Below are 55467 nucleotides of genomic sequence, written 5' to 3' on the forward strand. Positions count from 1 at the left end.
CCCCGCCCGGCCCCGCCTGCCCCCTCCAGCGCTTCTTCGCAATTGCGCGCGCAAGTGACATCTGCGCTCCAAACATCACGCGCGCCTGCGCCATGTGACGCGCGGATCTCGCGAGCTCGCGAGGAGGTCCGTCGTCGGGATGTCGACCGTCGCAGGCGTCCCCACCCGCGGGCTGGGCTGGGCGACGCCGTCGTGATCAGGGGTGCGGGACTCTGCGCTTGCCGAGGCATGCCGAGGGGGAGTGCAGCTCGCCGCCTATCGCGGGCTCGATGGCCAACGCGTCGATCTGCGCGCTGAACGGGGCATCTGCGCGCGATATATCGCGCGCAGATGGCAATTGCGCGCGCAATTGCAGGGCAAGCAGGGGGTGGTCAGGCGGAGGGTGCGCCGCGGAGGGACATGGTTCCCATGGTGAGAGCGACGACGAGGAGGGCGGCGCCGAGCATGTGGGCGACGACGAGCGCCTCCGGGAGCTTCGTCATGTACTGGACGTAGCCGAGGAGGCCCTGGGCCAGCGTCACGACCAGCACGAGCAGCCAGCCCCGCTTCGGCCGCTCGTCGGCGGCGACGAGATGCGTCGCGAGCACCATGGCGATGACCAGCCCGGTGAAGAGCATCACCGCGTCGGCGTGGAGCCACGAGATCGTCCGCGGGTCGAAGCCGAACCGGGCGGGCGTGTCCGCGTCGCCGGAGTGCGGCCCCGAGCCGGTGACGACCGTGCCGAGGACGAGGACGAGGGCACCGACGGCGCAGGCGAGCGCCGCGGCCCGCCGGACCAGCGGCGGGGCGAGCGGCGCGAGCTCACCCGCGGGTTCGGTGGCACGGCGCCAGAGGTAGGTGGACACCGCGACGAGGACCGCCGATACGAGGAAGTGGGTGGCGACCGTCGCCGGGTGCAGCCCGAAGAGCACCGTCAGACCCCCGAGCACCGCCTGGACGACGACCCCCACGAGGACGGCCCACGCGGCCGGTGCGACGTGCCGCCGCCGATCGGTGGCCCGGTAGGCAGCCACCACGGCGAGCAGTGCCACGACACCGAGCACCCCCGTCAGGGTCCGGTTCCCGAACTCGATGTACTTGTGGAACCCCTCGGCCTGCTCGTAGGTCGGGGTGTACGACCCGGGCACGCACTGCGGCCACGTGGGGCAGCCCAGGCCGCTGCCGGTGACCCGGACCAGACCACCGGTCACGATGATCCCGAGCTGCGCGACGAGGTTCGCCAAGAACACCCAGGCAGCCCAGCGGCGGGCGTGCCCAGCCGCAGGCGCGGTCGATGCGGGAGGTGCAGCAGCGGGTCCGGTCACCCGTCGAGGGTAGGGCCGGGGCCCGACCGGCGACCGGCCGGGGGAGCCCCTCAATCCGGCCGGCACGGATCACGGCGACGAGCGCCGCGATGGAGGCCAGCGCCACGATGACCGTCGCGACGACCCGGACGGCCGCGCCACGGTCCACCCCTGGCGCGAGCGCCCAGAGCAGCGCCGCCAGCGCGAGGACGGCGAACGCGACGATGACGATCCGGGCCTGGTCCCCGGCCTCGACGTGGGTGCGCAGGGCCGGGCTGCCCTTCCCGATGGCGGTCACCCGCCGCGCGAGCTCCTCCCCGCTGCCCGCGGCCACGAAGGCGCTGACCGCCGAACCGAGGACGAGCGCCACTGCGGGCCAGCGCAGCGCAAGCCGCCACCCCGGCCGGGCGAGGTAGGCCCACACCGCAAGGACCGCCAACGGGGTGAGCACCACGACCGCGTGGACGACGAGGACGTGGGTGGGAGGCCACCGACGGAGTCGAACGGGTTGGTCGCAAGGAGCACGGATCAGTCCCTCCAGTCGAAGGTTCGGGTGACGACGGCGGTGGCCACGGCCGCCCACATGATCAGTGCACAGACCTGAAGAATGGCTGTGGCGCCCTCGACGGATGCCGAGCGCAGCGCTCCGGCGAGTGCACCGGGGGGCAGCAGGGAGACGACGGACGCCGTAAGCCCCGCCGGCGGCGCGACGACACCTCCGAAACCCAGGACGAGGACCCAGATGAGGTTCGCGAGGGCGAGCACGGCCTCGGCACGGAATGCGCCCGCGAGGACGAGGGCCAGCGCGACGCAGACCCAGGCGCCGAGGGCCAGCAGCGGAACGAGCTCGAGCCAGAGCAGGGCGTGAGGCCGCCAGCCCAGGCCCAGCGCGAGCCCGCCCAGGGCGACGACCTGCACGGCCAGGACGACGAGGACAGCCATCGCCTTGCCCGCGAGGAGCCCCCCGCTCCCGAGCGGGGTCGTCCCGAGCTGCCGCAGCACCCCGTACCGGCGGTCGAACCCGGTCTGGATCGCCTGTGCGGTGAAGGCACTAGAGACGACGGCGAGGGCGAGCACGCCGGGGGCGACGACGTCGATCCGGGGGTGCGGTCCCAGGTCGGGCCACGGGGCCCGGGTGAGGCCGACGAGGGCCAGCGCCGGCAGGACGAGCGCGACGAGGAGCTGCTCGCCGTTGCGGAGCATGATCCCCGCCTCGAATCGGGCCTCTGCCAGGGCGCGGCGGACGCCGCTCGCGGCGGACGGTCGGTCCGGGGCGCCCTCGGCGGATCCGGTCATCGTCTGGCCGTCCTCGTCGTCTCGAAGAAGGCGGCCTCGAGATCGCCGTCCGGTGCGAGCTGCCCGACCGTCCCGTCGGCGACGACTCGCCCGGCCGCCATGATGATGACGCGGTCGGCCAGACGGGCGGCCTCCTCGAACGAGTGCGTCGTGACCACGGCGGCGCAGCCCCGGTCGGCCGCGGCGCGGACGAGGTCCCACACGTCCCGGCGGGCGTAGGGATCGAGCCCGGCGGACGGCTCGTCGAGGAAGGCGACCTCCGGGTCGGCGACGAGGGCTGCCGCGAGGGCGACGCGCTGGCGCTGACCGCCGCTGAGCCGTCGGATGCTCGTGCCGGCGAAACCGCCGATCCCCAGCCGCTCGACGAGCTCGTCGACGCGCGTGCGGCCCGCGTGGAGGGAAGCGATGTGCCGCAGCAGGACGATGGGCCGGACCGACTGGGGGAGACCGCCGTCCTGGAGCATGACGCCCACCCGCGCACGATGGTCGGCGTCGGCGCGCCACGGGTCGGCCCCGAGCACGCGCACGCGGCCCCCGTCAGGGCGCTGGAGGCCTTCGAGGCACTCGATCGTCGTCGTCTTGCCAGCGCCGTTGGGTCCCAGGACGCAGGTGACCGCTCCCGCCTCGCAGGCGAAGGTGGCACCGTCGACGGCCGTCACCGGGCCGAAGCGGCGCACGAGCGAGTCGACCTCGACAGCGGGCACGCGGCGCAGTCTAGGGAGAGCGCGACCCCCTGCTGTCGGGGCGTCCAGCGGATTTTGGTAACGTTCCTGTTGTGTTTATGACGACTCCGGAGACGGCACGCACCGAGGGCGGCACCCGCGCGCGCGTCCTCGAGGTCGTGACCCGCTCCGGCCCGGTCACCGCCGTGGGGGTCGCCGAGGAGCTCGGCCTCACCCCGGCCGGGGTCCGTCGCCACCTCGAGGCGCTCGTCGCCGACGGCACGATCGAGGTCCGCGAGGAGCAGCACAGCGGGGGCCGCGGTCGGCCGGCGAAGGCGTTCGTCGTCAGCGACGAGGGCCACGGCGTCCTCCAGAGCGCGTACGACGACATCGCCGTCGACGCCGTCCGCTTCATCGCCGAGCTCGGCGGCTCCGACGCGGTCGCGCGGTTCGCGCGCGAGCGCACGGCGCGGCTCGAGGCGCGGTACGCCCGGGAGCTCGCCGACGTCGGGGACGACCCGCAGGAGCGCACCCAGGCCCTCGTCGGCGCGCTGCGCCGGGACGGCTTCGCCGCGTCGACCCGCCCCGTGGGCGACCACCCCGGGGCCGGGCTCCAGCTGTGCCAGGGCCACTGCCCCGTCCACGAGGTCGCGGGGGAGTTCCCCGTCCTCTGCGACGCCGAGACCGAGACCTTCTCCCGGCTCATCGGCGTCCACGTCCAGCGCCTGGCGACCCTCGCCCACGGCGACCACGTCTGCACGACCCACGTCCCGGCCACCGCGTCCGGGACGACCCGCACGTCCAGCACCACATCCCCCACGGAAGGGCGGACCCGATGACCACCGAAGCCACCCCCTCGATCGAGGAGCTCAACCCGGGGCTGAAGGACCTCGGCCGGTACGAGTACGGCTGGCACGACGCCGACAACGCCGGTGCGTCCGCCCAGCGCGGGCTGTCCCCGGCGGTCGTCGAGGACATCAGCGTCCGAAAGTCCGAGCCGGAGTGGATGCGCACCCTGCGGCTGAAGTCGCTCACGCTCTTCGACAAGAAGCCGATGCCGAGCTGGGGCAGCGACCTCACGGGTATCGACTTCCAGAACATCAAGTACTTCGTCCGCTCGACGGAGAAGCAGGCGACCTCCTGGGACGAGCTGCCCGAGGACATCAAGAACACGTACGACAAGCTCGGCATCCCCGAGGCCGAGAAGCAGCGGCTCATCGCCGGCGTCGCCGCCCAGTACGAGTCTGAGGTCGTCTACCACCAGATCCGCGAGGACCTGGAGGAGAAGGGCGTCATCTTCGTCGACACCGACACCGGTCTGCGCGAGCACGAGGACCTCTTCCGCGAGTACTTCGGCACCGTCATCCCCGCCGGGGACAACAAGTTCGCCGCGCTCAACACCGCGGTCTGGTCCGGCGGGTCGTTCATCTACGTGCCCCCGGGCGTCCACGTCGACATCCCGCTGCAGGCCTACTTCCGGATCAACACCGAGAACATGGGCCAGTTCGAGCGGACGCTCATCATCGCCGACGAGGGCAGCTACGTGCACTACGTCGAGGGCTGCACCGCGCCGATCTACAAGACCGACAGCCTCCACAGCGCCGTCGTCGAGATCGTCGTCAAGAAGGGTGCCCGCGTCCGGTACACGACGATCCAGAACTGGTCGAACAACGTGTACAACCTCGTGACGAAGCGCGCGACGTGCGAGGCCGGCGCGACGATGGAGTGGGTCGACGGGAACATCGGGTCGAAGGTGACGATGAAGTACCCGGCCGTCTTCCTCATGGGTGAGCACGCCCGGGGCGAGACGCTGTCGATCGCGTTCGCCGGCGAGGGCCAGCACCAGGACGCCGGCGCGAAGATGGTCCACGCGGCGCCGAACACGAGCAGCTCGATCGTCAGCAAGTCCGTCGCGCGCGGGGGCGGCCGGACGTCCTACCGGGGCCTCGTCCAGGTGCTCGAGGGTGCGGAGAACAGCAAGAGCTCGGTCGTGTGCGATGCGCTGCTCGTCGACACGATCAGCCGCTCGGACACCTACCCCTACGTCGACGTCCGCGAGGACGACGTCCAGATGGGCCACGAGGCGACCGTCTCGAAGGTGTCGGACGACCAGCTCTTCTACCTCATGTCCCGCGGGCTGTCCGAGGAGGAGGCGATGGCGATGGTCGTGCGCGGCTTCGTCGAGCCGATCGCCCGGGAGCTGCCGATGGAGTACGCCCTCGAGCTCAACCGCCTCATCGAGCTCCAGATGGAAGGGTCGGTGGGCTGATGGGCCTCATCACGGACGACACGGCGCAGCTCGCCCGCCCCGACGCCGCCGACCCGGTGACCCCGGGCCACGACGGCTCGGGCTGCGCGGCGGCCAAGCCGGACCAGTCCCGCTCCGAGCGCACGCGCTCCTTCGACCCGGCCGACTTCCCTCGGCCGACCGGTCGCGAGGAGGAGTGGCGCTTCACCCCGGTCGACCGTCTCGGGGCGTTCTTCCGCGACGAGACCACCGGCGCGTCGCTCGAGGTCGGCACCGACATCCCCGAGGGCGTGACGGCCTCGACCATCTCCGTGCAGGAGTGGCGCGCGCTCGGCGTGCCCGCGCCCGCGGACCGGGCCGCGGCAGTGGCTGCGGCCCGCAGCGGCGGGGTCACCGTCGTCGACATCCCGCGCGAGACGACGCTCGCGCAGCCGGTGCGGCTCACGCTCGGGGGCGAGGGCGACACCCTCGTGCACGGCCACCTCATGGTTCGCGCCGGCCGTTTCTCCCGGAGCACCGTCGTCCTGGAGCACACCGGGTCCGCCGACCATGCGGAGGTCGTGACGATCCTCGCCGAGGACGGCGCCGACCTCACGGTGGTCACGACGCAGGAGTGGGCCGACGGGACCCTTCACGTGGGTCAGCACGACGTCGTCGTCGGTCGTGACGCGCGCGTCCGGCACGTCGCGGTCAGCCTCGGCGGGAGCCTGGTCCGGCTCGACGTGAACGCCACGTACGCCGGCCCGGGCGGATCCTTCGAGGGGCTCGGGGTCTACCTCGCCGACGACGGCCAGCACCTCGAGCACCGGCTCTTCGTCGACCACGAGGCGCCGCGCTGCCAGAGCAACGTGGAGTACAAGGGCGCCCTCCTCGGCGAGACCGCCCACACGGTGTGGATCGGGGACGTCCTCATCCGCGCCGCGGCCGAGGGCACCGAGACGTACGAGATCAACCGCAACCTCGTCCTCACCGACGGTGCGCGCGCTGACTCCGTCCCCAACCTCGAGATCGAGACGGGCGAGATCGCCGGCGCCGGGCACGCCTCGGCGACCGGCCGGTTCGACGACGAGCAGCTGTTCTACCTCCAGGCTCGGGGGATCCCCGCGGACGAGGCCCGACGCCTGGTGCTCCGGGGCTTCTTCGCCGCGATCGTCGACCGCATCGGCATCGACGAGATCGAGGAGCGCCTCATGGGAGCGATCGACGCCGAGCTCGGCCACGTCGCCCCCGCCGGGACCAACGAGGAGGACGACGCGTGATCGGCACCTACGTGTGCGACCTCGACGAGCTCCCGGAGGTCGGTGCCGCCAAGGCGGACGTCGACGGCCGGATCGTGTCGATCGTGCGGACCGAGGACGGCGAGGTGCACGCCATCGACGACACGTGCACGCACGCGAACGTCTCCCTCTCCGAGGGTGAGGTCGAGGGCTGCCTCATCGAGTGCTGGCTGCACGCCTCCCGGTTCGACCTGCGCACCGGCCAGCCGCAGAACCTCCCGGCGACCCAGCCCGTCGCCGTCCACACCGTGACCGTCGAGGACGGGCGCGTGCACGTCGCCCTCGCCGGAACCGACCAGACCACCCAAGGAGCATGACCATGGCAACGCTCGAGATTCGCGACCTGCACGTGAGCGTCGACACCGAGGACGGGCCCAAGGAGATCCTCAAGGGCGTCGACCTGACGATCCGGTCGGGTGAGACCCACGCGATCATGGGTCCGAACGGGTCCGGCAAGTCGACCCTCGCCTACTCGATCGCGGGTCACCCGAAGTACACGGTGACGAGCGGCAGCGTCACGCTCGACGGCGAGGACGTCCTCGCGATGAGCGTCGATGAGCGCGCCCGCGCGGGCCTCTTCCTCGCGATGCAGTACCCCGTCGAGGTCCCCGGCGTCACGGTGAGCAACTTCCTCCGCACGGCGAAGACCGCCGTCGACGGTCAGGCTCCGAAGCTGCGGACCTGGGTCAAGGAGGTCCGCGGCGCGATGGACGGCCTGCGGATGGACCCGGCGTTCGCCGAGCGCAACGTCAACGAGGGGTTCTCCGGCGGGGAGAAGAAGCGGCACGAGATCCTCCAGCTCGAGCTCCTCAAGCCGAAGTTCGCCGTGCTCGACGAGACGGACTCCGGCCTCGACGTCGACGCGCTGCGGGTCGTCTCGGAGGGCGTCAACCGCGCGAAGGCCACGACCGACGCGGGCGTCCTTCTCATCACGCACTACACGCGCATCCTCACGTACATCCGTCCGGACTTCGTCCACGTCTTCGTCGACGGGCGGATCGCCGAGGAGGGTGGCCCCGAGCTGGCCGACCGGCTCGAGGCCGAGGGCTACGACCGCTTCGTCGCGACCGGGGCCTGATGACGGCCACCCCCTTCACGGACGCCGAGCTCGAGGCCATCCGCGCCCAGTTCCCCATCTTGGGGCGGACCGTCCGGGACGGCGCGCCGCTGGTCTACCTCGACTCCGGGGCGACCTCGCACAAGCCGACCCGGGTGCTCGACGCCGAGCGGGCGTTCTACGAGCGCCTGAACTCGGCGCCGCACCGCGGCGCGCACGCGCTCTCCGAGGAGGCGACGGAGGCGTACGAGCAGGCCCGGGCCACGATCGCCGCCTTCATCGGCGCGACACCGGACGAGATCGTGTTCACGAAGAACGCCACCGAGTCGCTCAACCTCGTCGCGAACGCCTTCGCCGTCTCGCCCCACCCGGCCATCGAGGGAAGCGAGCGGTTCGCCCTGAGCCCCGGCGACGAGGTGGTCGTTACCGAGGCCGAGCACCACGCGAACCTCGTGCCGTGGCAGGAGCTGTGCCGGCGCACGGGGGCGACGCTGCGGTGGTTCGGTCTCGACGACGAGGGTCGGATCGACCTGTCGGCCGTCGACGAGCTCGTCACGGACCGTACGAAGGTCGTCGCCTTCACCCACGTGAGCAACGTCCTCGGGACGCTCAGCCCCGTCGCGGCGCTGCGGGACGCCGCCCGGTCGGTCGGCGCGCTCGTCGTCCTCGACGCGTGCCAGTCCGTACCGCACCTGCCGGTCGACGTACGCGAGCTCGACGTCGACGTCCTGGCGTTCTCCGGGCACAAGATGCTCGGGCCGACGGGGATCGGCGTTCTCTGGGGGCGGCCGGACCTGCTCGCCGCGATGCCGCCGTTCATCACCGGCGGCTCGATGATCGAGACCGTCCGCGTGGAGGGCTCGACGTACGCACCGCCGCCGCAGCGCTTCGAGGCGGGCGTGCCCATGACCGCGCAGGCGGTCGGGCTCGCCGCCGCGTGCGACTGGCTCACCGCGATCGGGATGGACCGGGTCCACGCCCACGAGCAGGCCCTCACCGAGCGGCTCCTCGCCGGTCTCGCCGAGCGCCCGTGGGTGCGGGTCGTCGGACCGACGGACCTGCGGGAGCGGGGCGGGGCCGTCGCCTTCGTCGTCGACGGGGTGCACGCCCACGACGTCGGGCAGGTCCTCGACCACGCCGGGGTCGCCGTGCGTGTCGGGCACCACTGCGCGTGGCCGCTGCACCGCCGGTTCGGGGTCGCCGCGAGCACGAGGGCGAGCCTGGCGGTCTACACGACGCCGGGGGAGATCGACGCCTTCCTCGAGGCGCTCGACCGCGTCCCCGCCGTCTTCGGACTCGACACCGACGGGAGCGAAGCCTGATGGACCTCTACCAAGAGCTCATCCTCGATCACAGCAAGCACCCCCGGCACGCCGGGCTCCGGGAGCCCTTCGAGGCCGAGGTGCACCACGTGAACCCGACGTGCGGGGACGAGGTGACCCTCCGCGTCCACGTCGAGGGCGAGGGCGAGGACGCCCGGGTCGCCGACATCTCCTACGACGCCCTCGGGTGCTCGATCTCCATGGCCTCGACGTCGATGCTCGCCGAGGAGGTCACCGGCCTCACCCTCGCGGAGGCCGCGCCGGTGCACGCCGCGATGCGGGCGATGCTCACGTCCAAGGGGGAGGACCCCGGCGACGAGGAGGTCGTCGGCGACGGGGTAGCCCTGGCTGGTGTCGCGAAGTACCCCGCGCGGGTCAAGTGCGCGCTCCTGGGCTGGATGGCCTTCAGCGACGCGCTCCACCGCAGCGGCCACACGCTGCCGAACGAGGAGGACCAGGCATGAGCGAGACCCCCACCCCCACCCCGGCCAACGTCGCCGACGTCGAGGAGGCGCTGCGCGACGTCGTCGACCCCGAGCTGGGCATCAACGTCGTCGACCTCGGTCTCGTCTACGGGGTGACCGTCGACCCGGCCAACCACGCGATCGTCGACATGACCCTCACCTCGGCGGCGTGCCCGCTGACCGACGTGATCGAGGACCAGGCGGCCCAGGCGCTCGAGGGCCTCGTGGCCGGCCACCGGATCAACTGGGTGTGGATGCCGCCGTGGGGTCCGGACAAGATCACCGACGACGGTCGCGAGCAGCTGCGCGCGCTCGGCTTCAACCTCTGACGGTTGCCGCGGGCGCCCCTCGCTGGAAGGAACGTCGCATGAGGATCGAATCGGCGGCCGACGTCCTGCTCCGGCACGTGGCCGCGGGGACCTTCACCGGCGGCGTGCTCGCCGTGGGCCGGGGCCGGGACGAGCTCGACGTCGTCTCGCTCGGCCGCGCCGACCTCGAGGGTGCGCCGATGTCGACGGAGAGCATCTTCCGCATCCAGTCGATGACGAAGGCCGTCGTGGCCGCCGCGACCCTCCGCGCGGTGCAGGAGGGCGCGCTGTCGCTTGACGACCCGGTCGACCGCTGGCTCCCCGAACTGGCAGATCGGCCCGTGCTGCGCACCCCGACCTCGCCACTGGACGAGACGGTGCCCGCCGACGGTCCGATCCGGGTCCGCCACCTCCTCACGTGCACGAGCGGCATCGGTGTCGTCGACCCCCGCTCGCCGCTCGGCGAGGCGATGGAGCGGGACGGCACGGACGCCGGCCCGGCACCCAGCCCGCTCGGTGCCGACGAGTGGCTATCGCGCCTGGCCGCGCACCCGCTCGTCGGGCACCCCGGAGCGGTGTGGCGCTACCACCACTCGTTCGCGCTGCTCGGGATCCTCCTGGCCAGGCGGGCCGGCACGACGCTCGAGGACCATCTTCGGCGCGTCGTGCTCGACCCGCTCGGGATGCCGGACACCGGGTCCTGGGTGCCGGAGGACGAGCGACACCGGCTCGTCGGCGCGTACCGGCTCGAGGACGGCCGCCTCGTCGAGGTCGAGCCGGCGGCGGGCGGGCCGTACGCCGGGACGCCGCCGGTCGACGTGAGCCACGGGGAGCTCGTCTCCACCGCCTCGGACTACGCGGCCTTCCTCGCGATGCTCGTCGATGGACGGGCGGCGGACGGCTCGACGTACCTCTCGGACGGGCTGCGCGGGGAGATGGTGCGCGACCAGGTCGACCCCGTGCTGAAGACGCCGGGCAGCTTCGCGTGGTCGGACTCGTTCTGGGACGGGCTCGGATGGGGTTACGGCGGCGCGGTCGTGACCGAGGGCGAGCAGCGGGGCATGTTCTCGTGGTCCGGCGGCGCCGGGACCGACTTCGCGCTCCTGCCCGACGGCCGGTTCGTCGTCCAGCTCACCCAGACCGAGATGTGCCCGGCCGTCATGCCCGCCTTCGGCGAGGTGCTGGCCGCGGCGCTCGGCACCGGTGGCTGAGCGGCTCGTCGAGGTCGCCCCGGACCGGTTGACCGCCTGGCTCGACCGGTTCACGGCGAACAACCCCGGCCCCGACCCGGCCCAGCGCGTGGTCGCCGTCGACCGCTTCGACCACGACCCGCTCGCCCTGCTGCTGCTCCGCCGCGGCGGGTACGCGGTCGGGCTCGTGGCCGGTGGCTCGCTCGTCGCTCACAAGACCGGGACCCGGTACGTCCAGTCGCGGACGAAGGCCGGCGGGTGGTCCCAGCAGCGGTACGCCCGCCGGCGGGGGAACCAGGCCGATGAGCTGGTCGATGCTGCCGCGGGGCACCTGGCGAGGATCCTCACCGACCGCGCACCGGCGCAGGCACTCGTCATCGGAGGCGACCGCCAGCTCGTCGCCGACGCCCTCCGCGCACTGCCCGAGGTCGCCGGCCTCCCGCGCCGGGAGCTCTTCGACCTGCCCGACCCACGCCTCGACGTCCTCCGCACGGCGCTCGAGCGCGCCCGTGCCGTGCGCGTGACGATCGAGGAATGAGCGGCGAGCGCCCCGCCGGACCAGAGGTCCGACGGGGCGCTCGTGCAGCGGGTCGCCCTGGATCAGGGGTTCTCGACGTCCCGGACGGCGAAGGTGTCGCACTCGTTGATGCTCTGGGCGTTCATGCCGCGCATGAGCCACTTCTGGCGCGCCTGCGCCGACCCGTGGGTCCACGACTCGCGGTTGACGCGTCCGACCTGCGTCTCCTGGATCGTGTCGTCACCGACGGCCTTCGCTGCCGACAGCGCGTCCTGCACGTCCTGCTCGGTCACACCCTTGAGGAACGGCGTCCCGTTGCCGGAGTCGGTGCTCGACGCGTGCTGCGCCCACATGCCGGCGAGGCAGTCGGCCATGAGCTCGACGCGCACGGCTCCGGACTGCTCGCCCCTGGCGTCCTGCTGCGCACGCCCGAGCAGGTTGTAGAGGTGCTGGATGTGGTGGCCGTACTCGTGGGCGACGACGTACTCCTTGGCCAGCTGACCGTCGCTGGAGCCCATCCGCTCGAGCAGCCCGAAGAAGCTCGCGTCGACGTAGATCGTCTCGTCCGTGGGGCAGTAGAAGGGGCCGACCTGGTTGCTCGCCGTGCCGCAGGCGGACTGCGTCGCGCCCTCGTAGACGACGGTCTGCGCGGGCTCGAAGGCGCGGCGCTGGCCGGTATAGGCGGTCTCCCAGTACGTCTCGGCCGAGTAGGCGGTCGCGGCGACGAGGCAGCGGTCGTCCTCGTTCGCGTCCTTTCCGGTCTTGCAGTTCTCCTTCACCCAGCTCTGCGGGGCCTCCTGGTAGGACTGACCGCCCGCGCTGCCCCCGGTCGGGTCAGCTCCATTGGGGAACAGGAGATAGCCGACGATGGCGATGATGAGGCCGAGGATGCCGCCGCCGCCGGCGATCATCGGGCCGCGCCCGCCGCCTCCGCTGCTGACGTTCGAGGTGTCGATCTGGGCGTTCTCGTTGAAGCTCACGGTGGGCCTTCCGGGACGTGGGCGATCAGGCCCGCGGGCGTGCGGGCCATAGACTAACCCGGCCGCGTGCGCCCTCCCCCGATCGTTCGGGACCGCCTCGGCACCCCGAACCCCTCGTCGACCTGCAGGAGCACCGTGATCGTCGCCAGTGGGATCGAGCTGCGCGCGGGGTCCCGGATCCTCCTCGACGACGCGAGCTTCCGGGTCGCACCGGGTGACCGGGTCGGGCTCGTCGGGCGCAACGGCGCGGGGAAGACGACCCTGACGAAGGTGCTCGCCGGGCAGGGCCAGGCGGCCGCCGGCACGGTGACGACCTCGGGCGAGGTCGGTTACCTCCCGCAGGACCCCCGCACGGGCGACCTCACCGTCACCGCCCGGGAGCGGATCCTCTCCGCCCGGGGGCTCGACACCATCGTCCGCGACCGGCGCCTGGCCGAGCAGCGGATGGCCGCCGCGGACGACGCGATCCGGGAGAAGGCGATGCGCCGCTACGCCCGGCTCGAGGACGAGTTCGCCTCTGCCGGCGGGTACGCGGCCGAGTCCGAGGCCGCGTCCATCGCCTCGGCGCTCGGCATCGACGAGCAGCGGATGGACCAGGAGCTCGGGTCGCTCTCCGGCGGTCAGCGCCGCCGGGTCGAGCTCGCCCGGATCCTCTTCTCGGGCGCGGAGACCCTGCTGCTCGACGAGCCGACGAACCACCTCGACGCCGACTCGATCGCCTGGCTGCGCGACCACCTCAAGGGGTACTCCGGGGGTCTGGTCATCATCAGCCACGACGTCGACCTCCTCTCGGTCGTCGTCAACCGCGTCTTCCACCTCGACGCGAACCGGGGCGAGATCGACGTCTACAACATGGGGTGGAAGAACTACCTCACCCAGCGGGAGACCGACGAGCGGCGCCGCAAGCGGGAGAGCGCGAACGCCCAGAAGAAGGCCGGCGCCCTGCTCGAGCAGGCCGAGAAGATGCGCGCGAAGGCGACGAAGGCGACCGCCGCGCAGCAGATGATCCGGCGGGCCGAGAAGATGCTCGCCGGGCTCGAGGGCGAGCGGCAGACCGACAAGGTCGCCAAGCTGCGCTTCCCGACCCCCGCGCCCTGCGGCAAGACCCCGCTGCGGGCCTCGGGCCTCTCGCGCAGCTACGGCAGCCAGGAGATCTTCACCGACGTCGACCTCGCCATCGACCGGGGATCGCGCGTCGTCGTCCTCGGGCTCAACGGCGCGGGGAAGACGACGCTGCTGCGGATGCTCGCCGGGGTCGACGAGCCCGACACCGGCCAGGTCGAGCCCGGCCACGGGCTCAAGCTCGGGTACTACGCCCAGGAGCACGAGAACCTCGACGTCGACCGGTCGGTCCTGGAGAACATGAAGTCGGCCGCCCCGGACCTCGGGGAGACCGAGGTGCGCAAGGTGCTCGGCAGCTTCCTCTTCTCCGGGGACGACGTCGACAAGCCCGCCCGGGTCCTGTCCGGCGGGGAGAAGACCCGTCTGTCCCTCGCGACGCTCGTCGTCTCGAGCGCGAACGTCCTCTTGCTCGACGAGCCGACGAACAACCTCGACCCCGCCTCGCGCGCGGAGATCCTCGGGGCGCTCTCGACGTACACGGGCGCGGTCGTCATGGTCACGCACGACGAGGGCGCGGTCGACGCGCTCGAGCCGGAGCGGATCCTCCTCCTGCCCGACGGGGTCGAGGACCTCTGGGGACCGGACTACCGGGACCTCATCAGCCTCGCGTGAGCCCGGCCCGGGAAGGGATTCGCCGACCCGGGCGTTGCCGACCCCGGCAGCGGTGTCGGACGAAAGAGCGGTGGTCGCATGGCGGCAGGAGCCTGGGGCGTGGCCCGGACGATGGGCCGGGACTCCTCCGTCGTCGACGAGTCGGTCCCCCGGGGAACGACCCGCCGCGTGCTGTCGTACGCCCGTCCGTACCGGGGCACCATCGCCGTCTTCCTCGTGATCGTCACCCTCGCGGCCCTGACGTCGGTCGCCGCCCCGTTGGCACTGAAGACCGTCGTCGACGACGGCGTCATCCCCGGTGACCGCCGGGTCGTCGTCCTCACGGCCCTGGCGGTCGCCGCGATCGCCGTCGCCGAGGCCGTCCTCACCCTCGTCCAGCGGTGGTACTCCGCCCGCATCGGGGAGGGCCTCATCCTCGACCTGCGCAGCCAGGTGTTCCGGCACGTCCAGGAGCAACCGATCGCGTTCTTCACCCGGGCGCAGACCGGCTCTCTCGTGACCCGCCTCAACACCGACGTCATCGGGGCGCAGGCGGCCTTCTCCAGCGTCCTGTCGGGGGCGGTGAGCAACACGATCTCCGTCGCCCTCGTGCTCGCCGCGATGTTCGCTCTGTCCTGGCAGATCACCCTCGTCTCGCTGCTTCTCGTGCCGCTCTTCGTCCTCGCCGCCCGTTGGATGGGGCAGCGGCTCGCCGGTCTCACCCGCGAGCAGATGACGATGAACGCCGACATGGGCTCGCGGATGACCGAGCGGTTCAACGTCGGCGGGGCGATGCTCGTCAAGCTCTTCGGCGATCCCGACCGCGAGTCGGCCGAGTACACCCGGCGGGCCGCACGGGTGCGTGACCTCGGTATCGCCCTCGCCGTCAACCGCACCTTCTTCATGGCCGCGCTCACCCTCGTCGCCGCCCTCGCCACGGCGATCGTCTACGGCCTCGGCGGGATCCTCGCGATCAACGGCTCCCTGTCCGTGGGGACGCTGCTGGCCCTCGCAGCGCTCCTCACGCGCCTCTACGGTCCGCTCACCTCGCTGTCGAACATCCGCGTCGACGTCATGACGGCGCTCGTGTCGTTCCAGCGGATCTTCGAGGTCCTCGACCTCCGCCCGGCGATCGTCGAGCGCACCGGTGCGATCGAGCTGCCCGGCGGCTCGTTGTCGGTGCGGATGCGGGGGGTCTCCTTCGCCTACCCGTCCGCCGACGAGATCTCGCTCCGCTCGCTCGAGAGCACGGCGCCGGGGGACCGGAAGGGGTCAGGTCCGGTGCTGCGCGACATCGACCTCGCCGTCGAGCCCGGCCAGCTCGTCGCGCTCGTCGGCCCGAGCGGCTCCGGCAAGACCACTCTGACCACGCTCGTCGCGCGCCTCTACGACCCGACGGACGGGATCGTCGAGGTCGGTGGGACCGACCTGCGGGATGCGTCCCTGGCCAGCGTCCGGAACCGGATCGGGATGGTCACCCAAGACGCCCACATGTTCCACGACACGATCCGCGAGAACCTCGTCCTCGCCAAGCCCGACGCCACGGACGAGCAGATCTGGGCCGCCCTCGACGCGGCGCAGGTCGGAGATCTCGTCCGCCGTCTGCCGGCCGGGCTCGAGACCGTCGTCGGCGACCGCGGGCACCGGCTCTCCGGCGGGGAGAAGCAGCGACTGGCGATCGCCCGGCTCCTGCTGCGCTCGCCCGGGGTCATCGTCCTCGACGAGGCGACGGCCCACCTGGACAGCGAGTCCGAGGCGGCCGTCCAGCGCGCGCTCGACGTCGCGCTCCACGGACGGACGGCGCTCGTCATCGCCCATCGCTTGTCGACCGTCCGCGGGGCCGACCAGATCCTCGTCGTCCAGGACGGCCGGATCGTCGAGCGGGGCACCCACCCCGACCTGCTCGCGGCGGGCGGCCTGTACGCCGACCTCTACCGGACGCAGTTCGCCGACGCCTGAGGCCGGGGTCCGCTCAGGCGTCCTCCTCGTCCCAGATGCGGACCTTCCTCGGCCGCTCCCGCGGGCCTTCGTGGCCTTCGGCGCGCCAGCGGGCATCGGCGACCTGCCGTCGGACGCCGAGGGCGACGAGGACGAAGCCGATCGGCATCGCGGCCCACCACTGGAACGCGTAGAACAGGTGCGGACCGGTGCCGGTCGTCGGCTCGGCCAGCCGCGCCGGCCGACGCTCCGGCGGGGTCGGGACGCCGCCGGCCCGCTCCTCGTCGAGGACGACGTAGCCGCCCAGGACCGGTCCGCCCGCGAGGTGGGCGGCTGCGTCGAGGTCGATCGTCCCGAGCTGGGGGCGGGGGAGCGGCTCGCTCGGTTCGCTCTCCGCGCGGCGCAGCCAGCCGGTGACGGTGACCTCGCCCGGCGGCGGCTCCGGCACGTCCGGGAGCACGGCGGCGCCCTCGTCGGAGTTCGGCACCCAGCCCCGGTCGACGAGGACGACACCGTCGGCGGTGCGCAGGGGGACGAGGACCTCGTATCCGTAGGTTCCCTCGAGCGGCCGGTTGCGCACGAAGATCGTGCGCGCCGTGTCGTACCGGCCCGTGGCCATGACCGTCGTCCACTCCCGGGAGGGATCCAGCGGGGCGTCGCCGACGACCTCGGTCACGGGCACCGGCGGGGCGTCGTAGTGGGCCTGCACGAGCTGCGCACGCTCGTGCCGGGCCTCGTAGCGGTGCCACTGCCACTGGCCGAGGAACCACGCGGCGACCGCGAACACCACGGAGGCGAGCAGTGCGAGCACCCAGTCGCGCCGGAGCAGCACCCGTGGCCAGGAGGGAACGACCTCGCTCACCCGGCGCCCTCGGGGATCTGCTCGACCGGGACCGTGGACCGGAGGAACCCGCGCAGGCCCAGGAAGTCACCCAGCGAGCCGACGTGGTCCTCGCAGGCCAGCCAGACCTTGCGGCGCGAGTCCTCGTGCAGCCGCGGGTTGTTCCACAGCAGGGCCGAGGTGGCGCGGGCACGGCACCCCTTGGCGCTGCACACGGCCTCCGACCCCGGGGTCGGGCTCATGCCTCGATCCGGCGGGGTCCGGTCTCGACCGGACCCACCGGGCGCGCGGGCTCGGCGCCGCGGCTGCCGACCGCGTTCGCGACGACGACGGCGATGTACGGCAGGACGGTCGCGAGCACGACGGGGACGATCCGCAGCCACCCGTCGACGACGAAGACGAGGAGGAAGCAGGCGGTGCGGATGGCCATCATCACGAGGTACTTGCGGGCACGGTCGGCCTGCTCCTCGGCGGGAGCCTGAGGGAGATCGGTGATCGACTGGACGGCCGGCGGCACCCGGCCAGCCTACGCGCGGGGGTCGGGCACGTCGCTCACGGCGTCCTCGCCGATCCCCAGCAGGGCGAGGACGAGGTCGAGACGACGCGTGCGCAGCGAGCACGGCGCCGCCTCGCGCACGACGGCCTTCGCGCAGAACGCGATGCCCACCCCGGCCGCCGCGATCATCCGCAGGTCGTTGGCGCCGTCGCCGATGGCGACCGTCCGTGCCTGCGGGATCCCGAGCTGCTCGGCCAGCTCGGTGAGGAAGGCCTGCTTGCGGTCGGGGTCGACGACGGCTCCCGCGACGGTGCCGGTCAGCTGACCGCCGTCGGTGCCCAGACGGTTGGCCTCGGCGTGGTCGATCGCCAGCGGGGCGACGAGCTGGTCGACAATCTCCTGGAAGCCGCCGGAGACCACCGCGACGGTGCCGCCGGTCGCCCGGACGGTCGCGGCGAGCCGGCCCACGCCCGGGGTGTACCGCACCCGGCGGCGCGCGTCGTGCAGCACGGAGGTCGGCAGGCCCGCCAGGGTCGCGACCCGCGCATGGAGGCTCTCGGCGAAGTCGAGCTCGCCGCGCATCGCGCGTTCCGTGACGGCCGCGACCTCCTCGCGCGTTCCGGCCGCGTCCGCGAGGAGCTCGATGACCTCGTCCTCGATGAGGGTCGAGTCGACGTCGAGGACGACGAGTCGTGGTCCGGGGCCGAGCGCGGACCCGGGGACGACGTTGACGTCGACGTCGTCGGCTGCGCAGGGCGCGACGGCCGAGCGCGCCGCGTCGAGCCCGAGGCCCTGGACCTCGACGAGGGTGGCCCGCGTGCACGGACCGTCGAGCGACCGGGTCCCGTGGGTCGAGCCGCCGGCGGCCTCGATCGCCGACACGGCCGAGCCGAGGACGGTGTCGAGGGCTTCGGTGCCCGCGGCCGCGGTGACGACGAGGGCGCACGTCGGGGCGTCGGTCACGGCCGGACCTCCTGCTCCTTGCCGACGACGGTGATTCCGGACTCGGTCACGACGAAGCCGCGTGCGAGGTCGTGCTCGTGGTCGACACCGATGGTCGTCCCCTCCGGGACCACGACGTTCTTGTCGATGATCGCCCTGCGGACCTGGGCGTGCCGACCGACCCGTACGCCGTCGAGGAGGACGGAGTCGTTGACCGTCGCGTAGCTGCGGACGAAGACGCGTGGCGAGAGGACGCTGTTGTCGACGCGGCTGCCGGAGACGACGACGCCGGGGGAGACCATCGAGTTGAGCGCTCCGCCGAACCCGCCGGTGTCGCCGTGGACGAACTTCGCCGGCGGATGGATGCCCGGGTCGGTGAAGATCGGCCACGCCTCGTTGTAGAGGTTGAAGATCGGGTGGATCGACGTGAGGTCCATGTGCGCCTCGTAGTACGAGTCGATCGTCCCCACGTCGCGCCAGTACCCGCGGTCGCGGTCGGTGGCCCCGGGGACGACGTTGTCCTTGAAGTCGTACGCCCACGCGTCGCCGGTCGCGACGAAGGCCGGGACGATGTCCCCGCCCATGTCGTGCTTGCTGCCCTCGCGGTGGTGGTCCTCCGTCACCGCCCGCTCGAGCACGTCGGCGTCGAAGACGTAGTTGCCCATCGAGGCGAAGATCTCGTCGGGTGCGTCGGGCAGGCCAGAGGTCTCCTTCGGCTTCTCGCGGAAGGCGGCGATGCGACGCGGCTCGGCGGGATCGACCTCGATGACCCCGAACTGGTCGGACATCGCGATCGGCTGGCGGATGGCCGCGACGGTGACGCCCGCGCCCGTCTCCACGTGCTGCTGGATCATCTGGGAGAAGTCCATCCGGTACACGTGGTCCGCGCCGACGACGATGACGATGTCGGGCCGCTCGTCGTGGATCGTGTTCAGGCTCTGGAAGATCGCGTCGGCGCTGCCGAGGTACCACGACTTGCCGCGCCGCTGCTGGGCCGGGATCGGGGCGACGTAGTGGCCGAGCATCGTCGGCATCCGCCACGTCTTCGTCACGTGCCGGTCGAGGCTGTGGGACTTGTACTGCGTGAGGACGACGACCTTGAGGCAGCCGGAGTTGACGACGTTGCTCAGGGCGAAGTCGATGAGGCGGTACTGACCACCGAACGGGACCGCGGGCTTGGCCCGGTCGGCCGTCAGCGGCATCAGCCGTTTGCCCTCCCCTCCGGCGAGGACGATCGCGAGCACCTTCGGTCCACCGGAGCGGTATGGCATGCCTCCAACCTACGACCGTGGTGGCGTCCGCGCACACCCCGTCCGGGTCTAGATTCAGGACGTGCGCATCGACATCCTCAGCAAGGAGTACCCCCCCGAGATCTACGGCGGAGCCGGGGTGCACGTGGCCGAGCTGACCCGGGCGCTGCGCCGTCGGGACGACGTCGACGTGCGGGTCCGGGCCTTCGGGGGAGATCGCGACGAGGCGGGCACGTGGTCGTACGCCGAGGATGCCCGGCTGCGGGCCGCGAACGCGGCGCTCGCCACGATGGGGGTCGACCTGGCGATGGCGGCCGACGTCGTCGCCTCACCCGACGGCGCGCCGGCCGCCGACCTCGTGCACTCGCACACCTGGTACGCCAACCTCGGCGGGCACGTCGCCAGCCTGCTCGGCGGCGTGCCGCACGTCGTCTCGGCCCACTCCCTCGAGCCCCTGCGCCCGTGGAAGGCCGAGCAGCTCGGCGGGGGCTACCGGCTGTCGTCCTGGATCGAGCGGACGGCGTACCTGTCCGCGGCCCGGATCATCGCGGTCTCCGCCGGGATGCGGGCGGACATCCTGCGGGCGTACCCCGACGTCGACCCCGAGCGCGTCGAGGTCGTCCACAACGGGATCGACACGCAGCTCTGGCGCCCGGTCCAGGACCCGGACGCCCTGCGTGCCCTCGGGATCGACCCGGACGCACCGACGGTGGTGTTCGTCGGTCGGATCACCCGGCAGAAGGGCCTGCCGTACCTCCTGCGGGCCCTCGCCCAGCTACCTCCGCAGGTGCAGGTCGTCCTCTGCGCGGGGGCACCCGACACCCCCGAGATCAAGGCCGAGGCCGAGGGGCTCATCGCCGAGCTGCGGACCGAGCGCGAGGGCATCGTGTGGATCAGCGAGATGCTCCCGCGAGAGAAGGTCGTGGCGATCCTGTCCGCCGCCACCGTCTTCGTCTGCCCCTCGGTGTACGAGCCGCTCGGCATCGTCAACCTCGAGGCGATGGCGTGCGGCCTGCCCGTCGTCGGGACCGCCACCGGCGGTATCCCCGAGGTCGTGCTCGACGGGACGACCGGGTGGCTCGTGCCGATCGAGCAGGTCGACGACGGGACCGGGACGCCGGTCGACCCGGACCGCTTCGTCTCCGACCTCGCGGCCGCGCTCACGGACGCGGTGTCGGACCCCGAGCGGGCGCGGCGGCTCGGTGCGGCGGGTCGCGAGCGGGCGGTCGAGCACTTCTCCTGGGACGCGATCGCGGAGACGACGGTCGGCGTCTACCGCAGGGCCCTCGCGGGCTGAGCCCGCGGCGTCAGGAGCGCCAGCCGGCCGCGATCGCGACGGCGGCGTTCGTCGCGTCCTCGAGGTGGCGCAGCGCCCGCCCCCGCAGCCGACGGATCGCGGCGTCCCGTTCACCGTGGTGGACGGCGGTCAGCGCCCCGCTCGGCGCGGAGACGGCCGCGTCGCACACCGCGACGACCGTCCCGGCGCGGGTGATGGTCTCCAGCGCGCGCCGGTCGATGCCCGGCGGCAGGCCCCAGGACGCCCCGACGGCGCTGTCCCGCAGGTCGTCGACGAGCGCGCCGACGAAGGGCGTGCCGCCGATCCGCTCGAGGTCGAGCGTCGCCTCCCGCAGGTCGCTCGCCAAGGCGCGGCCGGACTCCCGGACGTCGAGGGCCTCGACCCGGTGCCGGGGGACTGGATCGGCGTCCGCGCGGTGGACCTGGATCCGGGTGCCGCGGTCGCCCGCGGGCCCGTACCCGGAGGCGGCGACGACGAGCACGGTCCCGGTCATCGGGAAGAGCACCGCGCCGCCTGCGTCGACGACCTCGGCGACGACACCGGCCGGTGCACGCAGCAGCGGGCTCGGTGCGCCGTCCTCGGGGAGGACGGCGAGGGCGGCGCGTTCCCCCAACGCGTGCAACCCGGCGACGAGCTCCGCATCGAGTCCCGCGACGTCGTCCGCGACCGCCAGGCCGGCGGCGGCGGCCGCCGCGGGGTCGACGCCCGGCCGGTTCCAGCCGACCGTCGCCCACAGGGCGAGACGGACGGCGGCGGGCAGGTCGAGCACCGCGGCATCGTAGGCGGGGCCCCCTGGGGGCGAGCCGCGGCGGCTAGGGTCGAGGTCATGACTGACGTCCTCGCCTTCGCCGGAGTGAGCGTCCGACGCGGCGGTGCGACCCTCGTCGAGGGGATCGACTGGGAGGTCGAGGAGGGCCAGCGCTGGGTCGTGCTCGGACCGAACGGTGCGGGCAAGACGACCCTGCTGCAGCTCGCGGCCGGGCGCCTGCATCCCTCCGCCGGTGTGGCCGGCGTCCTGGGCGAGGTCCTGGGCGCGGTCGACGTCTTCGACCTCCGGCCCCGGATCGGCCTCGCCAGCGCCGCCCTCGCCGAGGCCATCCCGGCCTCCGAGACCGTGCGCGACGTCGTCGTCACCGCCTCCTGGGGGGTCGTCGGCCGGTGGCGCGAGCCGTACGACGATCTCGACCACGCCCGCGCCGCAGGGCTGCTCGAGGCGCTCGGCGCCGAGCATCTTGCGGGACGGACGTACGGCACCCTGTCCGAGGGGGAGCGCAAGCGGGTGCAGATCGCCCGTGCCCTCATGACCGATCCCGAGCTGCTCCTGCTCGACGAGCCGGCCGCCGGGCTGGACCTCGCCGGCCGCGAGGACCTCGTCGCCCGGCTGGGCGCGATCGCCGGCGACGTGGAGGCCCCGGCCCTCGTCCTCGTGACCCACCACGTCGAGGAGATCCCGCCGCACTTCACCGACGTGCTGCTCCTGCGCGAGGGGCGGGTCGTCGCACAGGGACCGATCGAGCTCGCGCTCACGGCGGAGAACCTGTCGGCGACGTTCGGCCTTCCGCTGTCGCTCGAACGCTCCGGCAACCGCTGGTTCGCCCGGGCCCGCACGGCAGACTGAGGGACGACCGCACCCGGCAGGAGGGACTCACGATGGAGTGGATGGACCAGAACGGCTGGCTGGCGTGGATGGGGCTCGCGCTCGTGCTCGTCGCCATCGAGGCGATGACCGTCGACCTCGTGTTCGTCATGCTCGCGGGCGGCGCGGTTGCCGCGGCGATCGTCGCCGCGCTGGGCGGGGGACTCGTGCTGCAGGTGGTCGTCGCCGTCGTCGTGGCGCTCCTGCTCGTCGGGGTCGTCCGCCCGATCGCCAAGCGACAGCTGACCCGGCCGGGAGATTCCGGCCCGATCGGGGCGGCGGCGCTCGTCGGCCGGGAGGCCCGCGTCCTCGAGCCGGTGACCGAGGTCGACGGCCGTGTGCGTCTGGCCGGCGAGACGTGGAGCGCGCGCGTGCCCGACGACGTCCGCCGGATCGAACCGGGCGAGGAGGTCCGGGTCCTGCGCATCGAGGGTGCGGTCGCCGTCGTCGTCCCGGAGGAGCCCGGCGCCCGCTGACGTCGTCGGGGCCGTCCGACATACTGATCACGGTCGGCTCGCCCGGCCCACCGCTCGCGGTGTCGTCGATCTCAAGGGGGATCCATGGAGTTCGTCATCCCGGTGTTCCTGCTCGCGCTCGTGCTGTTCGGGCTCGTGCTCCTGTTCAAGACCGTGCGGATCGTGCCGCAGCAGACCTCGCTCATCATCGAGCGGCTCGGCAAGTACCACCGCACGCTCGAGGGCGGCATCCACATCCTCGTGCCGTTCGTCGACAAGGTCCGGGCGAACATCGACCTGCGCGAGCAGGTCGTGTCCTTCCCGCCGCAGCCGGTGATCACCTCCGACAACCTCGTCGTCAACATCGACACCGTCATCTACTACACGGTGATCGACGCGAAGTCGGCCGTGTACGAGATCGCGAACTTCATCCAGGGCATCGAGCAGCTGACGGTGACGACGCTCCGCAACGTCATCGGTTCGCTGGACCTGGAGCAGACCCTCACCAGCCGCGACCAGATCAACAGCCAGCTCCGCGGGGCCCTCGACGAGGCGACCGGCCGTTGGGGGATCCGGGTCAACCGCGTCGAGCTGAAGTCCATCGACCCGCCGATGTCGGTCCAGGAGTCGATGGAGAAGCAGATGAAGGCCGAGCGTGACCGCCGCGCCGCCATCCTCAACGCCGAGGGCGTCAAGCAGTCCCAGATCCTCACCGCCGAGGGTGACAAGCAGTCGGCGATCCTGCGCGCCGAGGGTTCGGCCCAGGCCCGGGTTCTCGAGGCGCAGGGTCAGGCCCGCGCCATCAAGCAGGTCTTCGACGCCATCCACCGGGGGAAGCCGACCCAGCGGCTGCTCGCGTACCAGTACCTGCAGGTCCTTCCGCAGATCGCTCGCGGCGACAGCAACAAGATGTGGATCGTCCCGAGCGAGCTGACCGACGCCCTGCGCAGCATCGGCGGGGCCCTCGGCAGCACGCCGGACGGCCAGCCGCCGAACCTCGACGACGACGCGTGGGTCGAGCCGGAGGGGTCGGACGAGGACGCCTTCGCCGACATGGCCCTCGAGGACCCCGCGAAGGCTCTGGCCGAGGCCCGGGGCCAGGCCGGTCGCGCCAGCAAGGAGGCGAGCGAGCACGCGACGCCGGTCGGCCGGGTGCAGCCGGCGGCGACCCCCGACCCGAACGTGCCGCCCCTGCCGCCGGAGACCTCGGCGCCGGTCGCGCCCCAGCCGCCGGTCGCGGTCGAGCCGGCGGACATGCCGCCGCCCGTGGAGCGCCCCGCGGGGCCGCCGGCGACCCCCGGGACGCCCGGCCTCTGACGCACGCAGCGCCCCCGCGGCTACGACGCCCGGCCCCCGACTAGGGTGGCCGGGTGTCCGGCGTCGAGATCCTCATCGTGCTCGTCGCCGCCGTGTGGGCCGGCCTCATCAACACGGTCGTCGGCTCCGGGACGCTGGTCACCTTCCCCGCGCTCCTGCTCGTCGGGATCCCGCCGCTCACCGCGAACGCCTCGAACGGGCTTGGCCTCCTCGGCGGTGGCGTATCGGGGATGTGGGGCTACCGCCGCGAGCTGTCCACCAGTGCGGCGCGGGTGCTGCGGCTCCTCCCGTGGGCGCTGCTCGGTGGCGCGACCGGCGCGGTCCTCCTTCTCGCCCTCCCGCCGCAGGTGTTCGAGGTCGCCGTCCCGGTGCTCATCCTCCTGGGGCTCGCGCTCGTCGTCCTCGGCCCGCGGATCCAGGAATGGGTACGCCGTCACCACCACGAGGGGAACGAGGGGGCCGGAGAGCCCGCATGGATGCGCCGGCTGCTGCCGGTGGGTGTCGGGCTCGTCGGGGTGTACGGCGGGTACTTCGGAGCGGCGCAGGGCGTGATCCTCATGGGGGTGCTCGGCGTCCTCGTCGCCCTGCCGCTGCAGGTCCTCAACGGCTGGAAGAACCTCCTGGCGACCGCGAACAACGCGGCGTCCTCGCTCGTCTTCCTCGTTCTCCGGCCGGGTCTGGTTCGCTGGGACGTCGTCGGGGTCCTCGTGATCGGCTCGCTCGTCGGCGGTTGGCTCGGCGCCCGGGTCGGTCGGCGACTGCCGCCGACCGTGCTGCGGGCGGTCATCGTCCTCGTGGGGCTCGTCGGCATCGCCGTGGCGGTGGGCCGCTGATGCCGACCGTCCTCACCGACCCGCACGACGACCGCCTCGCCGACTACGTGAGCCTCACGGACGTCGCCCTCCGTCGCGTCCTCGAGCCGGAGGGCGGGCTCTACGTCGCCGAGTCGGAGAAGGTCATCCGACGCGCGCTGGCCGCCGGTCACCGGCCGCGCAGCTACCTCATGGCCGCCCGGTGGCTCGAGGACCTCGAGGACGTCGTCGCACAGGCCGAGGCCGCAGGCGTGCCCGTGTACGTCGGAGAACCGGACGTCATCGAGGGAATCACCGGCTTCCACCTGCACCGCGGTGCTCTTGCGTCGATGCACCGTCCCGTCCTGCCCCCGGTCGCGGAGGTCGTCGCCGACGCCCGGCGGGTGCTCGTCGTCGAGGACGTCGTCGACCACACGAACGTCGGTGCGGTCTTCCGGTCCGCGGCGGGCCTGGGGGTCGATGCCATCCTCGTCACCCCGCGGTGCGCCGATCCGCTCTACCGGCGCTCGGTCCGGGTGTCGATGGGCACGGTCTTCCAGGTGCCGTGGACGCGCATCGACCCCTGGCCCGGCGGCGTCGAGGTGCTGCGCGACCTCGGCTTCACCGTGGCCGCGCTCGCCCTCGCCGACGATGCGATCACACTCGACGAGCTCGCGGCCGACCCACCGGAGCGTCTCGCGCTCGTCCTGGGGACGGAGGGCGACGGCCTGTCCCGCAGGACGGTCGCGGCGGCGGACGTCACCGTGACGATCCCCATGGCCGGGGGAGTGGACTCGCTCAACGTGGCGGCGGCAGGCGCCGTGGCCGCGTGGGCCCTGCGCCTGCCGCCGTCCTGACGCGGTGGGAGGTCAGGCCTCGCGCGGAGGCTCCGCGTACGTCCCGGTGATCGTGCCGCGCGCGATCGTGTGGGAGAGGTACTGGAAGGCCGCCGCCGTCGGGGTGCTGGAGTCCCGGATGTCGAGGTCCGCGGTGTCGAGCGCGTGGACGGCGAAGACGTACCGGTGGGCCCGGTCTCCGGGAGGCGGGCAGGGCCCGAGGTAGTCGCGGCCGCCCATGTCGTTGGCCAGGGTGAAGGCGCCGCGGGGCAGCTCGTCGCCGTCGAGCGTGCCTGCGTCGACCTCGAGCTCGGTGCACGAGGCCGGCAGGCCGATGACGGCCCAGTGCCAGAAGCCGGCCGGCGTCGGTGCGTCGGGGTCGAAGCACGTGACGACGAAGGACTCGGTCTCCTCGGGGAAGCCGGACCACGCCAGGTGCGGGGACATGTTCGCGCCGGGGTAACCGCCGTCGTCGTAGACGTGGCGGTCGGGCAGGGTGGCGCCGTCCTCGAAGGACTCGCTCGTCACGGCGAACGAGGGGACGGTCGGGAGCAGCTCGTAGGGGTCGGGTGCGACAGGTCGGTCGAGTGCCATGCCACGACCCTATGAGATCCGCGTCACCTGACGAGGCGATCGAGCAGCGTGTCGATCTCTGCCGCAGGGTCGAGCGTCAGACCGCTGTGGACCGCTGAGGGACGCAGGACCGTGCTGCGGGGGGCGCTGAGCCAGCCGAAGCGACGTCCGGGCGTCGGAAGATCGGGACGGCCGGCGCCGGCAATCCCTCGGCACACGTCGTCGACGACGACGAGCGCGGCGTCCAGGGCATCGAGGTCGAGGGACGGGAAGGCCGCGGCGAGCCGCTCTCGATCCAGGTGCGCGCCCACGGCGAGGTGGTCGGCGGCCTGGCAGTGCAGGACGACCCCCACGTTGAGATGCTCATCCCGGTCGGCCCGCGGCACGCAGCGCAGGACGACGTACTGGTACGGGAGGAGATCGCTCATCGCAGGTCCTCCGGCAGCCAGGGACGGTCGCCCGCCAGGCGCGCGAGGAGCAGGTCGACATAGGCCTGCCGGACGTCGTTCGGCGTCGGCAGGGCGCCGGTGGTCTCGAGCCAGCTCTCCGGGACCTCGTCGACGATCGCGACGAGCGTGTCCGCGGTGAGGATCTCGGTCGCCCGGGAGTCCACCTCGCGCAGGGACACGCACCGCTCACGCAGGGCGTGATCCGCCGAGGCGAACGGCTGGGCGGCGAACGCCGCGGGGTCGGGGGCCCGCCGCGGCCACGCGTGGTGGACGTACAGCGCTGCACCGTGGTCGATCGCCCAGAGGTCGCCGTGCCACACGAGGAGGTTCGGGTTGGCCCACGTGCGGTCGACGTTCGCCGTGAACGCGTCGAGCCAGACGATGGCCTCCGCCTCGGCGCGCCCGGCCGGGCGGGAGCCGTCGTAGCCGAAGGCTCCGGGCAGGAAGTCGACACCGAGGTTCGTGCCGACCGAGGCGGTGAGCAGGTCCTGGACCTCCTCGTCCGCCTCGTACCGCGCGATGTCCCGGGACAGGTCGAGGACGGCGAGCCGCGGGACCCGGATGCCCAGTCGGGCAGCCACCCCGGCGACGATCACCTCGGCGACGAGGACCTTCAGGCCCTGGCCGGCGCCGCGGAACTTGGCGACGTACGTCCCGCAGTCGTCCGCCTCGACGACACCCGGGAGCGACCCGCCCTCGCGGAGGGGGACCGCGTACCGGGTGATCCGGGCGTCGTCGAGCACGGGCGAACCCTAGCCTCCGACCCGCAGGGTCAGCGCGTGACGTCGACCATCTGCGCGTTGAAGAACGGTGCCTCGACGCGAACCTTCGTCACGCCGTCCGGCAGCGGCGGGTACAGCCACGTCATGCGGAAGGGCTTGGAGACGATGTCATCGGGCTTCTCGCTGCACAGGCACTTGCCGTCGACCACGGTGAGCACGTGGTACCGCTTGCGCGCCTCGACGTCGACGAAGGTGACGAGGTCCGGCTGGCCGTAGTACTCCGAGGCGAGGCTGCTGACGCTCGCCGGACGCGTGGCGCTCAGCTCCCACACGAGCCGGGTCGCGGTCCGGCCCGCCTCGACCCTGACCACACCGATCTTCGCGGGGACGTCGAGCGGAGCCTCCCGGTCCGCGCCCTCGGCGCGAAGCTTGCCCCGAAGGGTCGCCTTCGGCGCGCCCTGGCTGATCGCGAGCATGTCCTCGGTGATCTCGAACGTCTTCTTCCCCGAGTACACCTTCTCCGCACGCGGCGCCTCGCCGGAAGCAGACGATTCGCTGGAGCTCGCAGTCGCGGGCGGACCGTCGGAGCCGGTGTCGTTCCCCAGGCTGCACCCGGCAAGGCCGGTCGACAGGACGAGGCCGACGGCCCCGGCGCGCAGGGCGGCACGGCGTGCACGGTCGCGGATCGTCGTCATCGGGCACCTCCGGCCTGGAACGTGATCGTGACCCGACGGTTGCGCTGGCGGCCCTGCGCCGGGATCGCAGGTCGCTCGCTGGGCGATGTCCACACGAGCCCGTGGCACGACGGGGCCCAGAACGGCGACAGCCCCGGCGAACCGGGGCTGTCGTGATGCGGTGTCCGAGGGGGGACTTGAACCCCCATGCCCGATAAAGGGCACTAGCACCTCAAGCTAGCGCGTCTGCCAATTCCGCCACCCGGACAGGTGGTCTGCGAACACGTGGGGCGCGCTCGCGACGACGGGCTACGTTAGCACCGTCGGGCTCGCTTGCCGAAATCGACCCGCGCCCCACGCGTCGCACCGGGCTCAGAGGGTCGCCAGGCGCGTGTTGCCGATCTGGTCGCCGTAGTGGCGGCGGATCGACACCTTGCGCTCGATGTCCTCGATGATCGCCGGGGCGAAGTCGACGCCGTACAGGCTCTGGCAGCTGCCGAGGCCGCCGGGGGAGAACACGTTGACCTCCATCAGCTTGTCGCCGACGATGTCGAGCCCGACCAGGAACATGCCGTCGGCGATGAGCTTGGGCCGTACGGCGTCGACGAGCTGGAGCATCTCGTCGGTGACGTCGACCTTCGACGCCGTGCCCCCAGCCGACATGTTCGACCGGAGGTCGTCGGTCTGGCTCGTCCTGCGGAAGGCCGCGTACTCCCCGTCGACGACCAGCGGCTGGCCGTTCATGACGAACATCCGCACGTCCCCGTCCTTGGCGGCGGGCAGATACTCCTGCGCGACGACGTAGCCGTCGCGGGAGATCGCCTCGACGATCTGGGACAGGTTCGGCGACTCCTTCCGGTCGACGAGGAAGACGCCGCTGCCGCCGGAGCCCTGGAGCGGCTTGAGCACGGCGCGACCGCCGAGGTCGTCGATGAACTCCTCGATGCGGTCCTCGTCGCGCGAAATGAGGGTGTGGGGGCGCACGGCCTCGGGGAAGTGCTGGAAGTACGCCTTCGACAGCGCGTGGGCGAGGTTCGTCGGGTCGTTGACGACGAGGACGCCGTTCTGGGCCATGAGCTGCCCGAAGGCCACCCCGGCGGTGTTCGCCCACGGGTTCTCGGTCGCGTCGTCGGCCGGGTCGCTCCGGAGCATGACGGCGTCGAACTCATCGAGCGAGGCGACCTCCGCGTCGGCCTGCTGCACGTCCTTCAGGTACCGCTCGAGGGACCGGTACTTCGTGCCGGGCGCCTGCTGGACCGTGCCGGCGAGCGAGCCGTCGGGCTCGTACCCGAAGTCGCCGATTCCGGTGAAGCACGCCTCGTGCCCCATCCGGGTCGCGGCCAGCGCGAGGCGGGTCGTGGTGTACAGGTGCTTCTCGGTGGCGATGTCGTTGACGACGAAGCCGATCTTCATGGGCTCTCCTGGGGTGTGTCGGGTGACGCCGGTCAGTGCTGGGCGAGGTCGAGGAGGGAGTCGGCGTGGGCCGCCTCGTGGATGCGAGCTGCGGCGGCCTCGTCGGCCAGGTGGCGGGGCCGCAGCGCGGGCGGTTCGAGCAGCCCGCGGTCGCGCAGGTCCGCGACGAGGGGCAGGTCGCGCAGCCGGAACTTGCCGAGGAAGAACGGCTCGAGCTCACCGCCGTCTCGGACGTGGTCGAGCAGCTCGAGCAGCCCGCGCAGGTAGATGGCGTCCTTGGTCAGGCCGCCGGCGCGGTGCACGCGCATCGCCGTCGTGAACGCGCCGCCCGGGCTGAACCCCTCTGAGACGAGGGCGGCGTGGTTCTCGCCGAAGGACGCACCGGCCAGCATCCGGTCGACAGCGAGGACCCGACCGCCCAGCTGCCGGAGCCGGGAGACGGTCAGGCCCCCGCAGGCGATCTCGCCCAGAACGGCCAGACCCTCCTGCGTCTCGTCGTACCCGGCGAAGCCGTTGGACAGGAGCGTCACGGGCTGGCGGGACCCGTTGGCGTGAGTCACCAGGTGGGTCCCCACCTCGTGGTGGACGAGGGCGTCGAGACGCACGGTGTCGACGCGCGCGTCGGTGCTGATGAGGAGGCTGTCGCCCTCGACGAGGACGCCGGTGACGTCGTCACGGATGCGCGAGTGCATCTCGACGTCGGGGTCCGTCTGCCGGTACGCCTCGATCTCGACCATCGCGCGCTCGTGGACCGCCTGCGCGCCGACCTTCGCCCGGTCCTCGACGGGGGCCGGCACGGCCGAGACGATCGCGGTGGCCACCTCGCGCAGCCGGTCGTCGACCCCGCCGAACAGCAGCTCGCTCGTCGACCGGAACTCCGGAGTGCAGCGCTGCGCGAGCAGCCGCGCCTGCAGGCGCATCTCGTCCCGCTTGCTGCGCAGCAGGTGCGCCAGGGTGACGTCCTCGACGCCGTCCACGTCGATCGCCTCGATCTCGGCGGTCAGGACGGCGGGGTCGGTGTCCGGCTCCCGGTACGTGAACTCGGGCTCGGTCCCGTCGGCGAGGAAGCGGGCCTTCTCCTCGGCGACGTCGACGGGGGTGATCGCGAGCAGCAGGCGCACACCCTCCGCGAGGCGCGAGAGGGCGTGATCGACCGCGAGGTCCGTGGGCGCGAGCCCCGGCCGCTGGTCCGTCATCGACGCACCTGGGCCAGCGCGGCCAGCACGGGCTCGGCCGTGGCCTCGAGCGCGGCCGCGAGCTGATCGATCACCTCGTCCTGCGGCGTGCCGGTCCACTCGTCCATGTACGTCTTCTTGAACTCCAGAGCAAGGGCGCAGCCGGTGCCGGGGTAACGCTCGTGGACCCAGCGAGCGAGATGAGCTCCCCGGAACCGGACGTTCTCACGCACGTCGATCGGACCCTCGACCGTCGATCGCGCCGAGAGGGCCTGGGTGAAGGCGTCGACGACCGGGGCGAACCGCTCCCGGTCGAGAGAGCCCGTCCCGAGGTTCACCTGCGGGTTGTCGGCCACCGGGGCAGGCGGTGCGTCGGCGCCGTCTCGCCGGTGGTTGTAGGAGTGGCAGTCGTAGAGGACGAACGGCCCGCGCGCGGCGATCGGGTCGAGGTGACGGGCCAGCTGCGCGTAGAACTCGTCGTGCAGCCGCCGGCTCTCCTCCGCGGCGTCCTCGTCGAGCCTCTCGCCCTCCCAGACGACCAGTCCCCAGCAGTCGTCGGGCGTGGCGTAGACCGCGCCCTCCCGGTCTCGGTTGAGGTCGACCTCGAAGCGCGAGCGGTGGACGCGCACCACCGACGGCATCCGGCCGCTGATCCGGTCGGTGAACGGGTCCTCCTCGCGGAAGCGCAGGTCCTCGTCGAGGACCATGCGTCGTGCCAGGTCGGCCCGGACGTCGTGGCCGGCGTGGATCGACGTGGCGACGAGCTGGCCGTCGAACGGGCCGGAGAAGGTGAAGGCCGGTCGGTCTGCGGTCATGCCTCCTTTCTAGCCGACGACCGCCCGCGGCGCCGGACCGTAGGCTGACGCGCATGCCCGAGATCACCGCCGAGGACGAGGTCGTCCGGCTCTGCCAGGAGCTCATCCGGATCGACAGCTCCAACTACGGGGACGGCAGCGGGCCGGGCGAGGCCGAGGCCGCGCGCTACGTCGTGGAGCAGCTGCGCGAGGTCGGTCTGGAACCCCGGACCTTCGAGTCTGCGCCCAGGCGGGTGAGCGTCGCGGTGCGCATCCCCGGCGCCGACCCTGTTCGCCCCGGGTTGTGCCTGCACGGCCACCTCGACGTCGTGCCCGCCGAGGCCGCCGACTGGCAGGTGGACCCGTTCTCGGGCGAGCTGCGTGACGGGTGCGTCTGGGGCCGCGGAGCCGTGGACATGAAGGGGATGGACGCGATGATCCTCGCGCTCGTCCGGGAGAACGCCCGCGCTGGTGTTCTGCCCCCGCGCGACCTCGTCGTCGTCTTCTTCGCCGACGAGGAGGCCGGCGGGGAGCACGGGTCGCAGTTCATGGCCCAGGAGCACCCCGAGGTGTTCGCGGGCGTCTCGGAGGCGGTCAGCGAGGTCGGCGGGTACAGCGTCACCGTGCCGACCCCGGAGGGCGGGCGGGCGCGGGCCTACCTGCTCCAGACCGCCGAGAAGGGGATCGCCTGGCTCACCCTGCGGGCCCGGGGGACGGCCGGCCACGGGTCGGTCCCGAACGACGACAACCCCATCGCCCACCTCGCCGGTGCGGTCGCGAGGATCGCCGATCACGAGTGGCCCGGGCAGCACATCGACTCCGTCCGCGACCTGCTCGCCGGCCTCAGCCGACTGACGGGGATCCCGGTGGAGGACGTCGAGGGCCTGCTCGCGACCATCCCGGGTGCAGCCGGTTTCGTTCGGGGGACGCTGCGGGACACCTCGAACCCGACCGTGCTCTCCGGCGGCTACAAGCACAACGTCGTCCCGCAGACGGCGACGGCGGCGATCGACTGCCGCTTCCTGCCCGGTCACGAGGACGACGTCATGGCGACGATCCGCGAGCTCGCCGGGCCGCACGTCGAGGTCGAGGTGCACCACCGGGACATCGCCCTCGAGACCGACCTCGAGGGCCCGCTGGTCGAGGCCATGATCGCCGCGATCGGGGCCGAGGACCCGGGCGCGACCGTCCTGCCGTACTGCCTGTCCGGCGGCACGGACAACAAGGCGTTGGCGACCCTCGGCATCACGGGGTACGGCTTCGCGCCGCTGCGCCTGCCCGAGGACCTGCCGTTCGCGCCGATGTTCCACGGGATCGACGAGCGGGTCCCGGTGGACGCGCTCACGTTCGGCGTCAAGGTGCTGCGCCGCCTCGTCGCGACCTCCTGAGGGGGCCGGGTCGGCCGACGCGGCAACAGGATGGCCGCCGGATCTCCCGCGTCGGCCGTCGGCGGGATACCGTCGCCCCATGAGCGCGGACCCCCGGCAGGCCTTGGCCACCTTCGTCACGGCCCTCGAGCGGCACCTCGAAGCCTCCGCGTCCCGGCGGGGCGAGGACGACCCTGTCGTCATCGCCGCCTACGACGACCTCGCCGACGCCTTCGAGGCGTACGACGATGCGCTGCTCGAGGCGTACGGAGAGATGACCCCGCTCGACATCTACACCGGCCTCGACGACGAGGACGAGGACGAGGATGATCTCGACGACGAGGACGAGACCCCTCGCCGGTACACCGGGCTCGACGACGAGGACCTCGACACCGACGACTGAGGGGCTCGCCGGTCATCGGCTCCTTCCAGGCGCCCGGCGGGCGCCCGTGCGAGCATGTCCGCCGTGCTCCTCGACGTCGCCACCACGCCAGACCTCAGCTATCTCGACGCGATCATCCTCGGGGTGGTCGAGGGGCTCACCGAGTTCCTGCCGGTCTCGTCCACCGGGCACCTGACGATCACCGAGAAGCTGCTCGGGTTGCCCGTCGACCACCCCGCGGTCACCGCGTACACCGTGATGATCCAGTTCGGGGCGATCTGCGCGACCTTCCTCTACTTCGCCCGGAAGATCGCCCGCCTCGTCGGCGCCTGGGCCCGCGGCCTGGGGTCGGCGCAGGCCCGCCAGCACCCCGACTGGAACCTCGCCTGGGCCGTCATCATCGGGTCCCTGCCCGTCGGGATCGTCGGATTCCTCGGCAAGGACGTCATCGCCGGACCGCTGCGCAGCCTGTGGGTCGTCGCCGCAGCCCTGGTGCTGTGGAGCGCCGTCATGGTCGTCGCCGAGCGTCATCACGCCGCGCTCGAGCGGCGCGACGCGATCCGCGGCGAGGGTCGGGTGACCGTCGTCGACGGCGTCCTCATCGGCCTGGGGCAGTGCTTCTCGCTCATCCCCGGGGTCTCCCGCAGCGGCGCGACGATCTCCGCCGGTCTGCTGCGCGGCCTCGACCGGGTGACCGCGACGGAGCTGTCGTTCTTCATGGCGATCCCCGCCCTCACGGCCGGGGGCATCTTCGAGGCAGTCGACGCCCGGCACGAGCTGGTCCACCTGGGGATCGGGCCGATGATCGTCGGGACGGTCGTCGCCTTCCTCGTCGCCTATGCCTCGATCGCGTGGCTGCTGCGCTTCGTCGCGAGCAACACCCTGCTCGCCTTCGTCTGGTACCGCGTCGGCCTGGGCATCGTCCTGGCCGGTGCTCTGGCGGCGGGCGCGATCAGCGCGACCTGATCGGTCAGAGCCAGCCGGAGCGGCGGAACGTCCGATAGAGCAACCAGCAGGCCAGCACCATCACCGCGAGGACGACGAAGTAGCCGATCCGCAGGTGCTCGCCGCGCCACGGAATGCTGGCGGTGAGCTCGGGCATGTACTCGAAGTTCATCCCGTAGACGCCCGCGATCATCGTCGGCACGGCAGCGATCGCGACCCATGCCGAGATCTTGCGCATGTCCGCGTTCTGCTGGACCCCGACCTGGGCGAGGTGCGCCGCAAGGATGTCCGACAGGAGCCGGTCCTGGGACTCCGCGTTGTCGATGGCCTGGCCGAGGTGGTCGGCGACGTCCCGCAGGAGCAGCCGGGCCTCGCGGCTCTTGATGGGCGTCTGCTCACCCACCAGCAGCGACAACGGGTGCTCCAGCGGCTTGACGGCCCGTTTGAACTCGAGCACCTCCCGCTTGAGCTTGTAGATGTCCTGCGAGGAGACGTGCCCGCCGTCCGCGAAGATCTGTTCCTCGATCTCCTCCAGGTCCCGCTGGACCTCGGACTCGACGTAGACGTACTGGTCGACCACGGCGTCGAGGACGGCGTGGAGGACCGAGACAGCGCCCAGGCGGAGCCGGTCGGGGTCGGCCTCGAGGCTCGCCCGGACGTCCTTGAGCGGGCTCGCCTCGCCCCGGCGGACCGTGACGACGAACCGGTCACCGATGAAGAGCATGACCTCGCCGGTCTCGACGTCGGACGTCGCCTCGATGTAGCGCAGCGTCTTGAGGACGGCGAACATCGTCCCGTCGTAGCGCTCGATCTTCCCCCGCTGACGGCCCTCGATCGCGTCCTCGACCGCGAGCGGGTGCAGCTCGAGCTCGTCGTTGACGACGGCGAACTCGCGGTCCGAGGGGTTCTTCAGACCGATCCAGATGAACGAGCTCGAGTCCTCGTCCGCGCGGATGCGGGCGAGCTCGTCACTGAGGTCCTCGCAGGGACGACGCTTGCCGTCCCGGTACACCGCTTGGTCGACGATCACGGCGGACATTGTCCATGTCGCCAGCACCTACCCTGAACCGGTGAGCACCTGCGTCCTCCTCCGTCACGGCCGCTCGAGCGCGAACGCCGCGGGCGTGCTCGCCGGATGGATGCCCGACGTGCACCTCGACGAGACCGGGCGCGCGGACGCAGCGGCCGCGGCGCGGGCACTCGTCGACGCCGCCCCCGTCCTCGTGGTGTGCAGCCCCCTGCAGCGGTGCCGCGAGACGGCCCGGCCCCTCCTGGACGCACTGCCCGGGCTGAGACGCCTGGAGGAGGTGGACCTGGGGGAGTGCCGGTACGGCGCGTGGACCGGACGGGCCATCGCCGAGCTCGCCCAGGAGCCGCTGTGGCGAGCGGTGCAGGACGACCCGGCGAGCGTGACCTTCCCCGCGCACCCGGAGCACGAGACCGAGTCGATCGCCGCGATGGCCGACAGGACGTGGGCCGCCGTCGAGCGGATCGGCCGCACCGTCGACGAGACGCACGGGACGGACGCGGTGTGGGTCGCGGTCAGCCACGGTGACCCGATCAAATCCGTCCTGGCGAACGCCGTGGGGGTCGGCCTCGCAGGCTTCCAGCGCTTCCACCTCGACCCCGGGTCCCTCAGCGCGGTCACGCTCGGCGAGCGGCCCGCCCTCCTGTTCGCGAACGTCACCCGGTCCCCGGTCGGCGACCGCCTGGCGCACGCCCGTCGCACCGACGGGCCGACCGTCGGAGGGGACACCGGCGGCGCCCCGGTCACCCGTTAGGGTCGGGCCATGTCCCTCGTGGAGTTCGACCCGCCGGACAGGTTCGTCGTCGGAACCGTGGGCATGCCCGGCCAGCGCACCTTCTTCGTGCAGGCCGCGGGCGGCGGCCGGCTGGTCAGCGCAGCCCTCGAGAAGCTGCAGGTGCAGGCGCTCGCGGAGCGCGTCGGCGACCTGCTCGACGAGATGGTCGGCCCGGCGGTCGTCGACGCCGTGGACGTCGACAACGAGCCGCTGACCACGCCCATCGAGGAGGACTTCCGGGTCAGCGCGATCGCGCTGTCCTGGGACGCCCAGCGAAAGGTCGTCGTCGTCGAGGCATACGACCGGGACCCCGATGACCCGGAGGAGGGCCCCGCCCGGGGGCTGCGGGCGGTCCTCGCACCGGGCGCGGCCCGCGCCTTCGGCACGCGTGCCCTCGCGGTCGTCGCGCAGGGCCGGCCGGCGTGCCCCTTCTGCAGCGGCCCGATCGACCCGGTCGGCCACGTCTGTCCCCGGGCCAACGGCTACCGCAGGTGACCCTCGGACGTCCCGACGAGCACGAGCTCGAGACCGGGGATATCCGGCCGCTGGCCCGCATCACCGGGGCGTCGAACATCGCCTTCCTCGTCGACGTCCGGCACGACGGGACGGGACTGGCCGTCTTCAAGCCGGAGGCGGGTGAGCGGCCGCTGTGGGACTTCCCCGACGGGACCCTCGCCCGGCGCGAGCGCGCCGCCTACCTCGTCTCCCGCACCGGTGGCTGGGGCCTCGTCCCGCCCACGGTCCTGCGCGACGGCCCGGGCGGCCCCGGCTCCCTGCAGACGTGGATCGGCGACCGCACGGCCCCGGCCCCCGCGGCGGTCGACCTCGACGTCCTCGACGAGGTGCCCGACGACCATCTCGGGATCGTCGTCGGGGAGGACGAGGGTGGGGCGGACGTGGTCGTGCACCACCGCGACGACCCCCGGCTGCGATCGCTCGCGGTCCTCGACGCCGCGCTCAACTCCAGCGACCGCAAGGCGGGCCACGTCCTCGCCTCCGACGAGGGCATCCACGCCATCGACAACGCGGTCTCGCTCCACGTCGACCCGAAGTTGCGCACGGTGCTGTGGGCATGGGCGGGTCAGCCGCTGCCCGAGCCGGACGCCCGCAAGCTCGAGACCCTCGCCGCGGCGCTCGAGCGTGACGGACTCCGAGACGAGCTCGGCACCCTCTTGACGGTCCCGGAGATCGCCGCCCTGGAGGACCGCGTGAACGCTCTCCTGGCCTGCGGCGTCCACCCCGCGCCCACGGACGGATGGCCCCCGCTCCCGTGGCCACCGGCCTGACCTAGGCTCACCCCGTGCAAGCCTGGCCCACCCCTCCCGTCCCCGACGTCCCCGGCCTAGGCCCCCAGCCACGGCTCCACGACACGGCGAGCGGAGTGCTCCGGCCGGTCGAGCCGGGCGACGAGGCACGGCTGTACGTCTGCGGCGTCACGCCCTACGACACCACCCATCTCGGGCACGCGGCCACCTACATCGCCTTCGACGTCCTCCACCGCTCGTTGCTCGACGCGGGGCACGATGTCGCCTACGTCCAGAACGTCACGGACGTCGACGAGCCGCTGCTCGAGCGGGCGGCACGTGACGGCGTCGACTGGACGGCCCTCGCGACCGACCAGATCGCGCTCTTCCACGCGGACATGGAGGCCCTCGCCGTCATCCCGCCCCGGCACTACGTCGGCGTCGTCGAGTCGATGGAGGAGATCGCGGCCGTCGTCCGGGAGATCGACGCCAGCGGCCACGCGTACCTGCTGCCCGTGGACCCGAACGACCCGCAGGGCCCGGCGGACGTCTACCTCGACACGCTCTCCCTCGGCGGTGTCGGTGAGGTGACCCAAGCCGGGCGCGGGGAGCTCCTCGCGCTGTCGGCGGAGCGAGGCGGCGACCCGGGGAGGGCCGGCAAGCGGGACCCGCTCGATCCCCTCCTCTGGCGCGCCGAGCGGCCGGGTGAGCCGGCCTGGGACGGCGGGAGCCTCGGTCGAGGCAGACCCGGCTGGCACGTGGAGTGCACGGCCATCGCCCGGCGGTACCTCGGCGCCCCGATCGACGTCCAGGGCGGCGGGAGCGACCTCGTCTTCCCCCACCACGAGATGTCGGCGCTGCAGTCCCGCGCGATCGACGGCGGCCCCTTCGCCCGCTGCTACGCCCACCAGGGGATGGTCGCGCTGCACGGCGAGAAAATGAGCAAGTCGAAGGGCAACCTCGTCCGGGTCTCGACGCTGCGTGAGGCGGGCGTCGACCCGATGGCCGTCCGTCTCGCTGTTCTCGCCCACCACTACCGGGACGACTGGGAGTGGTTCGACAGCGACCTCGACGCCGCGCGGGCACGGCTCGACCGATGGCGGTCGGCCGTCGCGCTGCCCGCAGGACCGGGCGCCGATGGATGCGTGCGCGCGGTCCGCGCCGCCGTCGCGGAGGACCTGGGCACGCCGCGCGCCCTGGCAGCCGTCGACCGGTGGGTGGATGCGGCGCTGTCCGTCGGCGGCGACGACCCGCAGGCCCCGAGCCTCCTCGGACGCCTCGTCGACCGGGTGCTCGGGGTCCGACTCTGACCGACCGCGCGGCCGCGGGTCGCCGTCCTCAGCCGGTGAGGTCCTTGCCGCCCGGACCTTGGTCGCGCAGGTAGGCCTCGAACTCGCGCGCGATCGCGTCACCCGAGGCCTGCGGGAGACCGGCTGTGTCCTGCGCCTCCTCGAGCGCCTGGACGTACTCGGTGACCTCGTCGTCGTCGGCTGCGATCTCGTCGATCGTCGCCTCCCACTCCCGCGCTGCCTCCGGCAGCGCTCCGGCCTCGATCGGCACCTCGATGAGGGACTCCACCCGGGCGAGCAGCGCCAGGGTCGCCTTGGGCGAGGGCGCGACGCCGGCGTAGTGGGGCACGGCGACCCAGCAGGAGATCGACGTGAGCCCCGCCTGGTCCACCGCGTCCGCCAGGACCCCGGTGATGCCGGTGGGGCCCTCGTAGGTGCTGCGCTCGAGGTCGTACCGGTGGATCGTCGCCTCGTTCTCGGAGGTGGCGGTTACCGGGATCTCGCGGGTGTGGGCCACGTCCGCCATGAGTGCGCCGAGCGTGACGACGGCGCCCACCCCGAGGTCCTCGGCGAGCTCGACGATCTCCGTGCTGAAGCGTCGCCACCGGAAGGACGGCTCGATGCCCTGCACGAGGATCACGTCCCGGCGGCCGACCCGCTGCACGGGAGCGTGCAGCACGCGCGTCGTCCGCCACTGCACCCGGCGGCGCACGCCTTCGGCGACCATCCGCGGACGGGTGACCTGGAAGTCGTAGTAGTCCTCCGGGTCGAGGGCAGCGATGGGACGCGGGTCCCAGAGGTCGACCAGGTGCCCGAGCGCGCCGGAGGCAGCATCGCCGGCGTCGTTCCACCCCTCGAACGCCACCACCATGACCGGGTCGTGCAAGGGCGGGACATTCATCAGCTCGATCATCGATCGCCCTCCTCTCAGCAGGTCCGTCCGATCAGCCTAGGCTGCCGCGCGTGACGGAGACGCCGAACGCCCTGCCCGCCGCCGTGCTGTGGGACATGGATGGAACCCTTGTCGACACCGAGCCGTACTGGATGATTGCCGAGCACGAGCTGGTCGAGGAGTTCGGCGGGACGTGGACCGACGAGCTCGGGACGGAGCTCGTGGGGAACGACCTCATCACGTCGGCCGAGTTCGTCATCGCCCACTCTCCGGTCACGCTCGCCCCGGCCGAGGTCGTCGAACGTCTTCTCGTCCGGGTCATCGAGCAGGTCCGCGCCCACGTGCCGTGGCGTCCGGGGGCGCAGGAGCTGCTCGCCGACTGCCGACGGCACGGCGTGCCCTGCGCGCTCGTGACGATGTCGTGGACCTCGCTGGCGAGGGCAGTCGTCGACGAGCTGCCCGAGGGGACCTTCGCCACCGTCGTCACCGGGGACGCGGTGACCCGCGGCAAACCTGACCCGGAGGCCTACCTCGTCGCCGCCGACCGGCTGGGTGTCCGACCGGGGGAGTGCGTCGCCATCGAGGACTCCCCGAAGGGGGTGGCCTCGGCCGTGGCCGCCGGCGTGCCGACCCTTGCGGTGCCGCACGTCGTCCCCGTCCCGCGCACCGAGGGATCGGTCCAGATCCCGAGCCTGCGCGGCATGGGAGTGGCTGACCTGCATCCGGCCTTGGGGCGCTGACCGGTCAGTCCTGCGCGACCTCCGGTTCCCCGGCGGCCGAGGGGTCGACGGCCAGGGCCCGGGCGTTGTCCGGCAGCGGCGGGGGAGTGCCGCCCCACTCGGGGCAGAGGTCGCGGAAGTCGCACCAGTCGCACAGGCGCGAGGTCCGGGGGCGCCAGTCGCCGGTCTCCGCCGCACGGCGGATGGCCTGCCACACCGCGGCGACGTTGCGCTCGAGCGCCCGCAGGTCGGCCTCGTCGGGGGCGTAGCGGACGATCTGGCCGTCGCCGAGATACACGAGCTGCAGCAGGGTGGGCATGACACCCCGGGACCGCCACAGCACGAGGGCGTAGAACTTCATCTGGAACAGGGCCTTGCCCTCGAACAGCTCGCTCGGCGCGCGACCGGTCTTGTAGTCGACGACCCGCACCCGACCGTCGGGGGCGACGTCGAGCCGGTCGACGTACCCGCGCAGGGTGAGGCCGTCGACGTCCGCCTCGACGTAGAGCTCCCGTTCCGCCGGCTCGAGGCACGTCGGATCCTCGAGGGTGAACCAGCGGCGCACGAGGGCCTCCGCGTCGCCGAACCACGTCGCCTCGTCGACGCCCGCGCCGTCCGCGATCTCCGACCCGTCCGTCGGCACAGCGTCTCCGGCGATGAGGGTCGCGAGCTCCGGTTCCTCACGCACCAGCCGCTCCCACTCGGGGCGAAGCAGGCCGACAGCGGCCTCGGGCGAGCGTTCCGCCGCGGGCAGGTCGAACAGCCGCTCCAGGGCGGCGTGCACGAGCGTCCCGCGGGCCGCAGCGGGTGAGGGCGGACCCTCGATCCGGTCGATCACCCGGAAGCGGTACAGCAGGGGGCACTGCTTGAAGTCCGCCGCCCGGCTGGGCGACAGGGCGGCCCGCAGCGGGCGCGCGGTCGGGCTGGCGGTCGTCGTCATGGTGTCGACGCTAGGCCCGGGCACCGACAACGCTCAGGCCTCCGGGACGTACCCGAGGTTGGGCGACAGCCAGCGCTCGGCCTCCTCGAGCGACCATCCCTTGCGTCGCGCGTAGTCCTCGACCTGGTCCTTGCCGACCCGTCCGACGACGAAGTACTGGCTGCTCGGGTGCGAGAAGTACCAGCCCGAGACCGACGCACCCGGCCACATGGCCATGCCCTCCGTGAGCTCGATCCCGGTGTTCTGCTCGACGTCGAGCAGGCGCCACAGGGTCAGCTTCTCCGTGTGGTCGGGGCATGCCGGGTAGCCGGGAGCGGGACGGATGCCCTCGTAGCGCTCCTTGATGAGGTCGTCGTTACCGAGCTCCTCCTGCGGGGCGTGTCCCCAGAACTCGGTGCGGACCCGCTGGTGCAGCCGCTCGGCGAAGGACTCGGCGAGCCGGTCGGCGAGCGACTCCAGGAGGATCGCGCTGTAGTCGTCGTGCTCGGCCTTGAACGCCTCGATCCGCTCCCGGATCCCGAGGCCGGCGGTCACCGCGAAGGCGCCGACGTGGTCGGCGACCCCGCTCTCCTTCGGTGCGACGAAGTCGGCGAGCGAGCGGTTGGGCACACCGTCGCGGTGCTTGCCTTGCTGGCGCAGCATCCGCAGCGTCTCCCGGACCTGGGCGCGGTCCGGCCCGGTGTAGATCTCGATGTCGTCGCCGACGGTGTTCGCCGGGAAGAGGCCGATGACCCCGTTCGCCGTGAGCCAGCCCTCCTCGATCGCGCGGTCGAGCATCCGCTGACCGTCCTCGAAGAGCTTTCGCGCCGCCTCGCCCGTCGTCGGGTTGTGGAGGATGTCCGGGTAGGAGCCCTTCATCTCCCACGCGTTGAAGAACGGCTGCCAGTCGATGAACTCCCGCAGCTCTGCCAGGGGGTAGTCGCGCAGGACCGTCACCTGCTCGCCCCCGTCACGGAGCATCGCCGGCTCGACGGCCGGCCAGTCCTCGATCGGCGTCCGGTTCGCCCGGGCCTGCTCGATCGTCAGGGCGGGCCGGTCCCCGGTCTTGGCCGCGTGCCGCTCGCGGAGCGAGGCGTACTCGCCGGCGGTCTGCTCGACGAGCGCCTGGCGCCCGGCGGGGGACAGCAGCGAGGCGACGACCGGCACCGAGCGCGAGGCGTCCTTGACCCAGACGACCGGCCCGTCGTAGCGCTGGTCGACCTTCACCGCCGTGTGGGCCTTGCTCGTCGTCGCGCCACCGAGCAGGAGCGGGACATCCATGCCGCGGCGCTGCATCTCCGTCGCGACACCGACCATCTCGTCCAGGCTCGGGGTGATGAGGCCGGACAGGCCGATGACGTCGGCGTTCTCCTCCTCCGCGCGGTCGAGGATCGTCGCGGTCGGGACCATGACGCCGAGGTCGACCACGTCATAGTTGTTGCACTGGAGGACGACCCCGACGATGTTCTTGCCGATGTCGTGGACGTCGCCCTTGACCGTCGCCATGACGACCTTGCCCTTGGCGTTCGAGCTCATGTCGCCCGAGGCCACCTTCTCCGCCTCGATGAAGGGAATGAGGTAGGCCACGGCCTTCTTCATCACCCGGGCCGACTTCACCACCTGGGGGAGGAACATCTTCCCCGCCCCGAAGAGGTCGCCGACGACGTTCATCCCGTCCATGAGGGGGCCCTCGATGACCTCGATCGGCTTGCCGCCGCGGGCCTCGATCTGCGCGCGCAGCTCCTCGGTGTCGGACTCGACGTGGTCGTCGATGCCCTTGACGAGGGAGTGGGTGATGCGCTCCCCGACGGGCAGGTCGCGCCACTCCTCCGCGGCGACCTCCCTGGCGCCGCCGTCGGCGGCGTAGTCCCCGGCGATCTCGAGCAGGCGCTCCGTCGCGTCGGGCCGGCGGTTGAGGATGACGTCCTCGATCCGCTCCCGGAGCCTCTCGTCCACCTCGTCGTAGACGACGAGCGCACCGGCGTTGACGATGCCCATGTCCATCCCGGCGCGGATCGCGTGGTACAGGAACACCGCGTGGATCGCCTCGCGGACCGGGTTGTTGCCGCGGAAGCTGAAGGAGACGTTCGAGACGCCACCGGAGACGAGCGCCCCGGGCAGGTTCTCCTTGATCCACCGGGTGCCCTCGATGAAGTCGGTGCCGTAGGTGGCGTGCTCCTCGATGCCCGTCGCGACGGCGAAGATGTTCGGGTCGAAGATGATGTCGTGCGGCGGGTACCCGACGTCGTCGACGAGGATCCGGTAGGCCCGCTCGCAGATCTCCTTGCGTCGCTCGAGGGTGTCGGCCTGGCCGTCCTCGTCGAACGCCATGACGACGATCGCTGCACCGTGCTTGCGGCACAGCCGGGCGTGCTCGACGAACGGCTCCACGCCCTCCTTCATCGAGATCGAGTTGACGATCGACTTGCCCTGGATGCACTTGAGGCCGGCCTCGATGACCTCCCACTTGCTCGAGTCGACCATGACCGGCACCTTGCAGATGTCCGGCTCGGTGGCGACGAGCTTGAGGAAGCGGTCCATCGCGGCGACGCCGTCGATCATCCCCTCGTCCATGTTGACGTCGATGACCTGGGCGCCGTTCTCGACCTGCTGGCGCGCGACCGCCAGCGCCGTGGGGTAGTCCTCGTTCTGGATGAGCTTGCGGAAGCGGGCCGAGCCGGTGATGTTCGTCCGCTCGCCGACGTTGACGAAGAGCGAGTCCTCCGTGACGACGAGCGGCTCGAGGCCCGACAGGCGCAGGGCGGGCGGGACCTGCGCCCGCTCCCGGGGGGTGACGCCCGCGACGGCGGCGGAGAACTCCCGGATGTGGTCGGGGCCGGTGCCGCAGCACCCGCCGACGATGTTGACCAGACCCTCCTGTGCGTACGCAGAGACGACCTTGGCCATCTCCTGTGGGGTCTCGTCGTACTCGCCGAAGGCGTTCGGCAGACCGGCGTTGGGGTAGAGCGAGACGAAGGTGTCCGCCAGACGCGAGAGCTCCTGGACGTACGGGCGCATCTCGTCCGCGCCGAGCGCGCAGTTGAGCCCGATGGCCAGGGGCCTCGCGTGCCGCACTGAGTACCAGAACGCCTCGGTGGTCTGGCCCGACAGGGTCCGTCCGGAGGCATCGGTGATGGTGCCCGACAGGATGATCGGCCACCGGCGGCCGGTCTCCTCGAAGAGCGTCTCGCACGCGAAGATCGCAGCCTTGGCGTTGAGGGTGTCGAAGATCGTCTCGATGAGCAGGACGTCGACGCCGCCGTCGACGAGGGCGCGGGCCTGCTCGAGGTAGGCGCCTGCGAGCTCGTCGAAGCTCGTGTTCCGCGCGCCCGGGTCGTTGACGTCCGGCGAGATCGACGCGGTGCGGTTCGTCGGGCCGAGGGCGCCGAGGACGAACCGGGGTCGGCTGGGGTCCTCCGCCTCCGCGGCGTCCGCGGCCTCGCGCGCCAGGCGGGCCGAGGCCTCGTTGAGCTCGACCGTCAGGTCCTCCATGCCGTAGTCGGCCATCGAGATGCGCTGGGCGTTGAAGGTGTTCGTCTCGATGAGGTCCGCGCCGGCCTCGAGGTACTCGGCATGGATCTCCCGGATGACCTCCGGCGCGGTGATCGACAGCAGGTCGTTGTTGCCCCGCAGGTCGCTCGGCCAGGCGGCGAATCGCTCGCCCCGGTAGTCCTCCTCGGTGAGCTGGTGGCGCTGGATCATCGTGCCCATCGCACCGTCGAGGACGAGGATCCGCTCGCGGAGGATCTCGGTGAGCTGCTCGGTCGCATCCGGTCGCCACGTCATGGCCGCAGTATCCCAGCAGGTGCGGCGGGTACCGTCGCCGCCATGTCGAGCCAGTCGCCCGAGCCGGGCAGCGGTCTGCGCGTCGCCACGATCGGTGGCGTCCCGATCCATCTGTCGGGGACCTGGCCGGTGCTCGCCGTGCTCATCCTCGTCGTCGTCGGGGGTCAGACCGCCCGATCCCACCCGGAGCTCGGCGCGGGCGCCTACGGCGTGGCTGCCGTCTACGTCGTCCTCCTCGCCGTGTCCGTCCTGCTCCACGAGGGGGCCCACGCGGCCGTGGCCCGCGCTCGGGGGCTACCGGTCCACCGGATCGTCCTCGACGTCTGGGGCGGCCACACGACGTACGACGGGCGCCGCGCCGGTCCCGGCAGCACCGCTCTCATCGCGCTGTCCGGCCCCGTGACGAACGGCGTGCTCGGCGTCGCGGCCCTGGGACTCCGGCCGCTGCTGGACGGCGTCGCCCTCCTGGTCGTCGGCGGGTTCGGGGTCCTCAACGTCGCGCTCGCGCTCTTCAACCTCCTCCCGGGGCTGCCCTTCGACGGCGGGCAGGTCGTCGAGGCCGGGGTGTGGGGTGCCACCGGCCGGCGCTCCACCGCGCGCGCGGTCGCCGGCTGGTGCGGGATCGCCGCCGCCGTCCTCGTCGCGCTGTGGTTCGTCGCCCTGCCGCTGCTCGGGGGCGCCGCGCCCGTCGGCCTCCTCTGGTCGGTCGTCGTCGCCGTCTTCGTCGCGCGGGGCGCGTGGGGGGCGGTGCGCAGCGCGCGGCTGCTCCGGGCGGTCGAGCAGGTCCGCCTGCGGGACGTGATCCTCCCGACGGTCACCGTCCCGCCCGGCACGTGGCTCGGGGCCCTCGTCCCGGGGACGGCTGCGGTCGTCGTCGAGGCCGGTCGCATCACCGGTGTCGTCGACCCGCGCGCCACGACGGCCGTGCCACCCGGCGAACGGGACTCCACGCGGGTCGAGGCCGTCCTCGCCGCCGTCCCGCCCGACCGCGTCGTCGCCGCGGCGCCGGACGGGACGCTCGAGCCGCTGCTGGGCACGCTCGACGGCCGAGACGGGTACCTCGTGGTCACCGACGCCCACGGCAGGCCCTACGGCGTGACGACGGCCGGAACGCTCGTGCGGGCGGTGTCGGGCGACCGCGGGCGGGCCTAGACTCGACCCCCATGACCGCGACCGGAACCGACCTGCGCCGAGGCCCCTTCCGAGAGGGCGACCGGGTCCAGCTCACCGACCCCAAGGGACGGCTGCACACGATCACCCTCACCCCGGGGAAGCAGTTCCACACCCACCGTGGTCACATCACCCACGACGAGCTCATCGGAGCGCCCGACGGGTCGACGGTGACGAACACTGCCGGCGTCGAGTACCTCGCGCTCCGGCCCCTGCTCGCCGACTACGTGATGTCGATGCCGCGCGGCGCCGCCGTCGTCTACCCGAAGGACGCCGGGCAGATCGTCACCATGGGGGACGTCTTCCCCGGCGCGGTCGTCGTCGAGGCCGGTGTCGGGTCGGGGGCCCTCTCGATGTCGCTCCTGCGCGCCGTCGGCGACACCGGCACGGTGCACAGCTTCGAGCGCCGGGAGGACTTCGCGGCCATCGCCAAGGCCAACGCCCGGGCGTTCTTCGGCACCGACCACCCCGCGTGGACGGTCACCGTCGGCGACCTCGTCGAGGAGCTGCCCGCCGCGGTGGAGCCCGGGACCGTCGACCGCGTCGTGCTCGACATGCTCGCCCCGTGGGAGTGCCTCGACGTCGTCGCCGAGGCCCTCGTGCCGGGCGGCCTGCTCATCTGCTACGTCGCGACCGCCACCCAGCTGAGCAAGGTCGCCGAGGCGATGCGCGAGCACGGTGGGTACACGGAGCCGAGCGCATGGGAGTCGCTGGTGCGCGGCTGGCACCTCGAGGGCCTGGCCGTCCGCCCGCAGCATCGGATGCACGGCCACACGGGCTTCCTCATCACGACCCGCCGACTCGCCCCCGACACGGCACCGCCGCTGCGGAAGCGACGCCCGAGCAAGGGCGCCTACGGCGAGGACGCCGCCTCGTCCGGGGACGCCGCCGACACCGGTCCCGTCGAGCACCTGGGGCCCGTCACGGTCCCGGACGAGGACTGGACCCCCGAGGCGCTGGGGGAGCGGGTCGCCTCGGAGAAGAAGGTCCGCAGGCTGCGCCGCAGCATGGGGCTGCTCGAGGAAGCGGGCCATGACGCCTGAGCAGGAAGCGGGCGGGGGAGGCATGACCGCGCAGGAGCGCGCCGAGCTCGCGCGGGCGCGGTCCAACGCCCAGACCCTCGCGGCGCAGAACGAGCGACTCGTCCGCACGATCAAGGACGCGCGGGAGCAGATCACGACCCTGCGCGCCGAGGTCGAGCGGCTCGGGCAGCCCCCGTCGCCGTACGCCACCCTCACGCGCTGCCACGCGGACGGCACGGTCGACGTGCTCAACCACGGCCGGCGCATGAACGTCGCCGTGTCGCCCGAGGTCGAGCGCTCCGCGCTGGCGATCGGCGCGGACGTCCGGCTCAACGAGGCGATGAACGTCGTCAGCGTGCACCCGCCGGAGGACACCGGCGAGGTCGTCATGGTCACCGAGGTCGTCGACCCCGAGCGCGTCCTCGTCCGGGTGCGGCAGGACGAGGAACGGGTGGTCCGCCTCGCCGGCGGCCTCGTGGGTCGCCTCCGCCCCGGAGACTCGGTGCGGATCGACACCAAGGCGGGCATCGCGCACGAGCCGATCGACAAGGCCGAGGTGGCCGACCTCGTCCTCGAGGAGGTTCCGGACGTCTCCTACGACGACATCGGTGGGCTGTCCTCCCAGATCGAGGCGATCCGCGACGCCGTCGAGCTGCCGTGGCTGCACCCCGAGCTCTACGCCGAGCACGGGCTGAAGCCGCCGAAGGGTGTGCTCCTCTACGGTCCCCCGGGCAACGGGAAGACGATGATCGCCAAGGCGGTGGCCGCCTCGCTCGCCCGCCGGGTGGCGCAGGACCGCGGCCGGGACGTCCCGACGGCGTACTTCCTCAACATCAAGGGCCCCGAGCTGCTCAACAAGTACGTCGGCGAGACCGAGCGTCACATCCGGCTCATCTTCGAGCGGGCCCGGTCGAAGGCCGGGGACGGCATGCCCGTCGTCGTCTTCTTCGACGAGATGGACAGCCTGTTCCGCACCCGCGGGTCGGGTGTCTCGAGCGACGTCGAGACGACGATCGTGCCGCAGCTGCTCGCCGAGATCGACGGCGTCGAGGGCCTCGAGAACGTCATCGTCATCGGGGCGACCAACCGCGAGGACATGATCGACCCGGCGATCCTCCGCCCCGGTCGGCTCGACGTGAAGATCCGGATCGACCGCCCGGACGCCGACGGTGCCCGTGAGATCTTCGCGCGCTACCTCACCCCCGCGTTGCCGATCGCCGAGGAGGAGCGGGAGCGGCACGGGTCGGCCGAGGCGGCCGTCCGCGCGATGATCGACGCGGCGGTGGAGCGGATGTACGCACCCACCCCCGAGAACCGGTTCATCGAGATCACGTACGCCAGCGGGCGTCACGAGGTCCTCCACCTCGGTGACTTCGCCTCCGGCGCGATGATCCAGAACGTCGTCGACCGCGCGAAGAAGCGGGCGATCAAGGAACTGATCGCCAGCGGTCGGCGGGGGCTGCGCACCGAGCACCTCCTCGCCGGCGTGGCGGCGGAGCTCCTCGAGAACGAAGACCTGCCGAACACCTCCGACCCCGCGTCGTGGGCGCGGGTGAGCGGCCGACGGGGCGAGAAGGTCGTCGCGCTCCGGTCGCTCGTCGACCGGTCGGCCGGCGAGCCGGCGGTCGACTAGCCGGCCGCTCGGCGACGAGCGAGCCGGGCGAGGGATGCGATCGCCCGCCACCCGAGCAGGAAGGCCCCGGCGACGAGGGTCGCGACGACGACGAAGGGCAGGGCGGTGCCCTGGCCGACGGCCTGGCGGACCGCCATCCCGCCGAAGACGGTCGAGAGCCAGACGGGGACGCCGTGCCAGGCTGCCGCGGGCCAGCGGCCGAGGGTGCCCAGGACGAGCAACCAGCCGAGGCCCAGGCCCACGAGGAAGGGCCAGGCGGTCGTCAGTACCCCGGCGGCATCGATCCCCTCCGCGTGCGAGGACCGGCCGACGACCGCGAAGACGACCACGAGCAGGACGTCGAGGACGAGCGCGAGGGTCTGGGAGCGCCCCCAGGTGAAGGACCACGATCCCGTCGTCCAGCGCGGGCCGAGGTCGTCGGCGTCGGGCGGGAGGTCCTCGAGGGAGCCGCCGAAGCGGGGGTCCGGACCGGGGGTGCTCATCCTCGCCGCCCTTCGCCGAGGGGACGCGAAGCGTGATCGGTGATCGGGACGGTCGGGAGCAGGTGGCGGGCGATCTCTCGGACGAGCTCCTCACGGGCGGCCCAGCCGTGGGCCGTGAGGCCCGGGAAGGACGCGTACCCGTGCGGGGTGTTCGGGTAGGTGGTCGAGACGACCGGCACACCTGCGGCGCGCAGGGCGTCCGCGTAGGCGAGGCCGTCGTCCCGCAGCGGGTCGAGGTCCGCCGTCTGGACGAGCGCCGGCGGCAGGCCGTGCAGGTCCCCGAGGATCGGCGAGAGGAGGGGGTCGGCGCCGTCCTGGTCCGTCCCGAGGTAGCCCGCCCGGAACGCCGCGGTCATCGCGACGGTGAGGATCGGGTGCTCGGGTCCCTCCCCGAGAGCGACGATCTCGGGTCGCTCCCGCAGGTCGGTCGCCGGGTAGAGGAGGGCCTGGTGGCGCACGGCGAGGCCCTCGTCCCGCAGGTGCTGGGCCAGGACCGCCGCGATGTTCCCTCCGGCGCTGTCCCCGGCGAGACCGATGCGGCTGGGGTCGATGCGCAGGGCCGCCGCCTCCGAGAGGAGCCACGTCGTTGCGTCCATGGTGTCGTGGACGGCCGTGGGGGCGAGGTGCTGCGGCGCCTTGCGGTAGTTCGGCATCGCGACGATCGCGCCGATCCGGGCCGCGAGGTGGGTGGCCAGCGGGTCGTACCCGCGCACGTGCCCCAGCGCGAAGCCGCCCCCGTGGACGAGGACGAGCAGCGGCACCGGGCCGACCCGCGCCGCGGTCGGGGTGTGGGTCCGCACGAGCATCCGGCCGCCGTCGCGGGCCGTGATCCACGCGTCGGTCGAGGTCACGCTGCGGTCGATCGCGCCGGTGACGAGGGAGATGGGCCAGCGGGCGCGCGGCGGCGGCGCCTGGAGGCGGGCGAGGAGCCGCGGCGGGGTCTGGTCGACCGGCCGGCTCACCCAGCGGGACGCGACGGCGAGCACCGCGGTGCGGCGAGGAAGCGCGTCGGGTGCAAGGGGTCGGGCTCGACGGGAGGTCACGGACCGATTGTCCCGCGTCCGGCGCCCGTAGGGTGAACCGTATGGCGGACGGCACGATGCGCGGCGGCGTGCGCCGCATCATGGGGATCGAGACCGAGTACGGGATATCGGTGCCCGGGGCGCCGATGGCGAACGCCATGACCGCCTCCGCCGCGGTCGTCCGCGCCTACGCGGCGCTGCCCGGGGTGACGACGGCCCGGCCCCGGTGGGACTACGCCGACGAGAGCCCGCTCGACGACGCCCGGGGATTCACCCGTGATCGCGAACAGGCCCACCCCTCGCAGCTCACGGACACGGAGGACCCGGGTGTGCCCAACCTCGTCCTCACCAACGGGGCGCGGCTCTACGTCGACCACGCCCATCCGGAGTACTCCTCGCCGGAGGTGCTCACCCCGCGCGAGGGGATCGTGTGGGACCGGGCGGGCGAGGTCGTCATGGCACGCGCGGTCGACCGCCTCGCCGCGGCGCCACCGGGCATCAACCTCTACAAGAACAACACCGACGGCAAGGGCGCGTCCTACGGCACGCACGAGAACTTCCTCCTCGACCGTGCCGTCGAGTTCTCGGACGTCGTCGCCGCGCTCGTCCCCTTCCTCGTGACCCGGCAGGTGCTCTGCGGCACCGGACGGGTCGGCATCGGTCAGCGCTCCGACCGCCCGGGCTTCCAGCTCGGCCAGCGCAGCGACTTCATGGAGTCCGTGGTCGCGCTCGAGACGACGCTCAACCGGCCGATCGTCAACACCCGCGACGAGCCCCACGCCGACCCGGACCGGTATCGCCGGCTGCACGTCATCATCGGGGACGCCACCCATGCCGACACGCCGACGCTGCTCGCGCTGGGGACGACCTCCCTCGTCCTGTCGATGCTCGAGCACGGCACCCTCGGGGAGCCGCTGCGGCTGGCCGACCCCGTGGCGGCGGTCCGCGCGGTGAGCCACGATCCGAGCCTGACGGCGACGGTCACGCTCGAGGACGGCAGGCGCCTGACGGCGCTGGACGTCCAGGAGGACTACCTCGCCCGGGTCCGCCGCCACCTCGGGACGGTCGCCGGGGGCGAGGTGGACACCGAGACCGCCGAGGTGGTCGGCACGTGGGAACGGGTGCTCGCCGGGCTCCGGGGCGATCGGGAGTCCGTCGCCAGCGACGTCGAGTGGCTGGCGAAGCTCACCCTCCTGCAGGCCTACCGCGACCGGGACGGCATGGCTTGGGACGACCCCCGACTGGCCGCCATCGACATCCAGTGGTCCGACGTCCGGCCCGACCGAGGGATCGCCCACCGGCTGCGCCGCCGGGGCGCTCTTCGCTGCCTGGCCACGCCCGAGGAGATCGCGGACGCCGTGACCCTGCCTCCGGGATCGACCCGGGCGTGGCTGCGGGGCGAGCTCGTCCGACGGTTCCCCGGGGACGTCGTCACCGCATCCTGGGACTCGGTCACCGTGGGCCGGGGGACCGGTGACGCCAGACAGCTGCGGAGGGTCGCACTGCCCGAGCCCGCTGCCTGCGGTCGGGCCGACATGGAGGCCGCGCTGGACGATGCCGACGATGCGCTGGACGCCGTCGGTGGCATGGTGTCCTGAACGTCCGCACCCCGAAGGAGCAGCGATGGCAGGCCATGAGCACGTCCGATCCCACGGCGGTCCCGACGACGGCGGTGACGCCGGCCCGGACGAGGTCGGCGCAGCCCAGCAGCACGCCGCGACGCGGGGTGCCGATCTCGATGACGTCCTCGCCGAGATCGACGGGGTCCTCGAGACCAACGCCGAGGAGTTCGTGTCCGGCTTCGTCCAGAAGGGCGGTCAGTGACCCTGGGGCGGGTCCCCGCCGTCCGACCGGTCGTCTGACGGCTCGTCACCAGGCGAGGAGTCCGCGGCCTGCGGGTCCTCGCCCTGCGAGGGCTCGGCGTTCGCGGCCTCGTCCGGCGCGTCGTCCGGCGCGTCGTCCGGAGCCGGGACCTCCTCGCTGCCTCCGACCGCGCCCAGCAGCCCGCGCAGATGGGCCAGCTGAGAGCTCACCGCCTCCCGGCGCTCCGTGAGAGCGGCGATCTCCCGCTCACCGTCGCGCCGGATGCGCTCGACTCGGGCGCGGGCCTCCGACAGCAGCGTGTCCGCCTCCCGGCGGGCTCGCGCGAGGACCTCGTCGGCCCGGGTGCGGGCCCGCTCCGCGATCGTGTCGGCCTCGGCCTCCGTCGCCTCGATCCGGGCCTCGGCAGCGGCCTGCCGCTCGGCCTGGGTGGTGCGCTGCCCCTCGAGCTCGGCGAGCACCGCCTCGCGGCGCGCCGCCAGGTCCCGCTCGACCTCCCCGACGAGCTGGGCGGACCGCGCCACGGCCTCCTCGTGGCGAGCGGATGCCTCCTCCCGTCGGACCCTGGACTCCTGCTGGGCATGCTCGAGGATCGCCGCGGCCTCATCCTTGGCGCCCGCGACGAGCGCCGTCGCCTCGGCGCGAGCCTCCTCGGTGGTGCGGGTGCACTCCGCCTCGGTGCGTTCCCGCAGCCGGGTCGTCTGCTCGTGCGTGACGCGCCGCAGCTCCTCCGCCTCGTCCTGCGCCGTCGACCGCAGCGCGGCAGCCTCCTCCTCGGCGAGGGTGAGGATCTGGCTGATCCGGGGGCCGAGGGTCGAGTAGTCGCCCTCGACGAGGACCCGCGGCGAGGCATGGGCCTCCGCGAGCTGGGTCGACGTCGAGGCAAGCTCGTCGCGGGTCGCGGCCAGCGCGCCCTCGAGCTCCCGCACCCGAGCCGTGAGCCGCGAGACCTCATCCTCCTTGAGCCTCAGGGTCTTGCGGTGGCGCTCGGCATCCCGCTCCCGCTGGTCGAGCTCCTTGGCCCGCTCGCGCAGCTCGCGCTCGCTCGACCGGCTCGAGCTGAGGCGTTCCTCGGCCTCGGCCCGCAGGCGAGCCGCCTCCGATCCCAGGCGTGCCGCCTCCTCGCGCGCCGTCTGGACCGCGCGCTCGAGATCGGCGTGCGCCTGGTCGACCTGGACCGGGTCGTAACCACGCAGCACGACTCTGAAGGGGATCGGCGTGGTCACGGGGCCTCCTCGGGGGCGACGGCGGGATGGTCGGGTCGATCCAACCAGCCATCCCTGAACCGCCGCTGGCCGAGGGCGCAAGGTGCTGCGCGACACCGGGCTCGTTAGCCTGTGGCGATGACCGCGACCGGCGGGCTGACGCGCCGCATCTTCGGGATCGAGACCGAGTTCGGCATCACGTGCTCGGACGATGGGCAGCGGACCCTTACCCCGGACGAGGTGGCCCGGCACCTGTTCCGGCCCGTGGTGCGCTTCGGGCGCTCGAGCAACGTCTTCCTCACCAACGGCGCGCGGCTCTACCTCGACGTCGGCTCCCACCCGGAGTACGCGACGGCCGAGTGCGACGACCCGCGCCAGGTCCTCGTCCAGGACCGTGCGGGGGAGGCGATCGTCGCGGACCTGGCCCGTCAGGCGCAGGCAGGCCTGAGGGAGGCCGGCGTCGCGGGGACGATCTACGTCTTCAAGAACAACGTCGACGCGAATGGCAACTCCTACGGCTGCCACGAGAACTACCTGGTCGGGCGGGAGACCGACTTCGCCGGGGCGGCGGACGCGCTCCTGCCGTTCCTCGTCACCCGGCAGCTCGTGTGCGGTGCCGGCCGGGTCGTGCGCGGACCGCGGGGGGCGACGTACGCCCTCAGCCAGCGGGCCGACCAGGTGTGGGAGGGCGTGAGCTCGGCGACGACGCGCTCGAGACCGATCATCAACACCCGGGACGAGCCGCACGCGGACCCCGAGCACCACCGGCGGCTGCACGTCATCGTCGGCGACTCGAACATGGCCGAGCCGACCACCTTGCTCAAGGTCGGGGCGTGCCACCTCGTGCTGCACATGATCGAGAGCGGCATCGAGATGCCGGAGCTCGCCCTGGCCAACCCCATCCGGGCCATCCGGGCGTTCAGCACCGACGCCACCGGTCGGACGACGGCCGAGCGGGCCGGTGGAGGCACGATCACCGCCCTCGACGTCCAGCGAGCGCTCTGCGAGCGGGCCACCGCCCACGCCGCGGAGCACGGCATGGACGACCCGACGACCGCGTCCGTCCTCGACCTGTGGACGCGGGCCGTGCGTGCCGTCGACGAGGACCGGCCGGAGCTCGTCGACACGGAGATCGACTGGGTCGTCAAACGGCGCCTCCTCGACACCTACGCCACCCGTCACGGGCTCGACCTCGACTCGCCGCGCATCGCCCAGCTCGATCTCGCCTACCACGACATCGACCCTGACCGCGGGGTCTTCCGGCTCCTGGAGCGGGCCGGGCGTGCCCGCCGGATCACCGACCCGGCCGAGATCGCCGACGCGACGACGATTCCCCCCCAGACGACGCGGGCGCGGCTGCGCGGGGACTTCGTCCGGGCCGCGAGAGAGCACGACCGCGACTTCACGGTCGACTGGGTCCACCTCAAGCTCAACGACGCCGGGCAGCGCACGGTCCTGTGCAAGGACCCGTTCCGGTCCCACGACGACCGGGTCGACCGCCTCCTCGAGGAGGCCTCGCGGCCGGCGCCCCGGCCGCCCACGCCGTGATCCGTCCTCAGCGACTGCCCAGTCGCTGAGGCTAGGGTGGACCGGTCCCGCCGAGCCCCCGGCTCCCCAGACCGAAGGAACCCCGTGCTCCGACCGCGCATCGCCGCCACCGTCCTCGCCCTCGCCCTCGGGCTCACCGCCTGCGGATCCTCGGCGACCGATCAGGCGAACTCGAAGTCCGACCCGGACGGGGTCCTGGAGAAGGTCGAGGTCACGGGCGGCGACGACAAGACCGCCCCGACCTTCGACCTCAAGGAGAAGCCGCTCAAGGCCGACAAGGCGGTCTCGCGCGTGCTCACCGAG

The 55467-nt window shown here is 72.6% G+C and carries 58 protein-coding genes and 1 tRNA gene (1 of these 59 cut by a window edge); 34 read left to right on the forward strand and 25 right to left on the reverse strand.

Annotation, left to right across the window (positions count from 1 at the left end; genetic code table 11):
* Positions 1-371 precede the first annotated feature (371 nt).
* Entirely contained in the window at positions 372-1304 is a 933-nt protein-coding gene (locus DAA34_RS08855) for a COX15/CtaA family protein (RefSeq protein ID WP_234354183.1), read from the reverse strand.
* Between the two features lie 89 nt (positions 1305-1393).
* On the opposite strand from DAA34_RS08855, the gene DAA34_RS08860 reads away from it, so the two are divergent.
* Positions 1394-1699, forward strand: a complete 306-nt coding sequence (locus tag DAA34_RS08860) for a hypothetical protein (RefSeq protein ID WP_106818592.1) — start codon at positions 1394-1396, stop codon at positions 1697-1699.
* Positions 1700-1811: 112 nt separating this feature from the next.
* Here the strand turns inward: DAA34_RS08860 and DAA34_RS08865 are convergent, their stop codons facing one another.
* Together DAA34_RS08865 and DAA34_RS08870 are read right to left on the reverse strand one after the other, a co-directional pair.
* Positions 1812-2579 carry an ABC-2 transporter permease gene (locus DAA34_RS08865; protein WP_106818594.1) on the reverse strand — a complete coding sequence of 256 codons (768 nt, stop codon included), beginning with the start codon at positions 2577-2579 and terminating at the stop codon, positions 1812-1814.
* Positions 2576-3283, reverse strand: a complete 708-nt coding sequence (locus tag DAA34_RS08870) for an ABC transporter ATP-binding protein (RefSeq protein ID WP_106818596.1) — start codon at positions 3281-3283, stop codon at positions 2576-2578. Before DAA34_RS08870 ends, DAA34_RS08865 begins: the two co-directional genes overlap by 4 nt.
* 77 nt (positions 3284-3360) lie before the next feature.
* On the opposite strand from DAA34_RS08870, the gene DAA34_RS08875 reads away from it, so the two are divergent.
* From DAA34_RS08875 to DAA34_RS08920, 10 genes are read left to right on the forward strand one after another with little or no spacing between them, the layout of a single operon-like run.
* On the forward strand, positions 3361-4080 hold the full coding sequence (locus DAA34_RS08875; protein ID WP_106818598.1) for a helix-turn-helix transcriptional regulator: 720 nt from the start codon (positions 3361-3363) through the stop codon (positions 4078-4080).
* The gene (gene sufB, locus DAA34_RS08880; protein WP_106818600.1) at positions 4077-5510 is read left to right on the forward strand and encodes a Fe-S cluster assembly protein SufB; all 1434 of its coding nucleotides are present in this window, start codon (positions 4077-4079) and stop codon (positions 5508-5510) included. Before DAA34_RS08875 ends, sufB begins: the two co-directional genes overlap by 4 nt.
* Positions 5510-6748: a Fe-S cluster assembly protein SufD gene (gene sufD / locus DAA34_RS08885; RefSeq protein WP_106818602.1), complete on the forward strand. Its 1239-nt coding sequence runs from the start codon at positions 5510-5512 to the stop codon at positions 6746-6748. The genes sufB and sufD overlap by 1 nt, the downstream gene beginning before the upstream one ends.
* Entirely contained in the window at positions 6745-7083 is a 339-nt protein-coding gene (locus tag DAA34_RS08890) for a non-heme iron oxygenase ferredoxin subunit (protein WP_199847446.1), read from the forward strand. The genes sufD and DAA34_RS08890 overlap by 4 nt, the downstream gene beginning before the upstream one ends.
* Before the next feature lie 2 nt (positions 7084-7085).
* A complete protein-coding gene (gene sufC / locus DAA34_RS08895; RefSeq protein ID WP_106818604.1) occupies positions 7086-7844 on the forward strand; it encodes a Fe-S cluster assembly ATPase SufC in 759 nt (252 codons plus the stop codon).
* Complete coding sequence (locus DAA34_RS08900) at positions 7844-9145, forward strand: aminotransferase class V-fold PLP-dependent enzyme (protein ID WP_106818606.1); 1302 nt, start codon at positions 7844-7846, stop codon at positions 9143-9145. Before sufC ends, DAA34_RS08900 begins: the two co-directional genes overlap by 1 nt.
* Entirely contained in the window at positions 9145-9609 is a 465-nt protein-coding gene (gene sufU, locus DAA34_RS08905; RefSeq protein ID WP_106818608.1) for a Fe-S cluster assembly sulfur transfer protein SufU, read from the forward strand. Before DAA34_RS08900 ends, sufU begins: the two co-directional genes overlap by 1 nt.
* Positions 9606-9938 (forward strand): metal-sulfur cluster assembly factor, encoded by a 333-nt coding sequence (locus DAA34_RS08910; protein WP_106818610.1) that lies wholly within the window; start codon positions 9606-9608, stop codon positions 9936-9938. Before sufU ends, DAA34_RS08910 begins: the two co-directional genes overlap by 4 nt.
* Positions 9939-9976: 38 nt before the next feature.
* Positions 9977-11128, forward strand: coding sequence for a serine hydrolase domain-containing protein (locus DAA34_RS08915; protein WP_106818612.1), 1152 nt, complete (start codon positions 9977-9979; stop codon positions 11126-11128).
* Complete coding sequence (locus tag DAA34_RS08920; protein WP_106818614.1) at positions 11121-11645, forward strand: acVLRF1 family peptidyl-tRNA hydrolase; 525 nt, start codon at positions 11121-11123, stop codon at positions 11643-11645. Before DAA34_RS08915 ends, DAA34_RS08920 begins: the two co-directional genes overlap by 8 nt.
* Positions 11646-11707: 62 nt before the next feature.
* Here DAA34_RS08920 and ypfJ read toward each other — a convergent pair whose 3' ends face one another.
* Entirely contained in the window at positions 11708-12604 is an 897-nt protein-coding gene (gene ypfJ / locus DAA34_RS08925; RefSeq protein ID WP_106818616.1) for a KPN_02809 family neutral zinc metallopeptidase, read from the reverse strand.
* A gap of 135 nt (positions 12605-12739) precedes the next feature.
* On the opposite strand from ypfJ, the gene DAA34_RS08930 reads away from it, so the two are divergent.
* On the forward strand, positions 12740-14338 hold the full coding sequence (locus DAA34_RS08930; RefSeq protein ID WP_106820021.1) for an ABC-F family ATP-binding cassette domain-containing protein: 1599 nt from the start codon (positions 12740-12742) through the stop codon (positions 14336-14338).
* A 78-nt stretch (positions 14339-14416) separates the two neighbouring features.
* The gene (locus tag DAA34_RS08935; RefSeq protein WP_106818618.1) at positions 14417-16276 is read left to right on the forward strand and encodes an ABC transporter ATP-binding protein; all 1860 of its coding nucleotides are present in this window, start codon (positions 14417-14419) and stop codon (positions 16274-16276) included.
* Between the two features lie 13 nt (positions 16277-16289).
* On the opposite strand, the gene DAA34_RS08940 is transcribed toward DAA34_RS08935, so the two are convergent.
* From DAA34_RS08940 to glgC, 5 genes are read right to left on the reverse strand one after another with little or no spacing between them, the layout of a single operon-like run.
* A complete protein-coding gene (locus DAA34_RS08940; RefSeq protein WP_234354184.1) occupies positions 16290-17117 on the reverse strand; it encodes an SURF1 family cytochrome oxidase biogenesis protein in 828 nt (275 codons plus the stop codon).
* Positions 17114-17338 carry a hypothetical protein gene (locus tag DAA34_RS08945; protein WP_106818620.1) on the reverse strand — a complete coding sequence of 75 codons (225 nt, stop codon included), beginning with the start codon at positions 17336-17338 and terminating at the stop codon, positions 17114-17116. The genes DAA34_RS08940 and DAA34_RS08945 overlap by 4 nt, the downstream gene beginning before the upstream one ends.
* A complete protein-coding gene (locus DAA34_RS08950; RefSeq protein WP_106818622.1) occupies positions 17335-17613 on the reverse strand; it encodes a DUF3099 domain-containing protein in 279 nt (92 codons plus the stop codon). The genes DAA34_RS08945 and DAA34_RS08950 overlap by 4 nt, the downstream gene beginning before the upstream one ends.
* Before the next feature lie 9 nt (positions 17614-17622).
* Positions 17623-18555: a phosphoserine phosphatase SerB gene (gene serB, locus DAA34_RS08955; protein ID WP_158707691.1), complete on the reverse strand. Its 933-nt coding sequence runs from the start codon at positions 18553-18555 to the stop codon at positions 17623-17625.
* Complete coding sequence (gene glgC, locus DAA34_RS08960; RefSeq protein WP_106818624.1) at positions 18552-19805, reverse strand: glucose-1-phosphate adenylyltransferase; 1254 nt, start codon at positions 19803-19805, stop codon at positions 18552-18554. The genes serB and glgC overlap by 4 nt, the downstream gene beginning before the upstream one ends.
* 61 nt (positions 19806-19866) lie before the next feature.
* Between glgC and glgA the strand changes: the two genes are divergently transcribed.
* Positions 19867-21081: a glycogen synthase gene (glgA, locus tag DAA34_RS08965; protein WP_106818626.1), complete on the forward strand. Its 1215-nt coding sequence runs from the start codon at positions 19867-19869 to the stop codon at positions 21079-21081.
* A gap of 10 nt (positions 21082-21091) precedes the next feature.
* Here glgA and DAA34_RS08970 read toward each other — a convergent pair whose 3' ends face one another.
* Entirely contained in the window at positions 21092-21850 is a 759-nt protein-coding gene (locus tag DAA34_RS08970; RefSeq protein ID WP_106818628.1) for a hypothetical protein, read from the reverse strand.
* 57 nt (positions 21851-21907) lie between these two features.
* Here DAA34_RS08970 and DAA34_RS08975 point away from each other — a divergent pair, with 57 nt between their 5' ends.
* The 5 genes from DAA34_RS08975 to DAA34_RS08995 all read left to right on the forward strand — a co-directional run bounded on the left by DAA34_RS08975 (position 21908) and on the right by DAA34_RS08995 (position 26137).
* Entirely contained in the window at positions 21908-22699 is a 792-nt protein-coding gene (locus DAA34_RS08975) for an ABC transporter ATP-binding protein (RefSeq protein WP_106818630.1), read from the forward strand.
* A gap of 32 nt (positions 22700-22731) precedes the next feature.
* Positions 22732-23193 (forward strand): NfeD family protein, encoded by a 462-nt coding sequence (locus DAA34_RS08980; protein ID WP_106818632.1) that lies wholly within the window; start codon positions 22732-22734, stop codon positions 23191-23193.
* Positions 23194-23277: 84 nt separating this feature from the next.
* The gene (locus tag DAA34_RS08985; RefSeq protein WP_106818634.1) at positions 23278-24489 is read left to right on the forward strand and encodes an SPFH domain-containing protein; all 1212 of its coding nucleotides are present in this window, start codon (positions 23278-23280) and stop codon (positions 24487-24489) included.
* A gap of 53 nt (positions 24490-24542) precedes the next feature.
* A complete protein-coding gene (locus tag DAA34_RS08990) occupies positions 24543-25322 on the forward strand; it encodes a sulfite exporter TauE/SafE family protein (protein WP_106818636.1) in 780 nt (259 codons plus the stop codon).
* Positions 25322-26137 (forward strand): TrmH family RNA methyltransferase, encoded by an 816-nt coding sequence (locus DAA34_RS08995; protein WP_106818638.1) that lies wholly within the window; start codon positions 25322-25324, stop codon positions 26135-26137. Before DAA34_RS08990 ends, DAA34_RS08995 begins: the two co-directional genes overlap by 1 nt.
* A 12-nt stretch (positions 26138-26149) precedes the next feature.
* On the opposite strand, the gene DAA34_RS09000 is transcribed toward DAA34_RS08995, so the two are convergent.
* The 8 genes from DAA34_RS09000 to DAA34_RS09035 all read right to left on the reverse strand — a co-directional run bounded on the left by DAA34_RS09000 (position 26150) and on the right by DAA34_RS09035 (position 31937).
* Positions 26150-26710 carry a YbhB/YbcL family Raf kinase inhibitor-like protein gene (locus DAA34_RS09000; protein ID WP_106818640.1) on the reverse strand — a complete coding sequence of 187 codons (561 nt, stop codon included), beginning with the start codon at positions 26708-26710 and terminating at the stop codon, positions 26150-26152.
* A gap of 23 nt (positions 26711-26733) precedes the next feature.
* The gene (locus DAA34_RS09005; RefSeq protein WP_106818642.1) at positions 26734-27117 is read right to left on the reverse strand and encodes a DUF3037 domain-containing protein; all 384 of its coding nucleotides are present in this window, start codon (positions 27115-27117) and stop codon (positions 26734-26736) included.
* Entirely contained in the window at positions 27114-27881 is a 768-nt protein-coding gene (locus DAA34_RS09010; RefSeq protein WP_106818644.1) for a HipA family kinase, read from the reverse strand. The genes DAA34_RS09005 and DAA34_RS09010 overlap by 4 nt, the downstream gene beginning before the upstream one ends.
* 29 nt (positions 27882-27910) lie before the next feature.
* Positions 27911-28555 carry a hypothetical protein gene (locus DAA34_RS09015; protein WP_106818646.1) on the reverse strand — a complete coding sequence of 215 codons (645 nt, stop codon included), beginning with the start codon at positions 28553-28555 and terminating at the stop codon, positions 27911-27913.
* A 161-nt stretch (positions 28556-28716) separates the two neighbouring features.
* Positions 28717-28802: transfer RNA gene (locus DAA34_RS09020), tRNA-Leu, on the reverse strand.
* 104 nt (positions 28803-28906) lie between these two features.
* Entirely contained in the window at positions 28907-29947 is a 1041-nt protein-coding gene (locus tag DAA34_RS09025; protein ID WP_106818648.1) for a glutathione synthetase, read from the reverse strand.
* Between the two features lie 32 nt (positions 29948-29979).
* Positions 29980-31143, reverse strand: coding sequence for a flavohemoglobin expression-modulating QEGLA motif protein (locus tag DAA34_RS09030; protein WP_106818650.1), 1164 nt, complete (start codon positions 31141-31143; stop codon positions 29980-29982).
* Positions 31140-31937, reverse strand: a complete 798-nt coding sequence (locus DAA34_RS09035) for an N-formylglutamate amidohydrolase (RefSeq protein WP_106818652.1) — start codon at positions 31935-31937, stop codon at positions 31140-31142. The genes DAA34_RS09030 and DAA34_RS09035 overlap by 4 nt, the downstream gene beginning before the upstream one ends.
* Positions 31938-31990: 53 nt before the next feature.
* Here DAA34_RS09035 and DAA34_RS09040 point away from each other — a divergent pair, with 53 nt between their 5' ends.
* From DAA34_RS09040 to DAA34_RS09050, 3 genes are all read left to right on the forward strand, one after another.
* On the forward strand, positions 31991-33304 hold the full coding sequence (locus DAA34_RS09040; RefSeq protein ID WP_106818654.1) for a M20/M25/M40 family metallo-hydrolase: 1314 nt from the start codon (positions 31991-31993) through the stop codon (positions 33302-33304).
* 79 nt (positions 33305-33383) lie between these two features.
* Positions 33384-33686, forward strand: coding sequence for a primosomal protein (locus DAA34_RS09045; RefSeq protein WP_106818656.1), 303 nt, complete (start codon positions 33384-33386; stop codon positions 33684-33686).
* Between the two features lie 54 nt (positions 33687-33740).
* Positions 33741-34631 (forward strand): undecaprenyl-diphosphate phosphatase, encoded by an 891-nt coding sequence (locus DAA34_RS09050; protein WP_106818658.1) that lies wholly within the window; start codon positions 33741-33743, stop codon positions 34629-34631.
* A 4-nt stretch (positions 34632-34635) separates the two neighbouring features.
* Here DAA34_RS09050 and DAA34_RS09055 read toward each other — a convergent pair whose 3' ends face one another.
* The gene (locus tag DAA34_RS09055) at positions 34636-35649 is read right to left on the reverse strand and encodes a magnesium and cobalt transport protein CorA (protein ID WP_325027516.1); all 1014 of its coding nucleotides are present in this window, start codon (positions 35647-35649) and stop codon (positions 34636-34638) included.
* A 31-nt stretch (positions 35650-35680) separates the two neighbouring features.
* Here DAA34_RS09055 and DAA34_RS09060 point away from each other — a divergent pair, with 31 nt between their 5' ends.
* Genes DAA34_RS09060 through mshC form a run of 4 tightly spaced genes read left to right on the forward strand, consistent with a single transcriptional unit; the run spans position 35681 to position 38966 of the window.
* Positions 35681-36391: an MSMEG_4193 family putative phosphomutase gene (locus DAA34_RS09060; RefSeq protein WP_158707692.1), complete on the forward strand. Its 711-nt coding sequence runs from the start codon at positions 35681-35683 to the stop codon at positions 36389-36391.
* A gap of 9 nt (positions 36392-36400) precedes the next feature.
* A complete protein-coding gene (locus DAA34_RS09065; RefSeq protein WP_106818664.1) occupies positions 36401-36907 on the forward strand; it encodes a DUF3090 domain-containing protein in 507 nt (168 codons plus the stop codon).
* Positions 36904-37698, forward strand: a complete 795-nt coding sequence (locus DAA34_RS09070; protein WP_106818666.1) for an SCO1664 family protein — start codon at positions 36904-36906, stop codon at positions 37696-37698. The genes DAA34_RS09065 and DAA34_RS09070 overlap by 4 nt, the downstream gene beginning before the upstream one ends.
* Positions 37699-37712: 14 nt before the next feature.
* Entirely contained in the window at positions 37713-38966 is a 1254-nt protein-coding gene (gene mshC / locus DAA34_RS09075; RefSeq protein WP_106818668.1) for a cysteine--1-D-myo-inosityl 2-amino-2-deoxy-alpha-D-glucopyranoside ligase, read from the forward strand.
* 28 nt (positions 38967-38994) lie between these two features.
* On the opposite strand, the gene DAA34_RS09080 is transcribed toward mshC, so the two are convergent.
* On the reverse strand, positions 38995-39858 hold the full coding sequence (locus tag DAA34_RS09080; RefSeq protein ID WP_106818670.1) for a PAC2 family protein: 864 nt from the start codon (positions 39856-39858) through the stop codon (positions 38995-38997).
* A 50-nt stretch (positions 39859-39908) separates the two neighbouring features.
* On the opposite strand from DAA34_RS09080, the gene DAA34_RS09085 reads away from it, so the two are divergent.
* Positions 39909-40577 carry an HAD family hydrolase gene (locus DAA34_RS09085; protein ID WP_267894613.1) on the forward strand — a complete coding sequence of 223 codons (669 nt, stop codon included), beginning with the start codon at positions 39909-39911 and terminating at the stop codon, positions 40575-40577.
* 4 nt (positions 40578-40581) lie between these two features.
* Here the strand turns inward: DAA34_RS09085 and DAA34_RS09090 are convergent, their stop codons facing one another.
* Together DAA34_RS09090 and metH are read right to left on the reverse strand one after the other, a co-directional pair.
* Positions 40582-41496: a RecB family exonuclease gene (locus tag DAA34_RS09090; protein WP_106818672.1), complete on the reverse strand. Its 915-nt coding sequence runs from the start codon at positions 41494-41496 to the stop codon at positions 40582-40584.
* A 33-nt stretch (positions 41497-41529) separates the two neighbouring features.
* A complete protein-coding gene (metH, locus tag DAA34_RS09095; protein ID WP_106818675.1) occupies positions 41530-45261 on the reverse strand; it encodes a methionine synthase in 3732 nt (1243 codons plus the stop codon).
* A 42-nt stretch (positions 45262-45303) separates the two neighbouring features.
* On the opposite strand from metH, the gene DAA34_RS09100 reads away from it, so the two are divergent.
* The 3 genes from DAA34_RS09100 to arc are packed head-to-tail and all read left to right on the forward strand — an operon-like array spanning position 45304 to position 49086.
* The gene (locus tag DAA34_RS09100; RefSeq protein WP_106818677.1) at positions 45304-46413 is read left to right on the forward strand and encodes a site-2 protease family protein; all 1110 of its coding nucleotides are present in this window, start codon (positions 45304-45306) and stop codon (positions 46411-46413) included.
* Between the two features lie 11 nt (positions 46414-46424).
* Positions 46425-47474, forward strand: coding sequence for a tRNA (adenine-N1)-methyltransferase (locus tag DAA34_RS09105; protein ID WP_106818679.1), 1050 nt, complete (start codon positions 46425-46427; stop codon positions 47472-47474).
* Positions 47464-49086 (forward strand): proteasome ATPase, encoded by a 1623-nt coding sequence (arc, locus tag DAA34_RS09110; protein ID WP_106818681.1) that lies wholly within the window; start codon positions 47464-47466, stop codon positions 49084-49086. Before DAA34_RS09105 ends, arc begins: the two co-directional genes overlap by 11 nt.
* Here the strand turns inward: arc and DAA34_RS09115 are convergent.
* Entirely contained in the window at positions 49083-49568 is a 486-nt protein-coding gene (locus DAA34_RS09115; RefSeq protein ID WP_106818684.1) for a DUF3054 domain-containing protein, read from the reverse strand. The two genes, arc and DAA34_RS09115, sit on opposite strands and share 4 nt — an antisense overlap.
* Positions 49565-50611 (reverse strand): alpha/beta hydrolase, encoded by a 1047-nt coding sequence (locus DAA34_RS09120; protein ID WP_158707693.1) that lies wholly within the window; start codon positions 50609-50611, stop codon positions 49565-49567. Before DAA34_RS09120 ends, DAA34_RS09115 begins: the two co-directional genes overlap by 4 nt.
* Positions 50612-50652: 41 nt before the next feature.
* Between DAA34_RS09120 and dop the strand changes: the two genes are divergently transcribed.
* Positions 50653-52188: a depupylase/deamidase Dop gene (gene dop / locus DAA34_RS09125; RefSeq protein WP_325027525.1), complete on the forward strand. Its 1536-nt coding sequence runs from the start codon at positions 50653-50655 to the stop codon at positions 52186-52188.
* Between the two features lie 25 nt (positions 52189-52213).
* Positions 52214-52414: a ubiquitin-like protein Pup gene (locus DAA34_RS09130; protein WP_106818688.1), complete on the forward strand. Its 201-nt coding sequence runs from the start codon at positions 52214-52216 to the stop codon at positions 52412-52414.
* Here the strand turns inward: DAA34_RS09130 and DAA34_RS09135 are convergent.
* Positions 52408-53637, reverse strand: coding sequence for a coiled-coil domain-containing protein (locus DAA34_RS09135; protein ID WP_106818690.1), 1230 nt, complete (start codon positions 53635-53637; stop codon positions 52408-52410). The two genes, DAA34_RS09130 and DAA34_RS09135, sit on opposite strands and share 7 nt — an antisense overlap.
* A 135-nt stretch (positions 53638-53772) precedes the next feature.
* On the opposite strand from DAA34_RS09135, the gene pafA reads away from it, so the two are divergent.
* Both pafA and DAA34_RS09145 read left to right on the forward strand, forming a co-directional pair.
* Positions 53773-55164 (forward strand): Pup--protein ligase, encoded by a 1392-nt coding sequence (pafA, locus tag DAA34_RS09140; RefSeq protein WP_106820031.1) that lies wholly within the window; start codon positions 53773-53775, stop codon positions 55162-55164.
* Positions 55165-55248: 84 nt separating this feature from the next.
* A protein-coding gene (locus DAA34_RS09145; protein ID WP_106818692.1) for an FKBP-type peptidyl-prolyl cis-trans isomerase crosses the window boundary here: on the forward strand, positions 55249-55467 show its 5' end (the start). 738 nt of this gene lie beyond the right edge of the window; 219 of the gene's 957 nt are visible here — the first part of the coding sequence; the start codon lies at positions 55249-55251; the stop codon falls past the right edge of the window.

The organism is Janibacter massiliensis, assembly GCF_900289115.1.
GTDB lineage: Bacteria > Actinomycetota > Actinomycetes > Actinomycetales > Dermatophilaceae > Janibacter_A > Janibacter_A massiliensis.

Excerpts from the sequence above, each read along its gene's own strand:
- DAA34_RS08860 (WP_106818592.1), top strand. The coding sequence starts at position 1,394 with ATGGAGGCCAGCGCCACGATGACCGTCGCGACGACCCGGACGGCCGCG.
- DAA34_RS08865 (WP_106818594.1), bottom strand. The coding sequence starts at position 2,579 with ATGACCGGATCCGCCGAGGGCGCCCCGGACCGACCGTCCGCCGCGAGC.
- DAA34_RS08875 (WP_106818598.1), top strand. The coding sequence starts at position 3,361 with ATGACGACTCCGGAGACGGCACGCACCGAGGGCGGCACCCGCGCGCGC.
- sufB (WP_106818600.1), top strand. The coding sequence starts at position 4,077 with ATGACCACCGAAGCCACCCCCTCGATCGAGGAGCTCAACCCGGGGCTG.
- sufD (WP_106818602.1), top strand. The coding sequence starts at position 5,510 with ATGGGCCTCATCACGGACGACACGGCGCAGCTCGCCCGCCCCGACGCC.
- sufC (WP_106818604.1), top strand. The coding sequence starts at position 7,086 with ATGGCAACGCTCGAGATTCGCGACCTGCACGTGAGCGTCGACACCGAG.
- DAA34_RS08900 (WP_106818606.1), top strand. The coding sequence starts at position 7,844 with ATGACGGCCACCCCCTTCACGGACGCCGAGCTCGAGGCCATCCGCGCC.
- sufU (WP_106818608.1), top strand. The coding sequence starts at position 9,145 with ATGGACCTCTACCAAGAGCTCATCCTCGATCACAGCAAGCACCCCCGG.
- DAA34_RS08910 (WP_106818610.1), top strand. The coding sequence starts at position 9,606 with ATGAGCGAGACCCCCACCCCCACCCCGGCCAACGTCGCCGACGTCGAG.
- DAA34_RS08915 (WP_106818612.1), top strand. The coding sequence starts at position 9,977 with ATGAGGATCGAATCGGCGGCCGACGTCCTGCTCCGGCACGTGGCCGCG.
- DAA34_RS08935 (WP_106818618.1), top strand. The coding sequence starts at position 14,417 with ATGGCGGCAGGAGCCTGGGGCGTGGCCCGGACGATGGGCCGGGACTCC.
- DAA34_RS08945 (WP_106818620.1), bottom strand. The coding sequence starts at position 17,338 with ATGAGCCCGACCCCGGGGTCGGAGGCCGTGTGCAGCGCCAAGGGGTGC.
- glgC (WP_106818624.1), bottom strand. The coding sequence starts at position 19,805 with ATGCCATACCGCTCCGGTGGACCGAAGGTGCTCGCGATCGTCCTCGCC.
- DAA34_RS08975 (WP_106818630.1), top strand. The coding sequence starts at position 21,908 with ATGACTGACGTCCTCGCCTTCGCCGGAGTGAGCGTCCGACGCGGCGGT.
- DAA34_RS08980 (WP_106818632.1), top strand. The coding sequence starts at position 22,732 with ATGGAGTGGATGGACCAGAACGGCTGGCTGGCGTGGATGGGGCTCGCG.
- DAA34_RS08985 (WP_106818634.1), top strand. The coding sequence starts at position 23,278 with ATGGAGTTCGTCATCCCGGTGTTCCTGCTCGCGCTCGTGCTGTTCGGG.
- DAA34_RS08995 (WP_106818638.1), top strand. The coding sequence starts at position 25,322 with ATGCCGACCGTCCTCACCGACCCGCACGACGACCGCCTCGCCGACTAC.
- DAA34_RS09000 (WP_106818640.1), bottom strand. The coding sequence starts at position 26,710 with ATGGCACTCGACCGACCTGTCGCACCCGACCCCTACGAGCTGCTCCCG.
- DAA34_RS09005 (WP_106818642.1), bottom strand. The coding sequence starts at position 27,117 with ATGAGCGATCTCCTCCCGTACCAGTACGTCGTCCTGCGCTGCGTGCCG.
- DAA34_RS09015 (WP_106818646.1), bottom strand. The coding sequence starts at position 28,555 with ATGACGACGATCCGCGACCGTGCACGCCGTGCCGCCCTGCGCGCCGGG.
- DAA34_RS09025 (WP_106818648.1), bottom strand. The coding sequence starts at position 29,947 with ATGAAGATCGGCTTCGTCGTCAACGACATCGCCACCGAGAAGCACCTG.
- DAA34_RS09030 (WP_106818650.1), bottom strand. The coding sequence starts at position 31,143 with ATGACGGACCAGCGGCCGGGGCTCGCGCCCACGGACCTCGCGGTCGAT.
- DAA34_RS09035 (WP_106818652.1), bottom strand. The coding sequence starts at position 31,937 with ATGACCGCAGACCGACCGGCCTTCACCTTCTCCGGCCCGTTCGACGGC.
- DAA34_RS09040 (WP_106818654.1), top strand. The coding sequence starts at position 31,991 with ATGCCCGAGATCACCGCCGAGGACGAGGTCGTCCGGCTCTGCCAGGAG.
- DAA34_RS09045 (WP_106818656.1), top strand. The coding sequence starts at position 33,384 with ATGAGCGCGGACCCCCGGCAGGCCTTGGCCACCTTCGTCACGGCCCTC.
- DAA34_RS09050 (WP_106818658.1), top strand. The coding sequence starts at position 33,741 with ATGTCCGCCGTGCTCCTCGACGTCGCCACCACGCCAGACCTCAGCTAT.
- DAA34_RS09055 (WP_325027516.1), bottom strand. The coding sequence starts at position 35,649 with ATGTCCGCCGTGATCGTCGACCAAGCGGTGTACCGGGACGGCAAGCGT.
- DAA34_RS09065 (WP_106818664.1), top strand. The coding sequence starts at position 36,401 with ATGTCCCTCGTGGAGTTCGACCCGCCGGACAGGTTCGTCGTCGGAACC.
- DAA34_RS09080 (WP_106818670.1), bottom strand. The coding sequence starts at position 39,858 with ATGATCGAGCTGATGAATGTCCCGCCCTTGCACGACCCGGTCATGGTG.
- DAA34_RS09090 (WP_106818672.1), bottom strand. The coding sequence starts at position 41,496 with ATGACGACGACCGCCAGCCCGACCGCGCGCCCGCTGCGGGCCGCCCTG.
- metH (WP_106818675.1), bottom strand. The coding sequence starts at position 45,261 with ATGACGTGGCGACCGGATGCGACCGAGCAGCTCACCGAGATCCTCCGC.
- DAA34_RS09100 (WP_106818677.1), top strand. The coding sequence starts at position 45,304 with ATGTCGAGCCAGTCGCCCGAGCCGGGCAGCGGTCTGCGCGTCGCCACG.
- DAA34_RS09105 (WP_106818679.1), top strand. The coding sequence starts at position 46,425 with ATGACCGCGACCGGAACCGACCTGCGCCGAGGCCCCTTCCGAGAGGGC.
- arc (WP_106818681.1), top strand. The coding sequence starts at position 47,464 with ATGACGCCTGAGCAGGAAGCGGGCGGGGGAGGCATGACCGCGCAGGAG.
- DAA34_RS09115 (WP_106818684.1), bottom strand. The coding sequence starts at position 49,568 with ATGAGCACCCCCGGTCCGGACCCCCGCTTCGGCGGCTCCCTCGAGGAC.
- dop (WP_325027525.1), top strand. The coding sequence starts at position 50,653 with ATGGCGGACGGCACGATGCGCGGCGGCGTGCGCCGCATCATGGGGATC.
- DAA34_RS09130 (WP_106818688.1), top strand. The coding sequence starts at position 52,214 with ATGGCAGGCCATGAGCACGTCCGATCCCACGGCGGTCCCGACGACGGC.